At 70.3% G+C, this 54,414-nt stretch carries 54 protein-coding genes and 2 tRNA genes (2 of these 56 cut by a window edge); 27 read left to right on the top strand and 29 right to left on the bottom strand.

Annotation, left to right across the window (positions count from 1 at the left end):
- The 4 genes in view from ACOACQ_RS04885 to ACOACQ_RS04870 are tightly spaced (at most 48 nt apart) and all read right to left on the bottom strand, a layout consistent with a single transcriptional unit that may run on beyond the window.
- Window positions 1-29, bottom strand: the 5' end (the start) of a protein-coding gene (locus ACOACQ_RS04885) for a purine-nucleoside phosphorylase (RefSeq protein WP_420287719.1). Its footprint begins 805 nt before the window's first position; only the first 29 of its 834 coding nucleotides appear in the window; its start codon is at window positions 27-29; its stop codon lies beyond the left edge, outside the window.
- A gap of 17 nt (window positions 30-46) precedes the next feature.
- Window positions 47-1,495 carry a serine/threonine protein kinase gene (locus ACOACQ_RS04880; RefSeq protein ID WP_420287718.1) on the bottom strand — a complete coding sequence of 483 codons (1,449 nt, stop codon included), beginning with the start codon at window positions 1,493-1,495 and terminating at the stop codon, window positions 47-49.
- A gap of 39 nt (window positions 1,496-1,534) precedes the next feature.
- A complete protein-coding gene (locus ACOACQ_RS04875; RefSeq protein ID WP_378597669.1) occupies window positions 1,535-1,987 on the bottom strand; it encodes a gamma-glutamylcyclotransferase family protein in 453 nt (150 codons plus the stop codon).
- A 48-nt stretch (window positions 1,988-2,035) separates the two neighbouring features.
- The gene (locus tag ACOACQ_RS04870; protein ID WP_420287717.1) at window positions 2,036-3,244 is read right to left on the bottom strand and encodes a S8 family peptidase; all 1,209 of its coding nucleotides are present in this window, start codon (window positions 3,242-3,244) and stop codon (window positions 2,036-2,038) included.
- 117 nt (window positions 3,245-3,361) lie between these two features.
- On the opposite strand from ACOACQ_RS04870, the gene lpdA reads away from it, so the two are divergent.
- The 10 genes from lpdA (at window position 3,362) to ACOACQ_RS04820 (ending at window position 12,025) form a co-directional block, all read left to right on the top strand.
- Window positions 3,362-4,762, top strand: a complete 1,401-nt coding sequence (gene lpdA, locus ACOACQ_RS04865) for a dihydrolipoyl dehydrogenase (RefSeq protein ID WP_378597667.1) — start codon at window positions 3,362-3,364, stop codon at window positions 4,760-4,762.
- 13 nt (window positions 4,763-4,775) lie between these two features.
- Window positions 4,776-6,143: an NAD(P)H-quinone dehydrogenase gene (locus tag ACOACQ_RS04860; protein ID WP_378597666.1), complete on the top strand. Its 1,368-nt coding sequence runs from the start codon at window positions 4,776-4,778 to the stop codon at window positions 6,141-6,143.
- 19 nt (window positions 6,144-6,162) lie between these two features.
- A complete protein-coding gene (locus ACOACQ_RS04855; RefSeq protein WP_378597665.1) occupies window positions 6,163-6,675 on the top strand; it encodes a ribose-5-phosphate isomerase in 513 nt (170 codons plus the stop codon).
- Window positions 6,668-7,522, top strand: coding sequence for an Fpg/Nei family DNA glycosylase (locus ACOACQ_RS04850; RefSeq protein WP_378597664.1), 855 nt, complete (start codon window positions 6,668-6,670; stop codon window positions 7,520-7,522). The genes ACOACQ_RS04855 and ACOACQ_RS04850 overlap by 8 nt, the downstream gene beginning before the upstream one ends.
- Window positions 7,477-8,568 carry a PP2C family protein-serine/threonine phosphatase gene (locus tag ACOACQ_RS04845; RefSeq protein ID WP_378597663.1) on the top strand — a complete coding sequence of 364 codons (1,092 nt, stop codon included), beginning with the start codon at window positions 7,477-7,479 and terminating at the stop codon, window positions 8,566-8,568. The genes ACOACQ_RS04850 and ACOACQ_RS04845 overlap by 46 nt, the downstream gene beginning before the upstream one ends.
- 99 nt (window positions 8,569-8,667) lie before the next feature.
- Window positions 8,668-8,738 (top strand) — tRNA-Gly (locus ACOACQ_RS04840).
- Window positions 8,739-8,765: 27 nt separating this feature from the next.
- Window positions 8,766-8,838: transfer RNA gene (locus ACOACQ_RS04835), tRNA-Pro, on the top strand.
- 69 nt (window positions 8,839-8,907) lie between these two features.
- A complete protein-coding gene (tig, locus tag ACOACQ_RS04830; protein ID WP_378597662.1) occupies window positions 8,908-10,341 on the top strand; it encodes a trigger factor in 1,434 nt (477 codons plus the stop codon).
- 74 nt (window positions 10,342-10,415) lie between these two features.
- A complete protein-coding gene (locus ACOACQ_RS04825; protein ID WP_378597661.1) occupies window positions 10,416-11,600 on the top strand; it encodes a lipase family alpha/beta hydrolase in 1,185 nt (394 codons plus the stop codon).
- 80 nt (window positions 11,601-11,680) lie between these two features.
- Window positions 11,681-12,025, top strand: a complete 345-nt coding sequence (locus ACOACQ_RS04820; protein WP_378597660.1) for a hypothetical protein — start codon at window positions 11,681-11,683, stop codon at window positions 12,023-12,025.
- A 7-nt stretch (window positions 12,026-12,032) separates the two neighbouring features.
- Here the strand turns inward: ACOACQ_RS04820 and ACOACQ_RS04815 are convergent, their stop codons facing one another.
- The gene (locus ACOACQ_RS04815) at window positions 12,033-14,318 is read right to left on the bottom strand and encodes a PQQ-binding-like beta-propeller repeat protein (protein WP_420287716.1); all 2,286 of its coding nucleotides are present in this window, start codon (window positions 14,316-14,318) and stop codon (window positions 12,033-12,035) included.
- Between the two features lie 415 nt (window positions 14,319-14,733).
- Here ACOACQ_RS04815 and ACOACQ_RS04810 point away from each other — a divergent pair, with 415 nt between their 5' ends.
- The 4 genes from ACOACQ_RS04810 to clpX all read left to right on the top strand — a co-directional run bounded on the left by ACOACQ_RS04810 (window position 14,734) and on the right by clpX (window position 17,946).
- Window positions 14,734-15,204: an SRPBCC family protein gene (locus ACOACQ_RS04810; protein ID WP_378600836.1), complete on the top strand. Its 471-nt coding sequence runs from the start codon at window positions 14,734-14,736 to the stop codon at window positions 15,202-15,204.
- 122 nt (window positions 15,205-15,326) lie between these two features.
- Window positions 15,327-15,932, top strand: a complete 606-nt coding sequence (locus ACOACQ_RS04805) for an ATP-dependent Clp protease proteolytic subunit (RefSeq protein WP_182380865.1) — start codon at window positions 15,327-15,329, stop codon at window positions 15,930-15,932.
- A 4-nt stretch (window positions 15,933-15,936) separates the two neighbouring features.
- Window positions 15,937-16,542: an ATP-dependent Clp protease proteolytic subunit gene (locus tag ACOACQ_RS04800; RefSeq protein WP_378600834.1), complete on the top strand. Its 606-nt coding sequence runs from the start codon at window positions 15,937-15,939 to the stop codon at window positions 16,540-16,542.
- Between the two features lie 114 nt (window positions 16,543-16,656).
- Window positions 16,657-17,946 (top strand): ATP-dependent Clp protease ATP-binding subunit ClpX, encoded by a 1,290-nt coding sequence (gene clpX, locus ACOACQ_RS04795; RefSeq protein WP_378600832.1) that lies wholly within the window; start codon window positions 16,657-16,659, stop codon window positions 17,944-17,946.
- A 21-nt stretch (window positions 17,947-17,967) separates the two neighbouring features.
- On the opposite strand, the gene ACOACQ_RS04790 is transcribed toward clpX, so the two are convergent.
- Both ACOACQ_RS04790 and valS read right to left on the bottom strand, forming a co-directional pair.
- On the bottom strand, window positions 17,968-18,249 hold the full coding sequence (locus tag ACOACQ_RS04790; RefSeq protein ID WP_378600830.1) for a hypothetical protein: 282 nt from the start codon (window positions 18,247-18,249) through the stop codon (window positions 17,968-17,970).
- Window positions 18,249-20,897 (bottom strand): valine--tRNA ligase, encoded by a 2,649-nt coding sequence (valS, locus tag ACOACQ_RS04785; RefSeq protein ID WP_378600828.1) that lies wholly within the window; start codon window positions 20,895-20,897, stop codon window positions 18,249-18,251. The genes ACOACQ_RS04790 and valS overlap by 1 nt, the downstream gene beginning before the upstream one ends.
- Window positions 20,898-20,957: 60 nt before the next feature.
- Between valS and ACOACQ_RS04780 the strand changes: the two genes are divergently transcribed.
- Window positions 20,958-22,163: a SpoIID/LytB domain-containing protein gene (locus ACOACQ_RS04780; RefSeq protein WP_420287715.1), complete on the top strand. Its 1,206-nt coding sequence runs from the start codon at window positions 20,958-20,960 to the stop codon at window positions 22,161-22,163.
- Here ACOACQ_RS04780 and ACOACQ_RS04775 read toward each other — a convergent pair.
- Genes ACOACQ_RS04775 through ACOACQ_RS04765 form a run of 3 tightly spaced genes read right to left on the bottom strand, consistent with a single transcriptional unit; the run spans window position 22,111 to window position 24,384 of the window.
- On the bottom strand, window positions 22,111-23,313 hold the full coding sequence (locus ACOACQ_RS04775; protein ID WP_378600824.1) for a benzoate/H(+) symporter BenE family transporter: 1,203 nt from the start codon (window positions 23,311-23,313) through the stop codon (window positions 22,111-22,113). The genes ACOACQ_RS04780 and ACOACQ_RS04775 overlap by 53 nt on opposite strands.
- 49 nt (window positions 23,314-23,362) lie before the next feature.
- Entirely contained in the window at window positions 23,363-23,647 is a 285-nt protein-coding gene (locus tag ACOACQ_RS04770) for a DUF4873 domain-containing protein (protein WP_378600822.1), read from the bottom strand.
- On the bottom strand, window positions 23,644-24,384 hold the full coding sequence (locus ACOACQ_RS04765) for a TetR/AcrR family transcriptional regulator (RefSeq protein WP_378600820.1): 741 nt from the start codon (window positions 24,382-24,384) through the stop codon (window positions 23,644-23,646). Before ACOACQ_RS04765 ends, ACOACQ_RS04770 begins: the two co-directional genes overlap by 4 nt.
- A 62-nt stretch (window positions 24,385-24,446) precedes the next feature.
- Between ACOACQ_RS04765 and ACOACQ_RS04760 the strand changes: the two genes are divergently transcribed.
- Entirely contained in the window at window positions 24,447-25,328 is an 882-nt protein-coding gene (locus tag ACOACQ_RS04760) for an AurF N-oxygenase family protein (protein ID WP_420287714.1), read from the top strand.
- Window positions 25,329-25,335: 7 nt separating this feature from the next.
- On the opposite strand, the gene ACOACQ_RS04755 is transcribed toward ACOACQ_RS04760, so the two are convergent.
- The 3 genes from ACOACQ_RS04755 to ACOACQ_RS04745 are packed head-to-tail and all read right to left on the bottom strand — an operon-like array spanning window position 25,336 to window position 27,688.
- Window positions 25,336-25,728: a type II toxin-antitoxin system PemK/MazF family toxin gene (locus tag ACOACQ_RS04755; protein WP_420287713.1), complete on the bottom strand. Its 393-nt coding sequence runs from the start codon at window positions 25,726-25,728 to the stop codon at window positions 25,336-25,338.
- A complete protein-coding gene (locus ACOACQ_RS04750; protein WP_420287712.1) occupies window positions 25,725-27,209 on the bottom strand; it encodes a PH domain-containing protein in 1,485 nt (494 codons plus the stop codon). Before ACOACQ_RS04750 ends, ACOACQ_RS04755 begins: the two co-directional genes overlap by 4 nt.
- Window positions 27,206-27,688: a PH domain-containing protein gene (locus ACOACQ_RS04745; protein ID WP_420287711.1), complete on the bottom strand. Its 483-nt coding sequence runs from the start codon at window positions 27,686-27,688 to the stop codon at window positions 27,206-27,208. Before ACOACQ_RS04745 ends, ACOACQ_RS04750 begins: the two co-directional genes overlap by 4 nt.
- Before the next feature lie 240 nt (window positions 27,689-27,928).
- Here ACOACQ_RS04745 and ACOACQ_RS04740 point away from each other — a divergent pair, with 240 nt between their 5' ends.
- Both ACOACQ_RS04740 and ACOACQ_RS04735 read left to right on the top strand, forming a co-directional pair.
- Entirely contained in the window at window positions 27,929-29,095 is a 1,167-nt protein-coding gene (locus ACOACQ_RS04740; RefSeq protein ID WP_378600810.1) for a sensor domain-containing diguanylate cyclase, read from the top strand.
- Complete coding sequence (locus tag ACOACQ_RS04735) at window positions 29,092-29,391, top strand: DUF1905 domain-containing protein (protein ID WP_378600808.1); 300 nt, start codon at window positions 29,092-29,094, stop codon at window positions 29,389-29,391. Before ACOACQ_RS04740 ends, ACOACQ_RS04735 begins: the two co-directional genes overlap by 4 nt.
- A gap of 63 nt (window positions 29,392-29,454) precedes the next feature.
- Here ACOACQ_RS04735 and ACOACQ_RS04730 read toward each other — a convergent pair whose 3' ends face one another.
- A complete protein-coding gene (locus ACOACQ_RS04730; protein WP_420287866.1) occupies window positions 29,455-31,233 on the bottom strand; it encodes an acetyl/propionyl/methylcrotonyl-CoA carboxylase subunit alpha in 1,779 nt (592 codons plus the stop codon).
- 184 nt (window positions 31,234-31,417) lie between these two features.
- On the opposite strand from ACOACQ_RS04730, the gene ACOACQ_RS04725 reads away from it, so the two are divergent.
- Window positions 31,418-32,623 (top strand): acyl-CoA dehydrogenase family protein, encoded by a 1,206-nt coding sequence (locus ACOACQ_RS04725; RefSeq protein WP_378600804.1) that lies wholly within the window; start codon window positions 31,418-31,420, stop codon window positions 32,621-32,623.
- Between the two features lie 3 nt (window positions 32,624-32,626).
- Here ACOACQ_RS04725 and ACOACQ_RS04720 read toward each other — a convergent pair whose 3' ends face one another.
- Window positions 32,627-33,949, bottom strand: a complete 1,323-nt coding sequence (locus tag ACOACQ_RS04720) for a hypothetical protein (RefSeq protein ID WP_420287710.1) — start codon at window positions 33,947-33,949, stop codon at window positions 32,627-32,629.
- Entirely contained in the window at window positions 33,925-34,524 is a 600-nt protein-coding gene (locus tag ACOACQ_RS04715; RefSeq protein WP_420287709.1) for a Maf family protein, read from the bottom strand. Before ACOACQ_RS04715 ends, ACOACQ_RS04720 begins: the two co-directional genes overlap by 25 nt.
- Window positions 34,525-34,624: 100 nt before the next feature.
- On the opposite strand from ACOACQ_RS04715, the gene ACOACQ_RS04710 reads away from it, so the two are divergent.
- Both ACOACQ_RS04710 and ACOACQ_RS04705 read left to right on the top strand, forming a co-directional pair.
- Window positions 34,625-35,152, top strand: coding sequence for a sigma-70 family RNA polymerase sigma factor (locus ACOACQ_RS04710; RefSeq protein WP_378600798.1), 528 nt, complete (start codon window positions 34,625-34,627; stop codon window positions 35,150-35,152).
- Window positions 35,145-36,419: a hypothetical protein gene (locus ACOACQ_RS04705; protein ID WP_420287708.1), complete on the top strand. Its 1,275-nt coding sequence runs from the start codon at window positions 35,145-35,147 to the stop codon at window positions 36,417-36,419. The genes ACOACQ_RS04710 and ACOACQ_RS04705 overlap by 8 nt, the downstream gene beginning before the upstream one ends.
- 30 nt (window positions 36,420-36,449) lie before the next feature.
- Here ACOACQ_RS04705 and ACOACQ_RS04700 read toward each other — a convergent pair whose 3' ends face one another.
- A complete protein-coding gene (locus tag ACOACQ_RS04700; protein WP_378600791.1) occupies window positions 36,450-36,902 on the bottom strand; it encodes an SRPBCC family protein in 453 nt (150 codons plus the stop codon).
- Between the two features lie 35 nt (window positions 36,903-36,937).
- Here ACOACQ_RS04700 and ACOACQ_RS04695 point away from each other — a divergent pair, with 35 nt between their 5' ends.
- Window positions 36,938-37,153 (top strand): hypothetical protein, encoded by a 216-nt coding sequence (locus ACOACQ_RS04695; protein ID WP_378600789.1) that lies wholly within the window; start codon window positions 36,938-36,940, stop codon window positions 37,151-37,153.
- 21 nt (window positions 37,154-37,174) lie between these two features.
- Here ACOACQ_RS04695 and ACOACQ_RS04690 read toward each other — a convergent pair whose 3' ends face one another.
- Window positions 37,175-37,495: a hypothetical protein gene (locus ACOACQ_RS04690; RefSeq protein WP_420287707.1), complete on the bottom strand. Its 321-nt coding sequence runs from the start codon at window positions 37,493-37,495 to the stop codon at window positions 37,175-37,177.
- A 79-nt stretch (window positions 37,496-37,574) separates the two neighbouring features.
- Between ACOACQ_RS04690 and ACOACQ_RS04685 the strand changes: the two genes are divergently transcribed.
- Together ACOACQ_RS04685 and ACOACQ_RS04680 are read left to right on the top strand one after the other, a co-directional pair.
- Window positions 37,575-38,219 carry a LysE family translocator gene (locus ACOACQ_RS04685; RefSeq protein ID WP_378600784.1) on the top strand — a complete coding sequence of 215 codons (645 nt, stop codon included), beginning with the start codon at window positions 37,575-37,577 and terminating at the stop codon, window positions 38,217-38,219.
- Between the two features lie 49 nt (window positions 38,220-38,268).
- Window positions 38,269-40,080, top strand: coding sequence for a CocE/NonD family hydrolase (locus ACOACQ_RS04680; RefSeq protein WP_420287706.1), 1,812 nt, complete (start codon window positions 38,269-38,271; stop codon window positions 40,078-40,080).
- Between the two features lie 3 nt (window positions 40,081-40,083).
- On the opposite strand, the gene ACOACQ_RS04675 is transcribed toward ACOACQ_RS04680, so the two are convergent.
- Genes ACOACQ_RS04675 through ACOACQ_RS04660 form a run of 4 tightly spaced genes read right to left on the bottom strand, consistent with a single transcriptional unit; the run spans window position 40,084 to window position 43,652 of the window.
- Complete coding sequence (locus tag ACOACQ_RS04675) at window positions 40,084-40,896, bottom strand: ABC transporter permease (RefSeq protein ID WP_378600775.1); 813 nt, start codon at window positions 40,894-40,896, stop codon at window positions 40,084-40,086.
- Window positions 40,893-41,693, bottom strand: coding sequence for an ABC transporter permease (locus tag ACOACQ_RS04670; protein ID WP_378600772.1), 801 nt, complete (start codon window positions 41,691-41,693; stop codon window positions 40,893-40,895). The genes ACOACQ_RS04675 and ACOACQ_RS04670 overlap by 4 nt, the downstream gene beginning before the upstream one ends.
- An 18-nt stretch (window positions 41,694-41,711) precedes the next feature.
- The gene (locus ACOACQ_RS04665) at window positions 41,712-42,545 is read right to left on the bottom strand and encodes an ABC transporter ATP-binding protein (RefSeq protein WP_378600769.1); all 834 of its coding nucleotides are present in this window, start codon (window positions 42,543-42,545) and stop codon (window positions 41,712-41,714) included.
- Window positions 42,546-42,548: 3 nt separating this feature from the next.
- Window positions 42,549-43,652, bottom strand: coding sequence for an ABC transporter substrate-binding protein (locus ACOACQ_RS04660; RefSeq protein WP_378600766.1), 1,104 nt, complete (start codon window positions 43,650-43,652; stop codon window positions 42,549-42,551).
- Between the two features lie 168 nt (window positions 43,653-43,820).
- Between ACOACQ_RS04660 and ACOACQ_RS04655 the strand changes: the two genes are divergently transcribed.
- From ACOACQ_RS04655 to xdhC, 3 genes are read left to right on the top strand one after another with little or no spacing between them, the layout of a single operon-like run.
- Window positions 43,821-45,239: a xanthine dehydrogenase small subunit gene (locus ACOACQ_RS04655; protein ID WP_420287705.1), complete on the top strand. Its 1,419-nt coding sequence runs from the start codon at window positions 43,821-43,823 to the stop codon at window positions 45,237-45,239.
- A complete protein-coding gene (gene xdhB / locus ACOACQ_RS04650; protein WP_420287704.1) occupies window positions 45,236-47,488 on the top strand; it encodes a xanthine dehydrogenase molybdopterin binding subunit in 2,253 nt (750 codons plus the stop codon). Before ACOACQ_RS04655 ends, xdhB begins: the two co-directional genes overlap by 4 nt.
- A 1-nt stretch (window position 47,489) precedes the next feature.
- The gene (gene xdhC / locus ACOACQ_RS04645) at window positions 47,490-48,326 is read left to right on the top strand and encodes a xanthine dehydrogenase accessory protein XdhC (RefSeq protein ID WP_420287703.1); all 837 of its coding nucleotides are present in this window, start codon (window positions 47,490-47,492) and stop codon (window positions 48,324-48,326) included.
- Here xdhC and ACOACQ_RS04640 read toward each other — a convergent pair.
- The 7 genes in view from ACOACQ_RS04640 to uraH are tightly spaced (at most 10 nt apart) and all read right to left on the bottom strand, a layout consistent with a single transcriptional unit that may run on beyond the window.
- Entirely contained in the window at window positions 48,279-48,773 is a 495-nt protein-coding gene (locus ACOACQ_RS04640) for a nucleoside deaminase (protein ID WP_378600757.1), read from the bottom strand. The two genes, xdhC and ACOACQ_RS04640, sit on opposite strands and share 48 nt — an antisense overlap.
- A 10-nt stretch (window positions 48,774-48,783) precedes the next feature.
- On the bottom strand, window positions 48,784-49,626 hold the full coding sequence (locus ACOACQ_RS04635) for a MurR/RpiR family transcriptional regulator (RefSeq protein WP_420287702.1): 843 nt from the start codon (window positions 49,624-49,626) through the stop codon (window positions 48,784-48,786).
- Window positions 49,616-50,854 (bottom strand): allantoate amidohydrolase, encoded by a 1,239-nt coding sequence (locus tag ACOACQ_RS04630; protein WP_420287701.1) that lies wholly within the window; start codon window positions 50,852-50,854, stop codon window positions 49,616-49,618. Before ACOACQ_RS04630 ends, ACOACQ_RS04635 begins: the two co-directional genes overlap by 11 nt.
- The gene (locus ACOACQ_RS04625; RefSeq protein ID WP_420287700.1) at window positions 50,851-52,080 is read right to left on the bottom strand and encodes a pyridoxal-phosphate-dependent aminotransferase family protein; all 1,230 of its coding nucleotides are present in this window, start codon (window positions 52,078-52,080) and stop codon (window positions 50,851-50,853) included. The genes ACOACQ_RS04630 and ACOACQ_RS04625 overlap by 4 nt, the downstream gene beginning before the upstream one ends.
- Complete coding sequence (gene allB, locus ACOACQ_RS04620) at window positions 52,080-53,453, bottom strand: allantoinase AllB (RefSeq protein WP_378600745.1); 1,374 nt, start codon at window positions 53,451-53,453, stop codon at window positions 52,080-52,082. The genes ACOACQ_RS04625 and allB overlap by 1 nt, the downstream gene beginning before the upstream one ends.
- A 4-nt stretch (window positions 53,454-53,457) precedes the next feature.
- Entirely contained in the window at window positions 53,458-54,345 is an 888-nt protein-coding gene (gene pucL / locus ACOACQ_RS04615; RefSeq protein WP_378600742.1) for a factor-independent urate hydroxylase, read from the bottom strand.
- On the bottom strand, window positions 54,345-54,414 hold the final stretch of the coding sequence (uraH, locus tag ACOACQ_RS04610) for a hydroxyisourate hydrolase (protein WP_378600739.1). It continues 248 nt past the right edge of the window; only the last 70 of its 318 coding nucleotides appear in the window; its start codon lies beyond the right edge, outside the window; its stop codon occupies window positions 54,345-54,347. The genes pucL and uraH overlap by 1 nt, the downstream gene beginning before the upstream one ends.

The raw sequence follows: 54,414 nt of genomic DNA, 5'->3' as shown, positions 1-54,414 counted from the left end.
AGGGAGTACGGCGAGGTCGACTCGGTCACGGACGCGACTCTAGCCGTCACCAAGCGGCAGCGAGGAGTTCCGGGACGTACCCGTGGCGGACCCGCTGCGGGTGGTTGCCCACGGGCAGGTAGGCCACCTCCTCCATCGTGTCCGTGGAGAGCACTGCGACGGCGTCGTCGTCCGAGAGGGACACCCAGCAGGTGTCGTTGAGGCCCTCGGTCGACCAGTACGGCTTGCCGTAGTGGTGGCCGGTGGTGGTCTCGTCGAAGTACGTCGCCTCTCCGGTCCCGGAGTCGATGAGCGCGGCGTAGTCGTCCATCGTTCCCGCGGCGCAGAGGGTCTCGCCGTCGGCGCTGATCGCCAGGCCGTGGTGGGCGGAGTCGTTGACGTACTGCTCAAGCAGCATGTTGGGCACGCGGTTCTCGAGCTGGACGACGTCGACGACGGCGCCGGTCGTGGGCTCGGTCTCGCCGCCGAGGGTGTAGTCCATCGTCCCGTTCAGGTCCGCTGCCTGGGTGTCGAAGACGACGTACCCGTGGAGGAACGACACCTGGAGGTAGAGGAAACGGCCGTCCGGGTGGACCGCCACGGGGCGCACCGCACTGCTCATGCCCGGGTGGCCGGCCTCGGCGAGCTCGTGGCCGATGTTCCAGCGTTCGAGGACCTCGAAGTCGTCGGTGGCGACGTACTGCAGCCAGCGGTCCGACTTCACGGCGCCGTCGAGGACGTCCCAGGGCAGCTTGCCCAGGACGGGTACGAGACCGCCGAGCCCGAACTTGTTGAGCGGGAGGCCCAGGAGCGTGCCGTCGCTGGGGTTCACGTCGTCGACGGGCGTGTACACCCGGCCGATGGAGGCATGCAGGATCCGCTCGCCGTCCTTGGTGTAGTTGCTCTCGTGCGGCGTCTCGCCGGACGGGAAGACCCGCATCCGGTCACCCATCTTGACGGACTTGCCGTCGACGGTCTCGTTGACCATCGAGTACTCGATGACCTGGCGCTTGGTGGAGTCCGAGACGAGCAGCCGGCGGCCGTCGTTGGAGATCTGCATGTGGTCGGTGCGGTACCCGTCCATCTGCTGCTCGCGCACGATCGAGTCGGTGCGACCCGCGGTGGCCTTGGCGATGTCGATCCAGACGACGTCGGCGAAGCTGGGCCGCGAGACGGCGAGGTACTTGCCGTCCCTCGTCGTGAACATGTCGTCGACGTACTGGTCGTGGCCCTGGCCCGGACCCGCGTTGATGGCGAGGTAGAAGACCGTCGCGACCGGGTTGAGCAGGATCGACTGCTTCTCCTGGGCCTTGTCCGGGACCAGGTTCACGCCCCGCTTGAGGACCTCGAGGGAGTGGGCGTCCACGATGCTCGCAGTGCCGTCCCAGTTGTTGCCGACCCACATCACCTCACGCAGCTCGGGCGCAGGATCCGCCGAGGTGGCCGGCGCCGTCGGCTGGAGACTCAGGACGAGGCCGGTGACGGCGACCGCTGCCGTCGCGATTCGCAAGCGCATGAACATGACAACGATTCACGTTCTGCGGGGTCACGCCCGTCAGAGGCCGGTGGAGCGGCACGCCCGCCGGCGCAGGGCGTTCACGTAGTCGGCCGGAGCGTCGGCCGCCTCGGCGGCGTTCGAGAGCACCCCGAGGTACGACGCCGAGGGCAGGCCGCCCTCATAGGCGTCCAGGACGTAGGTCCACGCCACGACCTCACCGACCATGGTCGCGATCCGGACCTTCGTGCGTCGGTACAGGCCGGAGTCCGCGGACTCCCAGCGGTCGAGGTTCGGTTCGTCGAGCGGGCTGACGTCGTACACGGCGACGAAGACCTGCTCGGACGGGTCCTGCACGATCGTGGCCAGGGAGCCGTCCCAGCCGTGTTCCTCGCCGCCGAACGTGAGCCGCCACCCGCTGAGCCACCCGGTGGTCTGCAGGGGGGAGTGGGGGCACCGCTCGCCCATGCGGGCGGGGTCGAGGTTGGTGCCGTAGGCGGCGTACGACGTCACGGGCGACAGGCTAGTGCCTGCCCCTCCCGTGACGTCGCCGCCGACACGTCAGCTGCCGGTGTAGAGCAGGTGGTTGGCCGGGGTGGCCGCCGAGCAGATGATCAGCAGGATGCAGGTGCGCGCCGTGCCGGAGATCTTGCCCTTGGTGCTGGCGGCGACGATCGCGGAGTTCACGGTCGCGGGCGAGGCGGTCGGGTGGGTGGACAGGTAGAGCGCGGCGGCCGCGGCGACGTGCGGGGACGCCATCGACGTACCGCTGATCGTGCTCGTGCCGTTGTTCAACCACGCCGACGTGATGTCGACGCCGGGTGCGAACAGGTCGACGCAGGTGCCACGGTTCGAGAAGGAGGCACGCGCGTCGTTGCGGTCGCTCGCGGCGACGGTCAGGGCCTCGGCGACCCGGGCCGGGGAGACGCCACAGGAGTCGGAGTTCTCGTTGCCGGCGGCCAGGGCCATCGTCACGCCGTCGGCGATCACGCGACGGACGGCAGCGTCGAGGGTGCTGGAGGCGCCGCCACCGAGACTCATGTTGGCCACGGCCGGCTGGCCGGCCTGGTGGTTGGCGACGACCCAGTCGAGGCCGGCGATGACGGCCGACGTCGCACCCGAACCGTTGCAGTCGAGGACCCGGACGCCGATCAGCTTCGCCTGCTTGGCGAGGCCGTAGGAGCTGCCGCCGATGGTGCCGGAGACGTGCGTGCCGTGACCGTTGCAGTCGGTGGCGTTGGCGTCACCGTCGATCGCGTCGGTGCCGTGGACCGCGCGGCCGCCGAAGTCGGGGTGGGTGGTGAGGATGCCGGTGTCGATGACGTAGGCGTCGACGCCCGAGCCGGTGCTGTTGTAGGCGTACGAGTTGTTCAGCGGCAGGTTGCGCTGGTCGACGCGGTCCAGGCCCCAGCTCGGGGTCGGTGTCTGGGTGTCGCTGATCCGCATCGTGCGGTCGAGCTCGACCGACTGGATCCGGGCGTCACCGCGGAGCACGGTGAGGAGGGTGTCGGTCAGCGTGGCCGCGAAGCCGTTCAGCACGTTCTGGTAGACGTGCGTGACCTGGCCGCCCTTCTTGGCGACGAGAGCATCGGCCGTGGCCCGGGCGTCCGCCGTGGGCTTCAGGGTGACGATGACGTCGAGCAGGCCGGCGGACTGGGCCCCGAGGGGTCGGGCGCTGACCGGAGCGGCCTGTGCGGCCGGCAGGGGGATCTGCGTGAGCGTCGCGAGGGCGAGCGCACAGGCAGCGATGATTCCGAGAATCCGAGACATGCGGAGCAGCTCCTTGCTGGACGGTGAGCGGCCCCATGCCGCCCGACCGGAGGGTAGGCGGAACTCTGCCCTGAACGTGATGACGGACACAAGGGTGGGGCCTACTAGGCTGGGCGCGTGACCCACTTCGATGTCCTCGTCCTTGGTGCTGGCCCCGGGGGCTACGTCGCCGCAATCCGCGCGTCGCAGCTCGGCAAGTCCGTTGCTGTCATCGAGAAGAAGTATTGGGGCGGTGTGTGCCTCAACGTCGGCTGCATCCCGTCCAAGGCGCTGCTCAAGAACGCCGAGCTCGCCCACACGCTCACCCACGAGAAGGCCAAGTACGGCATCGAGGGTGACGCGACGATGTCCTACGGCCCGACCCACGCGCGCTCCCGCCAGGTGAGCGCCGGGATCGTCAAGGGCGTCCACTTCCTTATGAAGAAGAACAAGATCACCGAGATCGACGGCTGGGGCACCCTCACCGGCCCGAAGGCCGTCTCGGTGGCGCTCAACGACGGCTCGACCGCCGAGTACACCTGCGACAACCTGATCATCGCCACCGGCGCGACCGTGCGTTCGGTCCCCGGCGTCGAGGTCAACGGCAAGAACATCGTGACCTACGAGGAGCAGATCCTCGACGAGAACATCCCCTCCTCGATGATCATCGGCGGCTCGGGCGCGATCGGTGTCGAGTTCGCCTACGTGATGAAGAACTTCGGTGTCGACGTCACGATCGTGGAGTTCCTCGACCGGATGGTGCCGACCGAGGACGCCGACGTGTCCAAGGAGCTCGCCCGTCACTACAAGAAGCTCGGCGTGAAGGTGCTGACCTCGACCGCCGTCAAGGGCGTCGAGGACACCGGCTCGGGCGTGAAGGTCCGCATCGCTCCTGCCGCCGGGGGCGAGGAGACGGTCATCGAGGCCGACAAGTTCCTCGCCGCGTTCGGCTTCGCGCCGCGCCTGGAGGGCTACGGCCTGGAGAGCACCGGCGTCGCACTCACCGAGCGGGGCGCCATCGCGGTCGACGAGTACTGCCGCACCAACGTCGACGGCGTCTACGCCATCGGCGACGTCACCGCGAAGATGATGCTCGCCCACGTCGCCGACGCCATGGCGATGGTGGCCGCCGAGACGATCGCGGGCGCCGAGACGATGCCGGTCGACTACGACTTCATCCCGCGGGCGACGTACTGCCAGCCGCAGATCGGCTCCTTCGGCTACAGCGAGCAGCAGGCCAAGGACAAGGGGTACGACGTCAAGACCGCCACCTTCCCGTTCTCGGCCAACGGCAAGGCCCAGGGCCTGGGCGAGGGAGTCGGCTTCGTGAAGATCGTCGCGGACGCCGAGTACAACGAGATCCTCGGCGCCCACATGATCGGCCCCGACGTGACCGAGCTGCTGCCTGCGCTCACGCTCGCCCAGAAGTGGGACCTGACCGCGGACGAGGTCGGTCGCAACGTCTTCGCCCACCCGACGCTCTCCGAGGCGGTCAAGGAGGCGATCCACGGGATCGCCGGCCACATGATCCACCTCTGAGCCGGGTCCAGCCATGACCCGCGTCGTGATCGTCGGTGGAGGCCCTGGCGGCTACGAGTCCGCGCTGGTCGCGGCCCAGTTGGGCGCCGAGGTCGTGGTCATCGACTCCGACGGCATCGGTGGCTCGGCGGTGCTCACCGACTGTGTCCCGAGCAAGACGCTGATCGCGACGGCCGAGGTGATGACCGACTTCATCGAGGCCGGCGAGCTCGGCATCGAGGTCGATCACCCGACGGTGGACCTGCGCCGGGTCAATGATCGGGTCAAGGCCCTCGCGCAGGCGCAGTCCGCCGACATCGAGGGTCGGCTCGCCCGCGAGGGCGTGACCGTGGTCCACGGTCGCGGTCGTCTCGACGGTCCTGCGAAGGTGATCGCAACACTCGACGACGGCTCCGAGCAGTCGTACGACGCCGGGGCGATCCTGGTCGCAACGGGCGCCGCGCCGCGCGTGCTCCCGACGGCCCAGCCCGATGGTGAGCGGATCCTGACCTGGGAGCAGGTCTACGACCTCGACACCGTTCCGGAACACATGATCGTGGTCGGGTCGGGTGTCACCGGGGCGGAGTTCGCCAGCGCCTACCAGGCACTCGGCATCCCCGTCACCCTCGTCTCCTCCCGGGAACGCGTGCTTCCGGGCGAGGACCCCGATGCCGCCCAGGTGTTGGAGGACGTCTCGACGCGGCGCGGGATGACGGTGCTCGGCCAGTCCCGGATGCAGTCGGTGACCCGGTCAGGGGACGTCGTCACGGTGACGCTCGCCGATGGTCGTGAGGTCACCGGGTCGCACTGCATCCTGGCGCTCGGTTCTGTTCCGAACACGGCCGGACTCGGGCTGGAGGAAGCCGGCGTCATCCTCGACGACGGGGGCTTCATCAAGGTCGACCGGGTCTCGCGGACCGCCGCGCGCGGCGTCTACGCCGCCGGTGACTGCACCGGCGTCTTCATGCTCGCTTCCGTTGCCGCGATGCAGGGCCGGATCGCGATGGCCCACTTCCTGGGCGACGCGGTCAAGCCGCTCGACCTCTCCGTGGTCTCCTCGAACGTCTTCACCGCCCCCGAGATCGCGACGGTCGGTGTCACGCAGAAGCAGGTCGACGCCGGCGAGGTGCTCGCCGAGGTGGTGATGCAACCGCTGGCCACCAACGCCCGCGCGAAGATGCAGGGCATCACCGACGGCTTCGTGAAGCTGTTCGTCGCGCCGGGGTCGCGCAACCTGCTCGGCGGCGTGGTCGTCGGGCCGCGGGCCTCGGAACTGATCCACCCGGTCGCGCTCGCTGTCACCGAACGACTCACCGCCGACCAGCTGGCCCACACCTTCACGGTCTACCCGTCGATCAGCGGCTCCGTCGCGGAAGCTGCCCGCCGCCTGCACCAGGCGTGAGACCTGCGAGAATGCGGGCATGCGCGTGCACCTCGGCTGCGACCATGCCGGCCTCGAGCTCAAGTCCCACCTGACCGGCTGGCTCGTCGAGCACGGCTACGAGCCCGTCGACCACGGCCCGTTCGTCTACGACGCCGTCGACGACTACCCGGTCTTCTGCCTGCGGGCTGCTGAGGGCGTCGTCGCCGACCGCGACGCCGGCCTCGACAGCCTCGGCGTCGTCATCGGCGGCTCGGGCAACGGTGAGCAGATCGCCGCGAACAAGGTGAAGGGCATCCGCGCAGCGCTCGCCTGGTCCGAGGAGACCGCCGCCCTGGCGCGCGAGCACAACGACGCGTGGGTCGTTGCTGTCGGCGGCCGGATGCACACGCTGGACGAGATGACCCGCCTCGTCGAGGTCTTCCTCTCCACCCCGTTCCCCGGCGACGAGCGGCACGCACGCCGCATCGGCCAGCTGGCGTCGTACGAGACCACTGGCGAGCTGCCGCCCCTCCCGGAGTCCGCCCTGGGGCTCGGGCAGGGCGATGCCTGAGGGGCACACCCTCCACCGCCTGGCTGATCGCATCACCGAGGTCTTCGGGGGCCACGCCGTGCAGGTGGGGAGCCCGCAGGGCCGCTTCGCCGACGGCGCCGCACGAGTCGACGGCAGCCGCCTGCTCGATGCCGACGCGTGGGGCAAGCAGCTCTTCATCCGGTTCGAGGCGGACCGCCTGGTGCGCGTCCACCTCGGGCTCTACGGCACCTTCGAGGTGTACGACGATGCGGACGCCGTGCCGCTCCCGGTCGGTCAGGTGCGGCTGCGTCTCGTCCGCCCTGCCAGCGACGAGACGCCGCCGGCGTACGCCGACCTCCGCGGCGCCACCACCTGCGCCCTGGTCACCCCCGAGGAACGGGACGCCGTGCTCTCCCGCATCGGCCCCGACCCCCTCCGCGCGGATGCCGACCCGGACCGCGCGTGGGCGCGGATCGGCCGCAGCACCGCACCGATCGGCACCCTGCTGATGGACCAGGCGGTCCTCGCCGGTGTCGGCAACGTCTACCGCGCAGAGGTGCTGTTCCGCCACCGGATCCACCCGCTGCGCCCCGGTCGCACTCTTCGGGTCTCGCAGTGGCGGGCGATCTGGGAGGATCTGGTCGTGCTCATGCAGGAGGGTGTGGTCACCGGACGGATCGACACCGTCCGGGGCGAGCACCTGCCCGAGGCCATGGGCCGCCCGCCGCGGGTCGACGACCACGGCGGCGAGGTCTACGTCTATCGCCGTACCGGACAGGCCTGTCACGTCTGCGGCAGCGCGGTGCGTTCCGACGTCCTTGCCGGGCGCAACCTGTTCTGGTGCGCTCGCTGTCAGCCGGCCTTCCGCTCCCGGGCGGCGCGATGATCGGGGCGGGGCGTCGCTGGGCGGTCTCGGACGCCGGCATCGCCTTCGTGCTCGCCGCGGTCTCCGTGGGTGTCGTCGCCGGCATTGCGTGGCGCCCGATGGACGTACCGATGAACGCGGCCTTCCTGCCGCTGGTCCTGGGTGTCCTGCTGCTCAGCAGTCGGGCACTGCCCGTGTTCGCCGCCTTCATCCTGGTGACGCTGTCGGGCGCAGCGTTCCTCCAGCCCGTCTGGACCACCCGCATGGTGGTGGCGCTGGTCGTGATGTACAGCATCACGGTCGTGGTGATCGTCGTGTCGGCCCGACGCAGCCAGCTCGGTGTCGGACCGACCCGCGGGGAGACGATGCTCGTCGACCTGCGGGACCGGATCCTCGCCCAGGGCGAGATCCCCACCCTGCCGCCGCGCTGGCTGGTCCAGTCGGCGCTGTCGTCGGCCGGCGGTTCGCCCTTCGCCGGTGACTTCGTGGTGGCCACCACCCGCGCCCACGGCGGACAGATCGAGCTCGTCGTCGTCGACGTCTCGGGCAAGGGTGAGGCGGCGGGAACCCGGGCGCTCCAACTGTCGGGGGCGATGGGCGGCCTGGTCGGCGCGCTGCCGCCGGACCGCTTCCTCCCGGCCGCCAACGACTACCTCCTCCAGCGCCACTGGGAGGAGGGGTTCGCCACGGCCATCCACGTGTCCATCGACCTGGAGTCCGGTGTGTTCGAGCTGCGCTGCGCGGGACACCCGCCGGCCGTCCAGCGCCACGCCGGCTCGGGTCGCTGGCAGGTGCTGCGGGCGGAAGGCCCGGTCCTCGGCATCGTCGAGGACGTCGACTACGACTGCTACGCCGGTCGTCTCGACCCGGGCGACAGCCTGCTCCTCTACACCGACGGGATGGTCGAGGAGCCGCGCAAGGACATCGAGCTCGGTATCGACCGGATGATGGGCACGGCCGAGGGCCTGCTGCGCCACACCTGGGACGGCCTGGCGGACCGGCTGGTCGACGCGGTGGGTTCACCCGACGACGACCGCGCGCTGCTCGTCGTCCACCGCCGTCCCTGAGTCCCGCTGTGGGGCGTCGTCCACGAGGGCGCCTCGGTTGGGGCCAGCACCCGGCAATGTGGCACCATGACTACCGCTTGCGGGAGCTCTCCTGCACGCGGGGATGTAGCTCAATGGTAGAGCCTCAGTCTTCCAAACTGATTACGCGGGTTCGATTCCCGTCATCCCCTCGAAGTGCGGCCGAGAAGGGCCACCGACGGGGCGTAGCGTAGTGGCTAGCGCGCCTGCTTTGGGAGCAGGAGACCGCAGGTTCGAGTCCTGTCGCCCCGACTGATCATCCCGATCGCACCAGCGGGCACCTGCCCGTGCACCACCCACTGACCAAGTAGGAGAACACCTGTGAAGAGCGCCGTCGAGACCTTGAGCCCGACCCGGGCCAAGCTGACCGTCGAGGTGCCCTTCGAGGAGCTCAAGCCGAGCCTCGACGCGGCCTACCAGAAGATCGCCAAGCAGATCAACGTCCCCGGCTTCCGCCGTGGCAAGGTCCCGCCGCAGGTCATCGACCGCCAGGTCGGCCGCGCGGTCGTCCTCGACGAGGCCGTCAACGACGTGCTCCCGAAGGCCTACATGGAGGCCCTGACCGAGAACTCCCTGACGCCGCTGGCGCAGCCGGACATCGAGGTCACGAAGTTCGAGGACAACGAAGGCCTCGAGTTCACCGCCGAGGTCGACGTCAAGCCCGAGATCACCCTTCCGTCGTACGACGGCCTCAGCGCCAAGGTCGAGGACCTCGCGGTCTCCGACGACGACGTCACCGAGCAGGTCGACGCGCTGCGTGAGCGCTTCGCCACCCTGATCGACGTCGAGCGTGCCGCGAAGACGGGCGACTTCGTCGTCATCGACCTCGTGGCAACCCGCGACGGCGAGGTCGTCGACGGCGCCGAGATCGCCGGCTTCTCCTACAAGGTCGGCAACGGCGGCATGATCGACGGTCTCGACGAGGCCCTCGAGGGTGCGGCCATCGACGAGGAGAAGACCTTCACGACGCAGCTCGTCAGCGGCGACCTGGTCGGCCAGGACGTCGAGGTCAAGGTCAAGGTCACCGGCGTGCAGGAGCAGGAGCTCCCCGAGCTGGACGACGACTTCGCGCAGGAGGCCTCGGAGTTCGACACGCTCGCCGAGCTCCGCGAGGACGTCCGTGAGCGCCTGACCCGCGGCAAGCGCCTCGAGCAGGCCGCCGCCGCTCGCGACGCCGTCCTCGAGTCCCTGCTCGAGCAGGTCGAGGTCCCGCTGCCCGAGACGATGGTCACCGAGGAGCTCAACGCTCGTCGCGAGAACCTCGAGCAGCAGCTCGTCATGTCCGGCCTCACCCTTGAGAAGTACCTCGAGGAGGAGGGCCAGACCCAGGAAGAGTTCGAGGCCGACCTCGACCGTCGCGTGCGCGACGCCGTGGCCGCCCAGTTCCTGCTCGACGAGATCGCCGACAAGGAGGAGATGGGCGTCGACCAGGCCGAGCTGACGCAGCACATGCTCCGTCGTGCGCAGCAGTCCGGCCAGGACCCGCAGGAGTTCGTGAACCACATGTTCGAGCACAACCACGTGCCGGACCTGGTCCAGGAGATCCGCCGCGGCAAGGCCCTGCAGCTCCTCGTCGAGGGCGCGACCGTCACCGACGGCTCGGGCAACACGGTCGAGCTGAAGAACCTGCGCGGCGACGGCACCATCGGTGAGGACGAGCCCGAGGTCGCTGACCACGTGGTCGTCGACGCCGAGGACGCCGAGCCCGCCGTGGACCCCGCCGTCGAGCCGGCCGTGGACCCCACGCAGGCCTGATCCCTGGTCCGCAGGACGAACGTCACTACCGCCTTCAGTGCACAACTGTGCACTGAAGGCGGTAGTCTTTTTCCATGCAGCAGGAACCGAGCGTCGTGGACGCCCTCGCGCTGGCCGCCTCGGTGGTCGACGACCTCCTCGTCGCGACCGCACGCGACACGCACACGGCGATCGCCAGGCGCGCCCACGGAGCCGTTCGCCTCGGCGTCGGACCGGCCGCCGTGCCGGCCGAGACCCTGCACCTCGGCATCGCTGCCCTCGTGTACGGCGCCATCGGACTGTCGTTCCGTGGCGCCGGCGCCGGCCTGTCGCGCCTGCCGGCGGGCATCGGTCCGGCGCTCGACACCTCCTCGCGCGGCCGCTTCGTGCGCGCCGCCATCAACGGCCTGATCGGCGAGGAGCTCACCCGTGACCACCCCCAGCTCGCGATCGAGATGGGCGTCCGCCACGAGGGTCGTGACGTCGTACTCACGCCGGACGGGGTGGCCTCGGCCTTCCCCGACGCCACGGGCCAGCTCGTCGTGTTCCTGCACGGCCTCTGCGAGAACGAGGCGTACTGGAACTACCACCGCGACCGCACCGGTACGACGTACGGCGAGCACGTCGCAGAGAACGGCTGGACGCCCGTCTACCTGCGGGCCAACACGGGCCTGCCGCTGCGGGAGAACGGCGTCGCGATGGCCGCGTTGCTGCAGCGCCTGGTCGACAGCTGGCCGACCGAGGTCACCCGTGTCGCCCTGGTCGGACACTCACTCGGCGGGCTGATCATGCGCGCCTCGTCGGCCGTGGTCGCCGAGGGCAACGCACCGGCTGCCTGGACCGACCTGGTCAGTGACGTGATCACGCTCGGGACGCCCCACCTCGGCTCCTGGTTCGCTGTCAGCGCCGACCGGGCCAGCCGGACGCTGGCGCGCGCGCCGGAGGTGGCCGCCTTCGGGAGGATCATCGACCGCCAGGCACCCGGGATCCGTGACCTCATCGAAGGGCTCGCCGAGGACGTGCCGCCGCTGCCGCACGCCCGTTACCGACTGGTCTCGGCGACCCTCGCGCGGACCCCGCAGCATCCCCTCTCGCGAGCGATCGGCGACCTGCTGGTGACGCCGCACTCGGCGACCGGGCGCGACAAGCGCAAGGGGACCAATCTCTTCCCGGGTGCCGACGTGCTGCGTCTGCCGAACACCGACCACTTCGACCTGCTCAACCACCCCGACGTCTACCCGGCGCTCGACCGCTGGTTGTGCACGCCGGTCCTGGCCTGATCGCTGATGACCCACCTGGGCCAGTCCGGCTGAGCGGCGCTACTCACGACAACGGCCCGCGGGATGGCGAGGCTGGGTCCATGACCCAGAGCCACGTCGCCGCGCCCGTCTCGTCCCGATCCGACTCTCGCCGATCAGCGGTGGTCATCAGCGCCATCGCCCTCTCGATCGGGGTCACCGAGCTGCTGGGTGCCGCTCTCATGTGGTACCTCACCGCAACGGATCCCTCGGACGATCCGCTGGTCGGACTGGGTTACCTGGTTGCCCTGGCTGTCGGTGCGCCGGGGGTGGTCGGCGTCGTTCTCGGTGGCCTCGGGTGGGCGCTGGCGGATCGGGCGGCCGGGCTGGTGCTGGGCATCCTTGGGGTCGTCGCCACGGCCGGCCCGTTGGTGCTGTTCCTGGGTTTCGCGTTCCCGGCCATCTAGGCGCAGCTCAGTTGTTGCGGTCGTCGGGCTCGTTCTTGTCGGTGTTCAGGTCCGGGTCGCCGCTGTGCTGGAGTCGTTTCGCCCAGCAGTCGCCCAGGCCCCACCCCTCGTCCTGGCACCAGCGCAGGACGGGCCGGCTCGTGGCCTCGGACTGGCCGCTCAGCGTGACCCAGTAGTCCCGGCTCGACGGCCCGAAGCTCCCGGACCAGTCGTTGCTGTAGACCAGGAGCGAGTCCGGGTAGCGCGCCCGGTGCTGCAGGTGCAGGGCGAGGATGTCGTCGTAGGAGTCGTAGACCTTCCCGTCGTCGGCCGTCCCCGGCTTCTTGGACGACAACTGAGCCGTCCAGCTCGTGCCGAGCGCGTCGACCGCGCCGGCGTCCTCGTCGGCGATCCGTTGCAGTGCCTCGAGGGCCGTCTCGTCGCGGTCCTCGTCGGTCGACTCGTCCGGGGCGCCGTCGGCCGTCGTCGGGTCGTCGGGGTCGGCGCCGTACGACGGATCGCTCGGCACCGCACCCTCGGTGTTGTCCGGACCCGGCTCGCACGGCACCTCGATCACCTTGCCGGTGCCGCCGTCCTCCTGGATCGCCTGCTCGAACCGGGTCTCGGGCACCTGGGTGTTCTCGAACGGATACACCAGCTCGAGGTCCTCGCCCTCCTCCGGAATCCAGTACGGCTCCTCGCTGAAGTCGAAGTAGCCCGACGCGTACGCGTAGCCGCCGACCACGAACGGAACACTCAGCTGGCTGTGGTTGAGCCACTGGCCGCCGTCACAGGTGGCCTTCACTGTGTAGGTGATCGCCACTCCGCCGAACCTCGTCGTCGACGCGGTCGGGACGAACTCGGGTGGCGCGCCGCATGCGGTCACGTAGGCGGTGTCGCCGTCGCGCTGGTCGCTGTCGGCCTGGCGGGTCGACGGAAAGTCCGTCAGGACGAAGAACCCGTAGGAGCCGACCGCGACGATGGAGTCCCCGGCCAGGTACAGCGAGTCGTAGGACCCCGGCAGCGATCGGGTCCAGGCCAGGTCGCCGGTGGCGGCGTCGTAGGCGCGCACCTCGCCTTCCTGCATCGTCACGATCGCGTCCCTTGTGCGGACGGTGGGTGCGTTGACCTCGGGAAGGTGGACGAGGGTCTTGCCGGTCTCGCCGTCGAGCAGGTTGCCGCTGGTGCGTTCCAGCGTCTCGTCGTAGGAGGAGTCCTCGACGAGCACGTTGCGCCGATCCAGCGTCCATCGCCAGTCGAACTCGGAGCCCTGGTCGTCGTACCCGGCGAGGTCCTCGCGCTTCCAGACGTACTCGCCGCTCGAGAGATCGAACAGTCCGGAACCGATGCCGAGGCGACCCTCGGCCACGTAGTTGCCCGCCGCGCCGCCGTACCAGGGGTCATCCGCAGACCTGAGTACCTCCCGACCGGATCCGTCGGTGATCTGGACGGTCCCGTCATCGATCCAGCGCAGCGTGTACCCGTCCTCGCTGGTGACGGTGTTCCAGTCGCGGCTGGAGTCGTAGGAGGTGACCCTGCGGGCGCGGTGGTCGATCTCCCACTGGAGGGGGCCGTGATAGGCCGACAGGCGTCCGCCCTGGAATTCGATCCACGGACCGTAGTCGTACTCGTCGCCGTCGGCCGGGCGCGCGTCCCGGTCGAGGAGCTGCAGTTCCCAGGCCTCGCGGAGGGTGTCCGCGTCGAAGGTCCGGAGCGTGACCGAATGGCCCTCGGCGTCGCCCGGCGTCGAGTGGACGACATACAACAGGCCGTTGTCCAGCACCATCGACAACCAGGTCGTGTCGACCGCTGCCGTCGCGGTGACCTTGCCCTTGGCCGGGTCGATGCGCACCAGTTCGCCGTGGCCGTCGTCGTTGGTGGTGACACTGCAGTAGAGGTGATCCGCGTCGGGCAGGAAGCAGGCTGAGCCGTACGACGCCAGGTCGTGGGTCCAGCGGACGTCTCCGCTGTCCCGGTCGACGCCGACCAGCTGGGCAGGCGCGTCCTCGTCCTCGCGGCCGGTCTGGAACACGAAGGTCTCGGGGAAGGAGAGGACCGTGTCGGTGTTGCTGACCCCGTCCGGGCTCATCGAACCGATCGAGGAGTCCGACGTCACATCGGTCGGGGAGAACTCCCAGGTCCGGCCGGGTTCGCCGAGCACCGACACGCCGTTGTCGATGGACGCGGGCATCACGTTCAGGCCGCCGGCGCGGTCGGCGCTGGGGCCGTTGTCGTCGTCGCCACGGTTGAGCAGCCACACGGTCAGGCCGCCCGTGATGATCGCGAGGACCAGGATCCCGACCCCGACCAGCACGCCCGTACGACGCCGCGGGGACCTCGGACGCTGTGGTCCAAGGGGAGGAGCCAGGGGAGGCGCCAGGGGAGGCGGCGGGGGAGGCGGCGCCACCGCCCAGGCCGGCGTCGTCACGGCGGAGGCCGGCGCGGCCATGGGGGCGGGTGGCGGTGGCGGAGGTGGGGGCGGAGGTGGGGGAGCCGGCGGGAGGTGGGCCGCCTGGGTCACGGCTGCGGCGGGTGGGGCGTCCGGCGCCGCCACGTTGGGCGCGCCGCAACTGGTGCAGAACCGGTCATTCGGGGGCAGGTCGACGCCACAATCGCCACAGAACCGGGCAGACAAGGGACCTCCAGGGTGCGGCGGTGGGCGCGACCGACCCGGACGGTCACCGACACAACGTCATGACTTCGCCGGAAGTTATTGCCAAGATGACCCCATGACGACCGGAGAGGCAGCGCGCGAGCTTCGCGCCGAAGCGCTGATCGATGCCCCCGCCGACCAGGTGTGGGCGCTGCTCACCGATCTCAAACAGATGGCGCAGTGGAGCCCGGAGACGATCTCGATGCTGCCGCTCAAGCGGGGCGGGCTGCGCACGGGCCAGTGGTACCTCGGCATCAACCGGCGCAAGGCCGTCGTCTGGCCGACGCGTTCGGTGGTGGCCGACGTGGATCCGGGGCGGCGGCTGGTCTGGGACACGAGGTCCAGTGGGGCGCAATGGGTCTGGGAGCTGGAGGCCGAGGGTGAGACGACCCGTGTGGTCCACCGCCGGCCGGTGCCCTCGGGCAACACGCTGATGGGCAAGGTCTTCGCGTCGGCGTTCCTGGGTGGCGGCGTCGAACACGCCGATGAGCTCGAGGCCGGGATGGCCACCACGGTGGCGGGGCTGAAGGCCGCAGCCGAGCGCTAAATCTGCTGTCGGCGAACAGCGGGTGTTATCGCGTGGATCTGTCCCCCGGGGAGGCTAGTGTCACCGTCGTGACCCAGTTTCCCGGTGGCCCCGAGCGAGGCCCTCAGATGAACGGCCCAGAGATGAATGGAGCCGCGGGGATCAGCTTCCTCGACGACAACATCTACAGCCGTTTGCTCCGCGAGCGGATCGTGTTCCTCGGTTCCGAGGTGCGCGACCAGAACGCCAACGCGATCTGCGCCCAGCTGCTGCTGCTGTCGGCGGAGGATCCCGAAGCGGACATCTTCCTGCACATCAACAGCCCCGGTGGCTCCGTGGACGCCGGCATGGCGATCTACGACACGATGAACTACATCCCCAACGACGTGGCGACGGTCGGCATGGGCCTGGCTGCCTCCATGGGGCAGTTCCTGCTCTGCGCCGGCGCCAAGGGCAAGCGGTACGCGCTGCCCCACGCGCGGATCATGATGCACCAGCCGTCGTCCGGCATGGGTGGTTCGGCCTCCGACATCAAGATCCAGGCGCAGCAGTCGCTGCACATCAAGAAGGTGCTCCTCGACCTCATCGCCGAGCACACCGGGCAGACCGTCGAGCAGGTCACCAACGACGCCGACCGTGACCGCTGGTTCACGGCCGCCGAGGCGCAGGAGTACGGCCTGGTCGACAAGGTGGTCAAGAGCGCCCGGGAAGCCGTCGACGAGGGCCGTCCGGCCCACAAGAAGGACTGAGCTGATGAACTACTACATTCCCCAGTGGGAAGAGCGCACCTCCTACGGGTTCCGCCGCATCGACCCCTACGGCAAGTTGTTCGAGGACCGGATCATCTACCTCGGCTCGCCGATCTCCGATGACGTCGCGAACGCCGTCATCGCCCAGCTGCTGTGCCTGCAGTCGATGAACCCCGACCAGGACATCAGCATCTACATCAACAGCCCCGGTGGCTCGTTCACCGCGCTGACGGCGATCTACGACACGATCCAGTTCATCAAGCCGGACGTGCAGACCGTGTGCATCGGCCAGGCGGCCTCGGCGGCGGCGATCCTGCTCGCCTCGGGCGCCAAGGGCAAGCGCCTGGCGCTGCCCAACAGCCGGATCCTGATCCACCAGCCCTACACCGAGGGCACGTTCGGCCAGACCTCGGACATCGAGATCCAGGCGAACGAGATCCTGCGGATGCGCGAGCTGCTCGAGAAGATGATCAGCGACCACTCCAACCGGTCGCTCGAAGAGGTCAGCCGCGACATCGAGCGCGACAAGATCCTCACCGCCCAGGGCGCGATCGAGTACGGCTTGATCGACTCCATTCTTGAGTCCCTCAAGACCCCCGTACTCGTCTGATTCCCCGCTCGATCTTGAAGGACCCGATGACCTCCTCGACGTACACCCCGTGTCACGCCCCCTCCGGGGCGCGACAGGGAGTACCGTCGGGGAGTTCACATCTGAGGAGGACCCGTGGCACGCATCGGTGACGGTGGCGACCTGCTGAAGTGCTCGTTCTGCGGCAAGAGCCAGAAGCAGGTCAAGAAGCTCATCGCTGGTCCGGGTGTCTACATCTGTGACGAGTGCATCGACCTGTGCAACGAGATCATCGAGGAGGAGCTCGCCGAGGGCTCCGAGGTCGAGCTCGCTGACCTGCCGAAGCCCAAGGAGATCTTCGAGTTCCTGAACTCCTACGTCATCGGGCAGGAACAGGCCAAGAAGTCCCTCGCGGTGGCGGTCTACAACCACTACAAGCGGGTCCAGGCGGGCGTCTCGCCCGGCGTCGGTCCCGGTGGACAGGGCAAGCACAAGGACGAGGTCGTCGAGGTCTCGAAGTCCAACATCCTCGTGATCGGCCCGACCGGTTGCGGCAAGACCTACCTCGCCCAGACGCTCGCCCGGATGCTCAACGTCCCGTTCGCGATCGCGGACGCCACGGCGCTGACCGAGGCCGGCTACGTCGGCGAGGACGTCGAGAACATCCTGCTCAAGCTGATCCAGGCCGCTGACTACGACGTCAAGAAGGCCGAGACCGGCATCATCTACATCGACGAGATCGACAAGGTCGCCCGCAAGGCCGAGAACCCGTCGATCACCCGCGACGTCTCCGGCGAGGGCGTGCAGCAGGCGCTGCTGAAGATCATCGAGGGCACCACCGCCTCGGTTCCGCCGCAGGGCGGCCGCAAGCACCCGCACCAGGAGTTCATCCAGATCGACACGACGAACATCCTGTTCGTCGTGGGCGGTGCCTTCGCCGGTCTCGAGCACATCATCGAGCAGCGCGTCGGCAAGAAGTCGCTCGGCTTCACGGCCGAACCGCGCGGCGAGGCCGAGCGTGCCGCGGACGACCTGCTCAGCAAGGTTCGTCCCGAGGACCTCACCAAGTTCGGCCTGATCCCCGAGTTCATCGGCCGGCTGCCCCTGATCGCGAGCGTCAGCCCGCTCGACCAGGCGGCCCTGGTGCAGATCCTCACCGAGCCCCGCAACGCCCTGACGAAGCAGTACAAGAAGCTCTTCGACCTCGACGGTGTCGAGCTCGAGTTCTCCGACGACGCGATCCAGGGGATCGCCGACAAGGCGCTGGAGCGCGGCACCGGTGCCCGTGGCCTGCGCGCCATCATCGAGGAGGTCCTCCTCCACGTGATGTACGACGTCCCGAGCCGTGGCGACGTGGAGAAGGTCATCATCACGCGCGACGTCGTCGACAACGATGTGGCGCCGACGCTGGTCCTGCGCGAGGCGAAGAAGAAGAAGTCCGCCTGACCTGCTCGACCTGACGGTTGGTCAGCAGTAGTCCGCGACGTACTTCTCGAGGGCCTGCTTGCCGACCGGGTCGGTGACGTTGCTGTCGGCAAGGTCGATCAGGTACCGGCGCGCCTCGAAGGGCAGGTTCTCGGGCGTGCCGTGCTCGATGATCAGGTCGTCGATCCCGCTCTCGCGGAACTGCATTCCCGTCATGTCCTCGCAGAACTGGGCCTGATCAGCGTCCGAGGGCCACTGCGTGGCACGGCAGCCGGTGGCGGCGACGAGCACCACCGCCACCGCGGCGACGAACCGGACCGGCATCACTCAGCCGGTGCCGCAGGCGTCTCTTCGACCTCGGCGATCTCGGCCGTGATCGTGAGGTCGCTGGCGGACTCGTCGACCGTGAAGACCAGGTCGCCGATGATCTTGCCGGCCGCGACCAGGTCGCGGCGAGCGAGCTCGGCGGCGCGGACGGCCTTCTCGGGGCCGGAGACCTCGACGCGGGCCAGCGGCGTCTTCATGGTGACCTTGGCCTGCGACTTGGCGCCACGGATGCCGCCCAGTGCAGCGGCGACCGAGTCGATGATCGATCCGTCGGACGCGGCGGGGGAGCCGAGCTCGTTGACGGTCGGCCACGGCGCGCGGTGCACCGAACCCTCCTGCCACCACGACCACACCTCTTCGGTGACGTAGGGCAGGAACGGTGCGAGCAACCGGAGCTGGACCTGGAGCGCGAACGCGAGGGTCGCCCGGGCCGAGTCGGAGGCGTCGCCGGCCTCGGCGTAGGCGCGTTCCTTCACGAGCTCGAGGTAGTTGTCGCAGAACTCCCAGAAGAACTTCTCGCTGACCTCGAGGGCCGTCGTGTAGTCGTAGGCCTCGAACGCTTCGGTGGCCTTGCGGACCACGCCGCCGAGGCGACCGAGCAGCGCGGTGTCGACCGGCTCGCTGACGCGCGCGGCACTGAACTCGGTGGCACCGACGCTGCCGAGCACGAACTTCGAGGCGTTGAGGACCTTCATCGCCAGGCGGCGACCGACCTTCATCTGGGTCTCGTCGAAGGGCGAGTCCAGGCCGGGGCGGGCGATCGCCGCGCGCCAGCGGACGGCATCGGCGCCGTACTTCTGGAGGATCTCGTCGGGCACGACGACGTTGCCCTTGGACTTCGACATCTTCTTGCGGTCCGGGTCGACGATGAAGCCGGAGATCATGGCGTGGGTCCAGGGCGCCGCGCCGTTCTCGAGCTGCGCGCGGACGACGCGCGAGAACAACCAGGTGCGGATGATGTCGTGCGCATGGGTGCACAGGTCCATCGGGAAGACGCGCGACCACAGGTCCGGGTCGGTCTCCCAGCCACCGGCGATGTGTGGCGTCAGCGACGACGTCGCCCAGGTGTCCATCACGTCGGGGTCGCCGATGAAGCCGCCGGGCTTGCCGCGCTGCTCCTCGGTGTAGCCGGTGGGGACCTGCGTGGACGGGTCGATCGGCAGCTCGGCCTCGGTGGGCAGCAACAGGCGGGCGTAGTCGGGCTCGCCCTCGCCGTCGAGCGGGTACCAGACGGGGAACGGGATGCCGAAGAAGCGCTGGCGCGAGATCAGCCAGTCGCCGTTGAGGCCGCCGACCCAGTTGTCGAAGCGGTGCTTCATGTGCGGCGGCAGCCACTGGATCTCGGCGCCGCGGGCCAGCATCTGGTCGCGGACGTCGGCGTCGCGGCCACCGTTGCGGAGGTACCACTGGCGGGTCGAGACGATCTCGAGGGGCTTGTCGCCCTTCTCGTAGAAGTTCGCCATCCGCTGCGTCGGCTTCGGGTCCCCGTCGAGGTCACCGGTCTCGCGGAGCTTCGCGACCACGGCCTCGCGGGCCGAGTGGACCGTCTTGCCCATCAGGTCGGCGTACGCCGTCGAGGCCTGCTCGCTCGAGAGCCACTCGGGCGTCTCCCGGGTGAAGCGACCGTCGCGGCCGATCACGGTGCGGACGGGCAGCTGCAGCTCCCGCCACCAGGTGACGTCGGTGAGGTCACCGAACGTGCAGCACATCGCGATGCCGGCGCCCTTGTCCTTCTCGGCGCCCGCGTGGGCCAGGACGGGGATCTCGACGCCGAAGACCGGCGAGGTGACCGTCGTACCGAAGAGGTCCTGGTAGCGCTCGTCGTCGGGGTGGGCGATGAGGGCGACGACGGAGGGGATCAGCTCGGGGCGGGTGGTCTCGATGTGCACCGGGGTGCCATCAGGCTTGTGGAAGGCGACGCGGTGGTAGGCGCCGGCGTAGTCGCGGGCCTCGAGCTCGGCCTGCGCGACCGCGGTCTGGAAGGTGACGTCCCACAGGGTCGGCGCCTCCTGGAGGTACGCCTCGCCGCGACCCAGGTTGCGCAGGAACGCACGCTGGCTGACGGTCTGCGCCTTGGCGCCGATCGTCGTGTAGGTGATGTTCCAGTCGACGCTCAGTCCGAGGGTGCGCCACAGCGTCTCGAAGACCTTCTCGTCCTGCTCGACCAGCTGCTCGCACAGGGCGATGAAGTTCGGGCGGCTGATCGGGATCTGGCGCTTGGGGTCCGGCTTCTCCGGCGGGGTGAAGTCCGCGTCGTAGGGCAGCGAGGGGTCGCAACGGACGCCGAAGTAGTTCTGCACCCGGCGCTCGGTGGGCAGGCCGTTGTCGTCCCAGCCCATCGGGTAGAAGACGGACTTGCCCTGCATCCGCTGGAAACGGGCGATCAGGTCGGTGTGGGTGTACGAGAAGACGTGGCCCACGTGCAGGCTGCCGCTGACGGTCGGCGGCGGCGTGTCGATGGCGTAGACGTTCTCCCGCGGCTGGGTCCGGTCGAAGGCGAAGGTGTCATCGGCCTTCCACTGGTCGGACCACTTCTGCTCGAGTCCTTCCAGCGCCGGGCGGTCCGGTACGACGATCGCCGCGGACTCCCCGTCGGGGGCCGGGGCGGTCGGGGCCGGTGCGTCAGTGCTGTGGAGCTCGGTCATGGTCACGAATCCTAGTTCGGACCGGCCCCGCGGCTGGAACCGGCGGGCTACCCTCGACCGATGCGCACGATTCGGCTCCGCCTGCTCGCCGCCGCGGCGACCCTGCTGACAGGGCTGGCGGCCGTGCTCACGAGTGCGGTCGTCGTACCCCCGGCGCAGGCGGCGGGCCCCACGTCGGTGAGCCTGGTCGGGAGCGGCTGGGGGCACGGACGAGGCATGTCGCAGTACGGCGCACAGAACGCCGCCCGCAACCATGCCCGGACCGCGACGCAGATCCTGGACTTCTACTACCCGGGCACAGTGTCGGCGCCGGCCGCGGGGCCGATGGTGGTGCTGATCACAGCCGACACCAGCAGCAACGTGGTCATCGAGCATCGCTCCGGCCTGATGGTGCGCAGCGTGAAGACCGGCGCGACGTGGAGCCTGGCCCGCGCGGGCGCCAAGCAGTGGCAGATCACTCCGGTCTCGGGCAACACCGTCAGTCGCGTCTCGGTCCTGACGGACCGGTGGCGGGTGGTGCGCGACATCCCGGGCGAGGCGGAGTTCGGCGCGGGCACCTCCCCGCTGAAGCTGATCCTGCCCAGCGGCTCGGCCGTCTACCGGGGCCGGCTGCGCTCGATCATCGCCGGTACGAGCCGTGACACCGCCAACGTGGTCGACCTGGAGGACTACCTCAAGGGTGTGGTCCCGGTCGAGATCCCCGCCCTGTGGCATCCGCAGGCGGTGCAGGCGCAGTCGGTGGCTGCGCGGACCTACGCCGTGTTCGCACGCACCAATCCGCACCCGCCGGGATACCACCTGTGCGACACGTCGGCCTGCCAGGTCTACCGCGGTGTCGGGGCCGAGCACTCGGCGAGCACGGCGGCCATCGCGGCCACGAAGTCCCAGATCCGGGCGTACGGCGGCAAGCCCGCGTTCACGCAGTTCTCCTCGAGCAACGGTGGCTGGACCGTCCAGGGCTCGCCTGCCTACCTGCCGGCGAAGGCCGATCCGTACGACGTGTGGTCGGGCAATCCCAACGCACAGTGGAAGGTCACGCTCACCGATCTCGCGATCGAGAAGGCCTACCCCGCCACCGGTGACTTCCTGGAGCTGTCCGTCCTCAAGCGCGACGGCAAGGGAAGCTGGGGCGGTCGGGTCACCGAGATCCGGATCCGGGGAGCCAAGGGGTCCGCGACGGTCACCGGTGATGCCTTCCGGGCTGCGCTGCGGCTCAAGTCGACGATGTTCGCGTGCTCGCCGGTCGGGTCGACCTGCCGGAGCTGATGCCCGTCCGGGAGAGGAACGCCCGGATCAGCAGGCCCACCACCAGCGCCCAGAACGCCGCGCCGATGCCGAGCACGGTGACCCCCGAGGCTGCGACGACCAGGGTGGCCGCGGCCGACTCCCGCTCGGCGGGGTCGGCGAGTGCCTCGGCCAGCGCCGCGCCCAGGGTGCCGAGCAGTGCCAGTCCGGCTGCGGCCTGCATGAGGCCGTCCTCCGCGGCCACCACCATGGCTGCCAGCGCGCTGCTGGCGACGGCCAGCACCAGGTAGGTCACCGATGCACTGACCGCGGCGATCCAGCGCCGGCTGCGGTCGGGACCAGCGTCCGGGCCGGCGGCCAGCGCGGCGCTGATCGCCGCGAGGTTGATGGCGTGTCCGCCCGTCGGGGCTCCGACGATGGTGCCGATTCCGGTCACGGTGAGCGACTCGCGCCACGGAACGGTGTAGCCGAAGCCGCTCATCACGGCGACGCCCGGCACGTTCTGCGAGGCCATCGTGACGACGTACAGGGGAAGGGCGACGCCGATCAGCGCGGACCAGGACCACGACGGCGTGGTCCAGGCGACGGTGGGGGCCAGGGCCCCGGCCCCGATGTGGGCGGTGGCGAGGACGGTGCCGAGCGCCACGGCGAGCGCTCCGGGCACGGCCCAGCGCGGGGCGAGGCGCAACAGCACCAGCCAGGTCAGGATCACCGGCGCGATCACCCACGGCGCATCCACGAGGGCGGTCACCGGTGCCAGGCACAGCGGGAGCAGGACGCCGGCGAGCATGGCCCGGGCGAGACTGTGGGGGATCGCGGCCACCAGGTCGCCGATGCGAGGGATCAGGGCGGTCAGCACGATGAGGACACCGGTGGCGACGAAGGCACCGACGACCGCCGGCCAACCGCCCGTCACGCCGGCCGTCGAGGCGAGCAGCGCGGCGCCCGGTGTCGACCAGGCCAGCGTCACCGGGATCCGGTGGCGCAGGGACAGCCACAGCATCCCGAGTGACTGGGTCACGCACAGCGTGAGGAGGCCGGACGCGGCCTGGTCGGGTGTCGCGCCGACCGCGGTGAGACCCGCGAACACGACCACGAACGAGCTGCTGAAGCCGACGACCGCGGTCACGACACCAGCCATCACCGGTCCGTGCGTCGTCTGGGCTGCCACGGCCCGAGACTAGTGACTGGTGGCCAGCGACGGTGGCAGGAGACGGGGGCTAGAAGGGCGGGGTGCCCATGCCCGTGATCCGGAACCGTCCCCACGGGTCGCGATCCGACACCCGGCCGTCGGCCTCGCCATGGTCGGTGCGCAGCCGCACGTGGCTGCCGCTGCGGAGCGTGGCGAGCTCAGGAGCGTCGGCGATCCGGCCGTACCAGTGGAAGTGCCCGTCCAGCGGCTGGAAGGCACCGCGGAGGGTCACGGTGACGGCCTGTTCGGCGTCGTCGAGCACGACAGTGGCCGGGCCGTCGTACGACGCCTGCGGCTCGTGCAGGACGCTCATGCCTGCTCCTTGCGGATCGGTCGCACGTTCGGCTGGACCTCGGGTGGAGGGTCGAGGGCGGTGAGCTGGACGCCGTACTCCTCGGCAGCGCCGGACAGCGCGTGCCAGATGAAGTCGCTGAGGTACGTCGTCGCGGTCGCGCGGGACATGGTGCGCCGCTCCAGCCACCATTGGCCGACCGAGTTGCCCATGCCGACGATGGCGTGCGCCCAGGGCTCGGCCGCACCGGCGTCGCCGCCGAGGTGGCGCAGCGCGTCGCCGAGCAGCCGGGAGAGCTTGGCCGCGATGACCGTCTTGCCGTCCGCGACCGGGTCGGCGCCGGCTGCATGGTGGCGGATGAGCAGGAGGAAGGCGGCGGGGTGTTCGGCCAGGGTGTCGAGGTAGGCCGTCACGCCGGCGGTGACCCGGTCCCGGGCCGTCGCGGGGGCGAGGACGGCCGTGATCACCCGGTCCAGGACCAGCTCGGCGCCCCAGGTGCCGACGGCGGCGTACAGCTCGTCCTTGTCGGCGAAGTAGCGGTAGATGACCGGTTTGCTGACGCCTGCTTCGGCGGCGATGTCGGTCACGGAAGCCTCCGGACCGAGGGCATCGATCGCCCGGATCGCGGCCTGGACGAACTCGGCACGCCGATCGACCCGGTGCTTCTCCCAGCGGGTCGTGCGCCCATCACCCTTGGCGTTTCCCTTGGCGTTTCCCTTGGAGCTTCCCTGGACACTGCCCTTGACGTTGCCGGCCATGAGGAGAACAGTACAGGTAGACGTTACCGACGGTAATACCTAGTTTCGGAGGATCTGGCCCCATGACGATCGTGGATCCCCTCGCTGACCGGTTGCTGCGCTCGACCGCCAAGCAGTCCTACGACCCCGAGGTCGACCTCGACTGGGACGCGCCGCCGGTCCCCGGCCTGTGGTGGATGCAGCCCGAGCGCATGTCGCTCTACGGCACGAAGCTGTGGGACCGGTTGAGCGAGGAGGAGCGGATCACCCTTTCGCGCCACGAGGTCGCGAGCATCGCCAGTGTCGGCATCTGGTTCGAGGTCGTCCTGATGCAGCTGCTGCTGCGTGACGTCTACACCGCCGATCCGCGGGACCCGAGGACGCAGTTCGCCCTCACCGAGGTGGGTGACGAGACGCGCCACACCGTCATGTTCGGACGTGCGATCGGGTCCATGGGCATGCCCGCCTACGGTCCGCGGCCCAGGGTGAGGCAGTTCGCGAAGCTGGGGCCGCTGGCCCTGCGCGGGGCAAGTGCCTATGCCTCGATCCTGATCGGTGAGGAGCCGGTCGACCGGTGGCAGCGCGACTCGATGCGCGACGAGCGGATCCAGCCGCTGACCAGGATGGTGTCGCGGATCCACGTGACCGAGGAGGCCCGCCACGTGACCTTCGCCCGCGACGAGCTGGTGAAGGCGGTGCGTGGTCTGGGTCGGGCCGAGCGGCAGTGGCACCAATGGCTGACTGCCCAGGTTGCCTTCATCACCATGCGGTCCCTGGTGCACCCCGACGTCTACGCGTCCGTCGGGATCGACCCGCGTGAGGGCCGTCGGGCGGCGCTGGGCAACGAGAACTACCGCGAGACCATCGCGTGGATGGGCGAGAAGGTCATGCCGTTCCTCGAGGAGCAGGGGATGGTCGGCAAGGCCCACCGCAAGACGTGGCGCGCATCGATGCTGCTGCGCTGACCCGCACTCACGAGAGGGCGGCGCGAGCGGCGATCACGGCCTCGTAGATCGTCTGGTCGAGGGCGGAGCCCTCGCGCCGGACATCGGTGGCCTTCAGGACGACGAGGCGGTTGAGGCGGACCTCGCTCTCGCGGCCACGCGTGTCCCAACCGCCGGAGCCGACGTCCATCCAGACGCGCCCCCGCCGGGTCTCCTGCTCCTCGTCGCGGTCGTGGTCCTTGCTGGTCATGACGAGGCAGTCGACAGTGGTGACGCCGTCCGGGCCGGTGGCCGTGCCGATCACGAGGACCGGGCGGTCCTTGCCCTGCAGCGGGTCGTCCTCGTAGGGCACCCACGCCCACACGACCTCGCCCGGATCGGGGTCGCCGTCGAGCTGGGGTGCGTACGTGCCGTCGGTCATGGCGTCTCCTTGAAGAACTGGCTGAGCAGGCCCGGAGTCGCGGCTTCGGCGAGGGCGAGAGCGGCCGGTGCGGGTACGTCGTCCACGGCGATGCGGCCGCCACCACCTGCGGTGGTCGCGGCGAGGTGGACCAGGCCCGCGCGGCGCTGGAACCAGGTGGCGCGGAGGTTCCAGCCGATGACGTGCGACGAGCCGAGGGCCGAGCGGGCACGGGTCAACGAGCCCGACCGCATCACGACGTGACCGGCGTGGTGCGCGTGGCCGAGGGAGCGCGCTCGATCGGTGGCCAGGGCAAGGGCAGTGCCCAGGGGGAGTGCCGAGGCGAGGAGCAGCCACGGCGAGGCCCCCGCGACCACCGCCAGCCCCAGGAGTACGACGAAGGGTGCTGCGCCGATCAGGGCCCGGGTGTAGCGGCGAGTGGTCGCCGCACGGCCGTGGGTGAGGAGTGGCCCGTCCATCGGGTCCGGATGGCCCAGCACGGTGCGCGCGACGTCGTACGCCGTGGCCGCGGGAGCGGGCGGCAGGAGGGCGGACGAACTGGCCTGGCTGCGGTCGAGGCCGGTGACGATCGCCGTCACCGAGCGTCCGTTCGCCAACCGCAGCATGGCCGGTTCCGCGAGGCTCACGCCGGCCAGCCGGGCCACGTCGATGCTCGTCTCGCGGCGGGTGAGCAGGCCCCGGCGGACGTGCCAGGCGGCGTCGTGCCGGGACAGGAGGAAGCCGCCGTTGGTGAGCAGGTAGCCGCCGACGACCACGACGACCGCCAGCACGGCGATCACCCCGATGATCGTGAGGACGAAGCCGGCGTCGACCGCGGCGATGTCCTCCTCGGTGATCCTGACGTCCAGGACCTCGGTGAACTGCAGGACGACACCGGTCAGGGCACCGAAGGCCACCAGCGCGGTGCCGCTGAAGGGTGCGTACCAGAGCCAGCGCGGTGAGAAGCGGGCCACGACTTCCTCGGCCTCGACGGCCGGCGCGATGACCTCGGGATCCGTCGAGCCGTCGGCAGGTCGAGCCTGTCGCGACCCGAGCAGGTGGACCCGCAGCGCGGTCGCCTGCTCGCGGGGGAGGGAGTCGAGCGAGAGCCGTTCGTCGGCGTCGCTGACCACGCTGCCGGTTCCGATGACGACGGTGGTCAGGCCCAGCATCCGGTGCAGGACCGACGCGGTCAGGTCGACGGTGCGGACGCGGTCGACCGGGGTCGAGAGGGTGTGGCGTTGCAGGAGCCCGCGGCGCAGCTCGACGCGTCCGTCGGTGACCCGGTAGGTGGTGGTGAAGTAGCGCACGATGCCCAGCGCGACGGGGACGAAGACGCCGAGCAGGGCCCACGGGCCGGACCCGGAGACGCCGCCGGCGACGACCAGGCCGATCAGCACGGGCAGGAACCTGGCGCCCTCCTTGAGCGGGTGGATCAGCAGCATCCGTGGATCGAGCCGCTCCCAGGCAACCGACCCGGTCGCTGTCTCGACCTCGCTCATGTCGCGTCGCCCGCCACCAGGTCGGCCTTCCGGGTGAGCTCGTCGATGAGTGCCAGCGCGACGTCGCGGTCCAGCCCCTCGATCTGCAGCGGCCCGGCGGCCGAAGCCGTGGTCACCGTGACCGTGGCGAGGTTGAACAGGCGCGTCAGCGGACCCTGCGCGAAGTCGACCGTCTGCACCCGAGACATCGGTGCGATCCGGCGCTCCCGGGCCCACCACCCGCGCTGCGTGTAGACCGCCGTGGGCGAGACCTCCCAGCGGTGAACCCGATACCGCCACTGGGGTACGACGACTGCGCTCGTCACGCACACCACCAGGGTCAGCGCGGCCAGCCACCAGCGCAGCCCGTCCGGTGCCCAGAACGCGATCGCCACCCCGGCGCCGATGGCGACGACGACGGCCTCGACGGCGGCGGTGACGTGCCAGAGGGCGAGCGCCCGGGGGCTGACCCGTTCGGCCGGATCGCGCAGTTCACTCACGCACCGACCCTAGCCAGTGGGGTCGAGTGACTGGTCAGCTGTGCGGCAGGTCCAGGGGGCCGTCGGAGTCATCGTCAGCACCGAACACCGGTGCCCTGCTCTCTCGCCAGGACCTTCGTCCCGAGCCGAGGCCGACCCCACCGGCCCGGAATGACCATGGTGCTGCGGTCTTCGATCATGATTTGCTGGCAGGTCCCGATTCGGTCTTCGGACCGCTCGGGACGGACCTACCGTGGCGAGGTGGACACCATCACCCTGCGCGTGGCATTCGGCCTCGTGGCCGTGTGTGTCCTTGCGCTCTTCTACGGCGTGACGTACCGGTCCACGCGGTCGTCGTACAGCGCCTGGTGGTGTCTCTCGCTGTCGTGCTTCATCCTCAGCGCGTTGCTGTTCGTCCTCAACGGCACCCCGGCGCAGGTCGTCGCCAACCCGGTGGGCAATGCCACCGGCGCCCTTGGTGCCGCTTGTGTCTGGGCAGGTGCCCGGTCCCTCCGTGGTCGGGACGTCTCGTGGCGGCCGCTGGTGCTCGTTCCTGCCCTCGTTCTGCTGGTCTCGCTGCTGGACGACCCGGTCCACGACAGGTGGTCCGGGGGCATCGCGTACCTCCTCGCCATGGCAGGCCTGATCGGGCGGTCGGCCGTCGAGCTCCGCCAGCTGCTCCGCGAACGTGACCCCCGGGGCGGCAACAGCGACCAGATCGGGTTCGCGGTGTCGTCGATGGCGATCACCTCGGGAGCCATCGCCGGCTACTACGCCGTGCGAACGGTCGTGTTCGTCGTCCTCGGCCCGGAGCATCGGGTCTTCGACGTCGGGTTCGGCGGCCAGACGACCACCTTGCTCACCATGGTCCTGCTGGTCGTGGTGACGTTCAGCATGTCGGCGCTCAGTCACGAGCAGCAGACCTCCGACCTCCGGTTGCAGGCCACGCGGGACGCGCTCACCGGTCTGCTCAACCGCGCCGAGTTCTTCCGGGTCGCCGAGCGCGACCTCCGGCGTCGCGGCCGGCGGGCGGCGCTGGTCATCGCCGACCTGGACCGGTTCAAGGACCTCAACGACCGGTTGGGCCATGCGGCCGGTGACGACGCGCTGATCGCGTTCGCCAAGAGCTGTGCGGCCGTCGTCGGCGACCGCGGGCTCGTCGGTCGCCTGGGTGGGGACGAGTTCGTGCTCCTGGTCCCCGACGTGGAAGCCGACCTGCTCACCGAGGCGATCGCGGCCCGCTACAGGCGCGACGCCGAGCGTCGTACGGCAAGCTTCGGGATCGCCACCATCGCTCCCGGCGACGACATCGCGACCACGATGGCCGCCGCCGACGCCGCGTTGTACCGCGCCAAGGCCGGTGGACGCGGTCGGGCGGGTCGTGGCGCCGATGACTCCCGGCGCGACCCGCGGTCTGCACTTCCATGAGCGATGACAAGCATGGCACCGGCCCGTTGGACGTCACCTTCAGTGAGCAGCTCTGCAGGAGCACCGGCAGCGCAGCCGCCTGGACCTGCGTGAAGTGGGCGGAGTCCGTCGACTACTTCGGCACCAAGGGCCTGGTGAAGGTTCGCGGCACGATCGACGGAGTGCCCTTCGCCACGTCCTTCATGGCCCTCGGCGACGGGACGCACATGCTGCCCGTGGCCGCCGCCGTACGGAAGAAGATCGGGAAGGGTGAGGGGGACACCGTCGAGGTGAGGCTCGAGGAGCGCCTCTCCTGACGGTGGACGTCTCGATACTCCCTCGCCGGGCGGCTCGGGCTGCTCGACGAGCCTGGGGTGGCGTCAGTCCTTGATCTCGCAGACCACTTCGCCGTTGCCGATGGTGGCGCCGACCTCGGCGCTCAGGCCGGTGATGGTGCCGGCCTTGTGGGCCTTGAGGGGCTGCTCCATCTTCATCGCCTCGAGCACGACCACGACGTCGCCCTCGGCGACCGTCTGGCCCTCCTCGACGGCGACCTTGACGATGGTGCCCTGCATGGGGGACGTGACCGAGTCGCCCGAGGCAGCCGCGCCGGCCTTCTTGCCGGCGGAGCGCTTGGGCTTCTTCGCGCCACCACCGCTGGTACCGCCACCGGTGGAGATGCCGCCCAGGCCCGCGGGCAGGACGACCTCGACGCGCTTGCCGCCGACCTCGACGACCACGGTCTGCTTCTCGCCGGCCTCTTCGGCTTCGCCGGCGGCGCCGGCGTACGGGGTGATCTGGTTGTCGAAGTCGGTCTCGATCCACGTCGTGTAGACGTCGAAGGACCCCTCGCCCGTGGGGTTCGAGGAGGCGACCCAGGCCGGGTCGTTGGTGATGACCTCGTGGAAGGTGATCGCGGTCGGCATGCCGTCGACCTCGAACTCGGACAGCGCACGGCGCGAGCGCTCGATCGCCTGGGTCCGGTCGCGGCCGGTCACGATCAGTTTCGCGATGAGCGAGTCGAAGGCACCGGGAACGGTCTCGCCGTTCACGTAGCCGCCGTCGACGCGGACGCCCGGGCCCTGCGGCGGATTCCACGCGGTGAGCGTGCCGGGGGCGGGCATGAAGTTGTTGCCGCCGTCCTCGGCGTTGATGCGGTACTCGATCGAGTGGCCGCGGATCTCCGGGTCGTCGTACCCGAGCTCCTCGCCCGCGGCGATGCGGAACATCTCGCGGACCAGGTCGATGCCGGTGACCTCTTCGGACACGCAGTGCTCGACCTGGAGGCGGGTGTTGACCTCGAGGAAGGAGATGGTGCCGTCCGCGGCGACGAGGAACTCACAGGTTCCGGCGCCGACGTAGTTGGCTTCCTTGAGGATCGCCTTCGAGGAGTCGTAGAGGCGCTTGTTCTGCTCGTCGGTCAGGAACGGCGCGGGCGCCTCCTCGACCAGCTTCTGGTGGCGACGCTGCAGCGAACAGTCGCGGGTGGAGACCACGACGACGTTGCCGTACTTGTCGGCCAGGCACTGGGTCTCGACGTGGCGCGGGCGATCGAGGAACTTCTCGACCAGGCACTCGCCGCGGCCGAAGGCGGAGATCGCCTCGCGGACGGCGGATTCGTAGAGCTCGGGGATCTCCTCGAGGGTGCGCGCGACCTTGAGGCCACGGCCACCGCCACCGAAGACTGCCTTGATGGCGACCGGGAGGCCGTGCTCCTTGGCGAAGCCGATGATCTCGTCGGCGTCCTTGACGGCGTCCTTGAGGCCCGGCGCGAGCGGGGCGCCGGCGGCCAGGGCGATCTGCTTGGCCTTGGCCTTGTCGCCGAGGCCTTCGATGGCCTCGGGGGAGGGGCCGATCCAGATCAGCCCGGCGTCGATGACGGCCTGGGCGAACTCGGCGTTCTCGGCGAGGAAGCCGTAGCCGGGGTGCACGGAGTCGGCGCCCGACTGGGCGGCGATGTCGAGGATCTTCGGGATCGAGAGATACGACTCGGCGGGCGTGGCGCCACCGAGGGCGTACGCCTCGTCGGCGAGGCGCACGAACAACGCGTTCGCGTCGGGCTCTGCGTAGATCGCGACACTGCCGATACCGGCATCCTTGGCGGCGCGGATCACACGGACCGCGATCTCGCCACGGTTGGCGATGAGGACCTTGCGCAGCGGCTGCACGGACTGAGACACGGGAACTCCTGTCGAGCGGTCGATGGCGGTGCTTCGCACGCCAACGTCGGATTCTAGGGCGTCCAACCTTTGGGGCTGTGACGGGACCAGTGACCGGGCAGTAACCGAACGACCTGCGCCGCGAGGTTAACAAACGTTAACCTCGTGTCCTAGGATGTCGGACATGACCCAGTTCGAACTGTCCCGAGAGCACGAGGAGTTCCGCCGCACGGTGCGGGACTTCGCTGACGCCACCATCCGTCCCCACGTGGCGGAGTGGGACAAGGCGCACCATTTCCCGACGGACGTCGTCCAGAAGATGGGTGACCTCGGGCTGTTCGGCCTCACCTCCCCGGAGGAGTACGGCGGCGCGGGGCTCGAGCCGGAGGACGGCCCGTTCACCTCGCTCTGCCTGGCCATCGAGGAGCTCGGGCGCGTGGACCAGTCGATCGGCGTCACGCTCGAGGCGGGCGTCGGCCTCGGCATCAATCCGATCCTGACCTACGGCACCGACGAGCAGAAGAAGACGTGGCTGCCCGACCTGGTGTCCGGACAGCGGCTTGCCGGCTTCGGCCTCACGGAGCCCGGGGCGGGCTCCGACGCGGGCGCGACGAAGACCAGGGCCGAGGTCGACCCGTCCACCGGTGAGTGGGTCATCAACGGCAGCAAGCAGTTCATCTCGAACTCGGGCTCCTCGATCACGTCGCTGGTGACCGTGACCGCCCGCACCGGTGTCTCCGATGCCGGCAAGCCGGAGATCTCCACGATCGTCGTACCGTCCGGAACGGCCGGCTTCACCGCCGAGGCCGCCTACGACAAGCTCGGCTGGCACATCTCCGACACCCACCCGCTGACGTTCGTCGACTGCCGGGTGCCCGAGGCCAACCTGCTCGGCGAGCGCGGCCGCGGCTACGCACAGTTCCTGGCGACGCTCGACGACGGCCGGGTTGCCATCGCGGCGCTCGCCGTCGGCCTGCTGCAGGCCTGCGTCGACCTGTGTGTCGAGTACTCCCTGGACCGCCAGACCATGGGCGGCCCCATCGGCCGCAAGCAGGGTGTCGCCTTCCAGATCGCCGACCTCGAGGTGATGCTGCACGCCTCGCGTCTGCTGACCTATCGCGCCGCCGCGATGAAGGACGCCATGCTCGGCGACCGCGGGCCGTCGGTGAAGGAGTTCAAGCAGGCCGCCTCGGTCGCCAAGCTGTACTCCTCGGAGTCGGCCGTCACCGCGACCCGGATCGCGACCCAGGTCTTCGGCGGCTACGGCTTCATGGAGGAGTACCCCGTCGCCCGGTTCTACCGCGACGCGAAGATCCTCGAGATCGGTGAGGGCACCTCGGAGGTGCAGCGGATGCTGATCGCCCGCGGTCTCGGCCTGCCGGTCGAGTAGGGCTCAGCGGCGGTGTCGCCCACGCTTCACGTGGTGGTGGACCTTGTTGAGCAGGAACAACAGGGCCGCGACGATCGCCAGGCCGCCGGCGACCACCAGCTCCACGGCAGGTCCGTCGTCGGAGACCTTCGGCGCTGGTGGGGCGGCCACGACCGGCGCCTGCAGGGTGCCGTCGACGAGACGTGAACCGGCTTGGGGACCGATCAGGCCGTCGAGCTCGGTGTACGCAGGAACACCGTCCTGGGCCTCGCCGCTCCGCACCAGGGTGACGGTCGCGGGCACGCTCAGCGCTGCGTTCTCCGGTGAGGTCTCGGCGGTGCCGTCCGCGGCCGTGCCGGTCCAGCGGATCACGACGTAGTGGATCCCCGCGAGGGTCGCGGTGTTGATGCCGGCGTCGTAGCTGTCCCGGTTCGGGTAGGCGACCACGTGCGACTGCGCACCCGTGCGGAAGCGCCCGGTCCCGCCGACCCAGTCGGCGGGCTTGCGGTCAGCGAACGAGACCTGGCTGGTGCCGAGCATCGGGCCGACGACCTGCACGCTGATCCCGTCGGTCGCCGGAGCGTCCTTGGGCAGTACGGCGTCGAGCTGCGCCGCGAGCGACTGGTCCCAGTCGAGCGGGATCGCCAGGACGAGAGTTCGTCCAGGCCGCAGCTCCAGGCCGAACGTGCCGTCGCGAACCACCGGCGCATTGGTCGGCGTGGTCCCCAGGGGCAGGTCGCGCGCGGGATCCGCCGGGGTCAACGGGGTCCACGCCGGCTCCTCGGGCAACGGCAGCACGTCGAACGAGTACGACGACAGGGCCGGCTCCTCGAACACGAGGATCTCGAAGGGCAGGTCGGCATCGGCCGTTTCGATGGGTGCCCCCACCGACAGGTAGAGGCCCTCGGCGGTCGCACACTCGTGGTCGGGCACGTCGGTCCAGGTCGACACGGTGGTGAACAGCACGGGGGCCGGCTCGCCGAGGGTCGGCCGGAACACGCCGCCGCTGCCGCACCCCTGGTCACCGGGCGTCGTACCGACCTTGAGGCGGATGCCCTCGCCGATCGAGTTGCCGGAGCCGACGTACAACGCCCCGACGTGGAAGGTGGTGCCCGGTGCGGTGCGGGGGAGCCGGTAGTGGAGCTCGCCGGTGGCCGGTAGCCGGTCGAGATAGCGGCCGGTGGTGATGACCGGCGCCTGCGACGCATCAGGGGTGCCGGTGACCGGCGTGCCGGCAAGCGCGGGACCTGGATCGTCATCGGCACCGGAAGGCGCTGCCGCCAGGAGCGGCACCAGGAAGGCCGCGAGGAGCGCTGTCCGGGTCAGTGGGCCCACAGGTCGGTCCATCGGTGCCCGAGCTCCCGGACCAGGCCACGCACCAGCGGCAGGCTGACACCGACGACGTTGTGGTGGTCGCCCTCGATGCGCGTGACGAAGCCGCCGCCGAGTCCGTCGACGGTGAAGGCTCCGGCGACGTGGAGCGGCTCACCGGTCGCGACGTACGCCGCGATCTCCTCGTCGGTGACGTCCGCGAAGTGCACGGTCGTGGACGCCGTGGCAGCCACCTGTTGTCCCGAGGCGACGTCGCGCAGGCAGTGGCCGGTGTGCAGGACACCCGAGCGTCCGCGCATGGCCTCCCAGCGACGGATGGCGTCGGCGGCGTCGTCCGGCTTGCCGAGGGCTTCGCCGTCCAGCTCGAGGACCGAGTCACAACCGAGCACGAGGGCCTCGCCGGGCAGGTCGGCGCTGGCGGCCACGGCGCCGCACTTCAGCTCGGCCAGCCGCAGGGCGAGCTCGGCCGGCGGGACACCCACCACCTGCGACTCGTCGACGCCCGACACGATCACCTGCGGGTCGAAACCTGCGCTCCGCAGGGTCGCCAGGCGGGCGGGGGATGCGGACGCGAGCACGAGCACAGGCACGGCCCCCACCCTACGAGGTGGCCTGCGGCCGCCGGACGCAACCTTTCGGCCCGCTCGCGAGTCGTGGGGGTGAAAGACTTCGCGCGACCTGGGAGGTGCCGTGGACGGTCCACACGATCGGCTGGCCGATGATCCGATTCGTCGGTGCTTCGACGTCTCCTACCGCCGACTCGTCGGCCAGCTGTACGGCGTCTGCGGCAGCCTGGCCGAGGCCGAGGAGGCGGTCGCCGAAGCCTTCGCCCGGGCGGTGGCCGCCCGCCGCACGTTCGAGCGGGTCGACGAACCCGAGGCCTGGCTGCGCACCGTCGCGGTCAACGTCGCGCGGACCCGGCACCGTCGGCGACTGATGGGCGACCGGCTGCACCGCCGCAACGGCGGGCCCGCCGAGGGACGGGTGCCTGAGCTCACCGACGACCGGCTCACCCTCGTGGCGGCGCTCCGGTCCCTTCCCCAGCAGCAGCGCGAAGCGCTGGCGCTGCACTACCTCGCCGACCTCCCCGTTGCGGAGGTCGCCGCGACCCTCGGCGTGCCGGTCGGCACCGTCAAGGCGCGGCTCAGTCGCGGACGCACCGCGCTGGCCGCGGTCCTGGGCGCCGAGGCCACTGTCAACGGAGGTTCCCGTGGCTGACATCGAGCAGATCCTCAACGGCGAACGCGGCGACGTCGCGCGCCTGGCCGCCGACGCCGCCCAGGTGCCGGACTTCGACACCCTGGCGCGGCGCGGTCGTGGTCGTCGTACGCGACGACAGGCGGGGGCTCTCGCCGCGGCAGCGCTGGCCGTGGCCGGCATCGTCGGGGTCGTCCAGGTGTTCGGCAACGGGGATGGCGACGTACGGCCCGGGCCGGCCGAGACCCCGTCCCAGACCCCGTCCCAGGCCCCGTCGCAGGCGCCGACCGAAGCGGTCGACGACCCGAGCCAGGCGGAGCTCGCCGGTGTCGTCGACGCCGACGACGCGTCGATGTACTCGATGGCCGTGACGCCGGGCGACCCCGGATCGATGGCCACCCTCTGGCAGTGGGAGGACCAGCGCTGGGTGCTGGCCTGGACCTCGGACGGGTTCGCCACGCGTTCCCTGCGGGCCGTGCCCAGCGGTTCGAGCGTCACACCCGCCGCCGACGGCACCTTCGTCCTCCGCGAGGGCTGGGAGGGCGCCGCGTTGCGGATCATCGACGGCGATGACGTCGGAGACCCGATCGACGTGTCCCTCGACGAATCGCCCGTGGGCGCCGGTGAGGTCCCGTTCGTGCTGGTCCCGGAGACGGGTGGATCCTCGCTGGTGGCGGTCAGCGCTGACGGAGAGGCACACACCGTCCCCGTGCCCGCCGCCCTCGACAGCCTCCAGTCCTTCGGCAACCGGCTGGCCGGCTTCGTGTACGGCGACGGGCTCGCCTACCACTGGTCCGACGACGGTGGCGCGACCTGGCAGGACGCCGACCCGGGCCCGGGCGAGTTCCCGCCGCTGGTGGTCCAGTCGGCCATCGGGCAGGACCACGCGATCTTCGAGGGCGGCGACGGTGCCACGTTGTTCCCCTTCGTGGCGATCCGTACGGCGAGCGCAGCGGCCCCTGCGCAGTGGACCCGGACGGAGGCGGAGAAGGACGGCGACCACGTCACCCTGGGTGGTGCGTGGAACGAGGACGGCGAGATCCGCGTCCTCGCGAGTCGCTGGAACTCCGAGGACCGGCTCGTGGACGCCGGCGTGTGGCGCGTCGTCGGGGGAGCGCTGGAGAAGGTCACCAGCAACCACCCCGAGATCTCCGACCAGAGTGACATCGGCGCCCTCGCCTTCGAGTACGTCGACGGTCCGGTGGTGTGGCTGCCCGGAAAGGGCCCCGGCGAGGTGTGGCGGACCACCGACGGCGGCGCGACCTGGGAGCGGTTCGCGGCGCGGTGAGCCCCGCCCGGACGGGTCAGGCCTGAGGGGTCAGGCCTCGGCGGCTGCCTTGATCCGCTCGAGCGTCTGCTGCACGCCGGCGTTCAGGGTCTCCAGGAACGACTCCTGGCCGCCGAAGAACCCGTCGGTCAGCTCGCGCGACAGGTCCGAGATGCCGTCCGGGGTGTCGCGGGTCTGCGTGAGCAGGGTGCCCTCGCCGTCGGCCTGGAGGCGGAACGACCAGATGGCCCAGTTCTCCGCGACCTTGAAGGACAGCTCGCGCTCCGGATCGAAGCTGACGATCTCGGCGTGCGTCGTCCATTCCAGCTCGCCCTCGCGGTTGCGGTTGGTGAACTCGGCGCCGAGGCCGAGATCGAATCCGGAGCGCAACCGGGTCGACGTCACCTGCGGGCTCCACTCGGGCATCCGGCAGACGTCACTGACGAGTTCCCACACACGCGCCGGCGGAGCGGCGATCCGGACGGACTGTTCGAGATCAGACATGCCGACACACTAGGCGCGCGGTGTCACCATGGGGCATGACCAAGGACACAGGGCTCGGCAGCGGGATCTGGAGCGATGCGCGGAAGGTGCGCGTCACCAAGGGCAAGGTCGAGGCGCCGGTGCGTGCCAATGGAACCGATGGCATCCAGATCGGCAGCTACAAGCTGCCGGCTTCCAGCCCGAAGCCGGCGGGCGAACGCAAGCCCGGTCTGCTCGCGCGGCTGTTCGCGCGGTTGTCCAAGCGGCGCTGAGCGCCCGGGCGACCCCGCGGCTCAGGCCGAGCGCGTGGCCTGGCGGTGCGCGCGTCGTACCAGCTCGACGACGGAGACGTCCTGGCCGAGCGTCCCCGAGCTCGCCTGGCGGTCCATCCACATCGCCGCGTCGAGGGTGTCGGTCGCCAGCTGGCGGAGGTCGTCGGTGCTGAGCTCGCCGTACGTCGACTCGGTGACCGTCGCCGTGAAGGTGCTGGTCGGGCCCTCGAGCCACCAGGTCCGGATCAGGCCGAAGGTGGGGCCTTCGTGCAGGCGGGAACCCGGGTCCTCGTTCGCGTGCTCCTCGGCGCTGGTGACGCACCACGGCGGACAGGTCGTCATGGGGGACCCTTCGGCCCCGACCATCGGCGGCTGAGGGAAACGAAGTCGCGATCTCGTGAGCGGTGACGGATACTTGCTCATGCCCTCGTCCAGCCAGCTCGCCGCCTTCGCGATCGCGTCGATCCTGTTCATCCAGGTGCCGGGACCGAGCCTCCTGTTCACGATCGGCCGGGCTCTCACGGTCGGCCGCCGCGACGCGCTGCTCTCGGTCGTGGGCAACGCCCTCGGCCTGGTGGCCCAGGTCGTGCTCGTCGCGCTCGGACTGGGCGCGGTCGTGGCTGCGTCGGCCACCGCCTTCACGATCATCAAGCTCGTGGGTGCGGCCTACGTCGTCTACCTCGGCGTCCAGGCGATCCGGCACCGTGCGGATGCGCGGGCCGCGCTCGCGCAGGCGGGCGTGGGCGGTGGCACCCCGGCCGGTGACCTCAGGTCGGTGCGCACCGGGTTCGTGGTGGGTGCGACCAACCCGAAGACCATCGTGTTCTTCGTGGCGTTCCTGCCGCAGTTCATCGACTCCTCGGCCGCGGCTGCGCCCCAGCTGGTGCTCCTCGGCGTGCTGTTCGGCGTGATGGCCATCGCCTCCGACACCTGTTGGGCGCTGGCCGCGAGTCGCGCCCGCGACTGGTTCGCGCGCAAGCCCGAGCGCCTCGACACGCTGGGTGCTGCGGGTGGCGTGATGATGGTCGGCCTCGGCGCCGCCCTGGTCACCACCAACAACCACTGAGCCGTCCCGGTCGGCGTAACGGGCGTCACGTGCAACTCGTTCTACTTGCGTGAAGCGCACCCTCAGCAGCCTGGCCACGCTCGTCCTGCTCGCGGTCCTGGCACCGCTTGCCTCGGGAGTCGCCGGCGGCCCGGCCGCGGCCGCGACGCCCTTCGTGAAGACCACCTTGTACTTCAAGGTGGTCGTCGGACCGGCGAACAACCAGGTCTGCGACATCGTCGGTGACCTCTACGTCCCGAACGCCGCCAGCGCCACCAACCGAATGCCGGCGGTGCTCACCACGAACGGCTTCGGTGGCTCGAAGGACGACCAGGCCACCCCTGCGGCTGCCTTCGCCGAGCGCGGCTACGTGGTGCTGGCGTACTCCGGGCTCGGCTTCGGCGGGTCGAGCTGCAAGATCACCCTCGACGACCCGGACTACGACGGCAAGGCCGCGAGCCAGCTGGTCAGCTACCTGGGCGGCTCGGGCGGGATCGCCTTCCTCGACGCCGCGCACACGAAGCCGGCGCCGGCGCTGACCGTCGTGAAGAAGGATGCCCGTGACCACAACGGGATCGCGCGAAGCAACGACCCGCGGGTGGGGACCTTCGGGGGTTCGTACGGTGGCGGGGTCCAGTTCGCGGTGGCGTCGGTGGACGCCCGCGTGGACGCCCTGGTCCCGTTCGTCACCTGGAACGACCTCAGCTACAGCCTCGGGCCGAACAACACCGCGCAGACGAAGGGTGTCTCCACCTCGGTGCCCGGCGCCGCCAAGCTGATGTGGGCACTCGGGTTCGCCGTCGTCGGCGTGACCGGCGAGCTGCAGAACCAGCAGGTCCCGCCGGACCTGCCGTGTCCCAACTTCGCTGACTTCGTCTGTCCGGCGTTGCTGACGGCCGGGGCCACCGGCTTCCTGCAGCCGGGCGACATCGCCGCTCTGCGCCACGCGTCCGTGGCGTCGTACATCGCGAAGGTGAAGGTCCCGACCCTGCTCGTGCAGGGCGAACGGGACACGCTCTTCAACCTCAACGAGGCCGCCGCCACCTATCGCGCGCTGCAGGCCCAGGGCACCGAGACGAAGATGATCTGGCAGCAGGGCGGCCACTCCGGTGACTCCGCCCCCGGAGAGGTGAACTGGACGGACCCGTCGCAGGGCTACACGTCGGGTCGGGTCATCGGCTGGTTCGAGCGCCACCTCAAGGGACTGCCGGTGAGCACCGGCCCGGAGTTCGCGTACTTCCGCGACTGGGCCTCCTACTCAGGCAACGCCGCGCCTGCCTACGCGACGGCGACCGCCTTCCCCGTCGGGACGACGCGCACCTGGCGACTCTCGGGCACCGGCAACCTGGTGACCGGGGCGACGCCGTCGGCTGCTGGCAGCAAGTCCTTCCTCACCACGGCCGCCGGGTTGCCCACGCGACTGGACGAGATGGACGTCTTCGGCAGCGTGCTCGGGCCGATCAGCTCTGCGGTCAAGGACCTGCCCGGCACGTACGCCGCCTGGTCCACACCGTCCTTGACCGCCCCGTTGCGTGTTGCGGGCTCGCCGAAGGTCAACGTGAAGGTCGGTGCGCCGACGGCAGCCCTGACCCAGGCACTCGGCCCGATCGGTCAGCTCGTGCTGTTCGTCAAGGTGGTCGACGTGGCACCTGACGGCACCGCGACGATGATCAACGGCCTCGAGGCCCCGGTGCGGGTGCCTGACGTCAACAAGCCGTTCACTGTGACGCTCCCGGCGATCGTGCACCAGTTCGCCGCCGGTCACCAGGTCCGCCTGGTCGTGGCCGGCGGGTCGATCAACTACCGCGGCGGAGTGGTGGCCGCACCGGTGACCATCGCCTCCGGGTCGGCGCAGACGCTGAGCCTGCCGGTGGTGCCGTAGGGCTCAGGCCTGTTGCTGGCTCATCCCCATCCGGGCGAGCACGACGTTCTCCAGCAGCTGCACGAGGTTGTAGAGGACGAGGGTGATCGCGGTGATGATCGCGACCGAGGCCCACAGGTCGTCGAACTTCGCGGCGGCGTTGAACTTCTGGATCGAACCGCCGATGCCTTGGCCGGTCGAGAGCCACTCGGCGAGCAGCGCTCCCGTGACCGCCCCCGGGACGGAGACCCGGGCCGCGGCGAACAGGGAGGGCAAGGCCCCCGGGATCGAGACCTTGCGCAGCGCGGTGAGGTTCCCGCCGCCGTACACGTGGACGAGGTCGAGGCTCTCGCGGCTGGCCCGGCTCAGTCCGAACAAGGCGGAGGCAAGCGCGGGGAACAGCACCACGATGCTGCCGATGGTCGCCACCGAGGCGGTCGAGCCGCGGCCGGTGATCAGGATGATGACGGGCGAGATCGACACCAGCGGCACGCTGCGCAGCAGCAGCGCCAGCGGCATCACGCTCGCCTCGACGACCTTCGACAGCGAGAAGCAGACGGCCAGCACGATGGCGATCGACAGGCCCACGACGAAGCCCAGCGCGGAGTCCTGGAGGGTCTGGACCATCAGCGGCTGCATGGACGCGCGGTGATCGGCGGCCAGTCGTCCGGGCGCGGCACCGGCCTCGTCCACGAACAGGAACCGGAAGACGTCGAGCGGCCCCTTGGCGACGTACGGCGAGACGCCGGCGAAGCTGACCACGGCCTGCCACAGGGCGAGCACGATGAGCAGGGTGGCCAGGGCGTTGACCAGGGAGCGACCGATGGCGCGGGTCATCGGGCGCTCCGTCCTGCCACCCAGGGAGTGATCAGCCGCGCGATCAGCCCGAACGCGGCGTACCCGATGAGGGCGACGAGCGCACACAGCAGGAACACCGCCCACACCCGGACCGAGTCGAGTGAGCCCTGGAGCCGGATGAGGGTGATGCCGACGCTGCGGTCCGTGGCGCCGAGGTACTCACCGAGGACCGCGCCCAGCAGGGAGGTCGGTACGGCGACCTGGAGCGCGTTGAGGATGGCCGGCAGGGCGGAGAGCAGGCGGACCTTGAGTAGCTGGCGGAGGCGTCCGCCCCCGAAGACGCGGACGACGTCGAGGCTGGCCCGGTCGGCCGCCTTGAACCCGAGCAGCGCGCCGACCACGGTGGTGAAGAAGACCGACAGGGCTGCCAGGAAGATGGCCGTCTTCGACGGGTCGCCCGGTGTGTTCGCACCTCCGAGCGCGACGATCGCGATGCCGCCGACCGCCACGATCGGCAGGCAGTAGGTCACGACGGCGATCTGGACCACGACCGGTTCGATCCGCGGCACCAGCAACACCGTGGCCGCCAGGAGCAGCGCGAGGCCGTTGCCCCACAGGAAGCCGATGGCGGCCTCGTGGATGGTGACCGAGAAGAAGTCCCAGTAGGCAGAGAAGCCGTCATCGATGATCTGGCGGAACACCGCCAGCGGGGACGGGACGGGGTCGTAGGTGGTGCCGGCGTCCGGGCGGAACGCGAGCGCGGAGAACAGCCACCAGGCGGCGACCAGTCCGACGCAGCCGAGGACGGTCGCCAGCCAGCCGGGAATCCTGATCACGACCACCTCATGATGCGCTCATGACTCGGCGTCCGCGCGCCCGTCGGCACCGAACAGGATCTCCGAGGCCTGGTCGACGAGGGCGTGGAACTCGGGGGTCCGCATCATCTCGGGGGTGCGTGGCCGCGGCAGGTCGACGTCGATGATCGCCTTGATCCGGCCGGGCCGCGGCGACATCACCGCCACCTGGTCGGACAGGAAGATCGCCTCCGAGATGCCGTGCGTGACGAGCAGCGTGGTGGCCGGCTTCTCGGTCCAGATCCGCAGCAGCTCGAGGTTGAGGTTCTGGCGGGTCATGTCGTCGAGTGCGCCGAACGGCTCGTCGAGCAGCAGGACCGACGGCTTGAGCGCGAGGGCGCGGGCGATCGACACCCGCTGGCGCATGCCGCCGGACAGTTGCGCCGGCAGGCTCTTCTCGAAGCCACGCAGTCCGACGAGGTCGATCAGCTCCTCGATGTAGGCCGTGTCGACGGTGCGCCCGGCGACCTCGTAGGGCAGCCGGATGTTCTTGGTGACGCTGCGCCACGGCAGCAGCGCGTGGTCCTGGAAGGCGATGCCCAGCTCACTGCCCCGGCGCAGCTCGGCAGGCGTCTTCCCGTCCACCAGTGCCGTGCCGGCGCTCGGCTGCTCCAGGTCGGCGAGGATCCGCAGGATCGTCGACTTCCCGCAACCGGACGGGCCGAGCAGGGCGAGGAACGAGCCGACGTCGGTGTGGAGGTCGGCGTCCTCGAGCGCGTTGACCGTGCGGCCGCGGCCGACCTTGAACGTCTTGCTGAGTCCGGTCACCTGGATGCCGGTGCCCGGCGCCTGGGGGCGCGGGGCACCGGCATCGGCGGTTGCTTCGAGATCCATGGGTTACGGAAGGTATCCCTTTAGGTCCGGGTTCTCCTCGTAGATCTCGTCGATGATGGTCGTGTCGAAGAGGTCCTCGACGCTGACCTTCCAGCCGGCCGCCGCGAGCGACTCGACGGTCTGCGCCTTGAGCTCGTCGGTGATGGTGAACAGCCCGTTCGCCTCGGTGTCCGGAGTGGAGATCAGCAGCTTCTGCGCGTCCAGCCCGAGACCGGTCTTCTTCGGATCCAGTGCGCCGAACACGGCCTCGAGGCCCTCGGCGTTGTCGGAGGCGGCCTTGTTGTAGAACTCGGTGATCACGCCGACGGTGTCGGCGGTCGGGCTCTTGAAGACGTCGGTCCAGCCCTTGATCTCGGCGATCAGGAAGTCCTTGAGGAGCTCCTTGTTCTCGGCGAGGTACTGGTCGGTGACGCTGAAGGTCTCCGCGACGTACGGCACGCCGTTGTCGGCGTACGGCAGGTTGGTCACCTCGTGGCCCGCGAGCTCGACGGTGATCGCCTCGTTGGTCAGGTAGGCCATGAAGCCGTCGACCTTGCCCTCCATGAGGGGGGTCGGGTCGAAGTCGACGGGCACGACCTCGACCTCGTCCTTCGAGATGCCGTTGGCGTTCAGGATGGCCTCGAACACGCTCGCGTTGGAGTCCTGGACACCGATCTTCTTGCCCTTGAGGTCGGCGGGCGTCTTGATGTCACCGCCGTCCTTGAGGGACAGGATCGTGAACGGGTTCTTCTGGAACGTCGCGCCGATGATCTTCAGCGGGGCGTCCTCGTTGGCGATCGCGGCTCCGATCGATGCGGCATCGCTGAGCGCCACCTGCACGGTGCCGCTGAGCAGCTTCGCCACGCCGGTGTCGGGGCCCGAGATGCCGTTGACGGCGCTGAAGCCCGCGTCGTCGTAGTAGCCCTTGTCGTAGGCGTAGAACTCGCCGGCGAACTCCTCGTTCTTGATCCAGGAGTACTGGACGCTGATCTCGCCGTGGCCACTGCCTTCGTCGGCATCGTCACTGCCGCAGGCCGTGAGGCCGAGCATGCCGACGGTGGCCACCATCGTGGCCGCCATGATCCGGAAGCGCCGGCGCGCGTGCGGGCGAGGGGACGGGTGGGTCATGTGTTCTCCTGCGTGGGCTGGCTTCGGGACCGGTCCGAGATGCAACAGCAGTTGCTGATCAGTGACGCTATGAGCGCAGCGTTTCAGTGCTGTCGCCGTGGGTTTCGGGACGGTTAATTCGTTCGAGCTGGACCCGAAGGCATGGGGAGCGGGCCTACGGTGGGGGTGATGAGCACCGACCCGGCCGCCAATCTGCCGCAGGCTCCCGTCACCGTCAACGGGACCGTCCGGTCGTTCGCTGCTGCCGGCCCGGCGCTCAACGCCCTTGACTGGCTGCGCGGCATCGGGCTGACCGGTGCCAAGGAGGGATGTGCGGAGGGCGAGTGCGGCGCCTGCGCCGTCCTGATCGCCCGCCCGGGCGTCGACGCGCCGACGGAGTGGACGGCCGTCAACGCCTGCCTCATCCCGGCGGCGGCCCTGGCCGACCAGGAGGTGCTGACCTCGGAGGGTCTGGGTACTCCCGACGCGTTGCACCCCGTGCAGTGCGAGATCGCCGGTCGCGGCGGTTCCCAGTGCGGTTACTGCACGCCGGGCTTCGTCTGCAGCATGGCGGCGGAGTACTACCGGCCCGGGCGGGTGGAGTTCGACCACCACGCGCTGTCCGGCAACCTGTGCCGCTGCACCGGCTATCGCCCGATCGTCGACGCCGCCGAAGCGCTGGGCCATCCGGTCGAGGGCGACCGCTTCCTCTCCCGTACGGCGGAGCCGACTCCTGCGGCGCCCGCGCGCCGTGCGCCCGGGTGGGTGCGCCCCGGCTCCCTCGACGAGGCCTTGACCGCACTCGGCGAACCGGGAGCGGTCGCCCTCGCGGGGTCGACCGACCTCGGGGTCGAGGCCAACCTGCGGGGAGCGCGTCCGGCGCTCCTGGTGGCGATCGACCAGCTGGACGAGCTGCGCGTGCTGGAGGAGCGGGACGACGTCGTGGAGATCGGCGCGGCCCTGTCGCTGTCGGAGGTAGAGCGGCAGCTCGCGGGCCGGATCCCCTTGCTGGACGCGGTGTTCCCGCAGTTCGCTTCGCGGCTGATCCGCAACGGCGCGACGATCGGCGGCAACCTCGGCACGGCCTCGCCGATCGGTGACCTGCCGCCGGCGCTGCTCGCGCTGTCTGCGGAGATCGTGCTCGTCTCCCGCGCGGGGGAGCGCGTCGTGCCGCTGGCCGACTACTTCACCGGCTACCGGAAGACCGTGCGGCGGGAGGACGAGCTGATCGCCCGGGTCCGGATTCCCCTGCCGCTCGCCCCGGCTGCTGCGTTCCACAAGATCGCGAAGCGGCGGTTCGACGACATCTCGTCGGTCGCGGTCGCCTTCGCGGTCGAGGTGCTGGACGGCGCAGTGGCACGTGCCGCGATCGGGTTGGGTGGCGTGGCTGCCACGCCGATCCGGGCCACGGCGACGGAGGCTGCGCTGGTGGGCCAACCCTGGTCGGCGGCGACGGTGCGGGCCGCGGCGGAGGTGCTGGCCGGGGAAGGGACGCCACTCGATGACCATCGCGCCAGTGCGGCGTACCGCAAGGCGATGCTGGGGCAGTCACTACTTGGATTCGAGGCTCGCTGGCGCTCGCACCTCAACCAGCGGGAGGAACGATGATCGGCCGGCCGATTCCGCACGAAGCCGCGGCGCTGCACGTCACCGGTCGCGCGCTCTACACGGACGACGTCGCCGCCCGGACTCCCGGGCTGCTGCACGCGCACCCCGTCCAGGCGCCCCACGCACACGCCCGGATCACCCGCCTGGACGTTGCCCCCGCCCTCGACGTCCCAGGAGTCGTGCGGGTCCTGACCGCCGAGGACGTGCCGGGCGTCAACGACGCGGGCACCAAGCACGACGAGCCGCTGTTCCCCGACGAGGTGATGTTCTTCGGGCACGCGGTGGCGTGGGTGCTGGCCGACGACCTGGAGAGCGCGCGCCTCGGCGCGCTCGCCGTCGAGGTCGACTACGAACCATTGCCGTCGATCATCGAGGTCACCGATGCGATCGCCCAGGACAGCTTCCAGGGTGCGCGGCCGCGGCTCGAGCGCGGTGACGTCGACGCGGGATTCGCGGCCAGCAGTCACGTGTTCGAGGGCGAGATCGAGTTCGCAGGACAGGAGCACTTCTACCTCGAGACGCACGCGTCGCTGGCGAGCATCGACGACGACGGCCAGGTGTTCGTGCAGTGCAGCACCCAGCACCCGACCGAGACGCAGGAGATCGTGGCCCACGTCCTCGGCCTCGCCAGCCACCAGGTGACGGTGCAGTGCCTGCGGATGGGCGGAGGATTCGGCGGCAAGGAGATGCAGCCCCACGGATTCGCGGCGATCGCGGCGCTCGGTGCCCGGCTCACCGGTCGTCCCGTCCGGGTGCGGCTGACCCGCCAGCAGGACATGACGATGACCGGCAAGCGGCACGGCTTCCACGCGTCGTGGAAGGTCGGGTTCGACGACGACGGGCACCTGCAGGCGCTGATTGCGACACTCACCTCGGACGGTGGCTGGAGCCTGGACCTGTCCGAGCCCGTCCTCTCGCGCGCGCTGTGCCACATCGACAACGCCTACTGGATCCCTCACCTGGCGGTGGACGGCCGGATCGCGCGCACCCACAAGACCTCGCAGACCGCGTTCCGCGGCTTCGGTGGCCCGCAGGGGATGCTCGTGATCGAGGACATCCTGGGACGAGTGGCACCCACCCTCGGCATCGAGGCGCACGAGCTGCGACGGCGCAACTTCTACGTCGACGAGCAGCCGACGCCGTACGGACAGCCGGTGCGGCACGCCGCTCGTCTCGACCGCGCCTGGCAGCAGGTCCTCGACACCAGTGACTTCGCCAAGCGGCGTGACGACATCGCGAGCCACAACGCCCAGAACCCCGATTCCAGGCGGGGTCTGGCGATCACGCCGGTGAAGTTCGGGATCTCCTTCAACTTCACGTCGTTCAACCAGGGCGGGGCGCTCGTGCACGTCTACAAGGACGGCTCGGTGCTGATCAACCACGGCGGCACGGAGATGGGCCAGGGCCTGCACACCAAGATGCTGCAGGTCGCCGCCACCGCGCTGGGGCTGCCGATCGAGCGGGTCCGGCTGGCGCCGACGCGCACCGACAAGGTGCCGAACACGTCCGCCACTGCGGCCAGCTCGGGCGCCGACCTCAACGGCGCTGCGGTGAAGGACGCGTGCGAGCAGATCCTGGCGCGGCTCGCACCGGTCCGCGAGCGCCTCGCCCCCGAGACGTCGTGGGAAGAGCTTGTCCGGACCGCCTACTTCGACCGGATCCAGCTCTGGGCCGCCGGCTTCTACCGGACGCCCGGCCTGAGCTGGGACGTGTCGACGATGACCGGCAACCCCTTCAAGTACTTCGCGTACGGCGTCGCCGCGGCCGAGGTCGAGGTCGACGGCTTCACCGGTGCCTACCGGGTGACCCGGGTCGACATCGTCCACGACGTCGGCGACAGCCTCTCCCCGCTGGTCGACCTCGGGCAGATCGAGGGCGGGTTCGTGCAGGGCGTCGGCTGGCTCACGCTCGAGGACCTGCGGTGGGACGGCTCCGCCGGCCCGTCGCGCGGCCGGCTCGCGACCCAGTCGGCGTCGACGTACAAGCTGCCGAGCCTCTCGGAGATGCCGATCGACCTCCGGGTCGCACTGCTCGAGCACGCGGCCGACGACGGCGCGGTCTACGGATCGAAGGCCGTCGGCGAGCCGCCCCTGATGCTGGCGTTCGCCGTGCGAGAGGCGTTGCGGGAGGCGGTCGCGGCGTTCGGGCCCGACGGTGCGGCCGTGGAGCTCGCGTCGCCGGCGACTCCAGAAGCCGTCTACTGGGCCATCCAGGCGACGAAGGCCCGAGCAGGGAAGGCGCAGGTGTGACATGGACTGGCTCCGCGCGCTCCAGCACCTTCGTGACACCCGGACGCCGTGCGTCCTGGTCACCGTCGCCGAGGTCCGCGGCCATGCCCCACGGGAAGCAGGCGCCAAGCTCGTGGTCAGCGCGACGGAGACCTGGGGGAGCGTCGGCGGCGGCAACCTCGAGGAGGCCGCCGTACGACGGGCGCGCGTCCTGCTGGCCGACGGCACCGTGACACCGGTGACCGAGCGCCACGACCTCTCGGACAAGGCGCCCCTGGAACACGGGGTGCAGTGCTGCGGGGGCGAGGTCACCCTGCTGCTCGAGCCGGTGGGCGTGCTGGCGTCGTACGCGATCTTCGGGATGGGCCACGTGGGGTTCGAGCTGGCGTTGCTGCTGGGGCGCCACGACCTCGAGCTGCACCTGGTCGACTCCCGGGCCGACCAGCTCGACGACGCGCGACTGGCGCCGCTGCTGATCGGACCGGCCGACGTCCACGTGCACCGGGTTCCCGTGCTCCCGGAGCTGGTCATCGCCGAGCTGCCGCGCGGCACGCACGCCCTGGTGCTGACCCACGACCACGCCGAGGACCTCGCGCTGCTCGACGCGCTGCTGCGCTCCGACGTGCCCGGTTCGATCGGCCTGATCGGCTCGTCGGCGAAGTGGGTGCGGTTCCGGTCGAAGCTGGCCGACCTGGGTCACTCGCCGGAGGTGATCGGAAGGATCCGCACACCCATCGGCGATCCCGCGGTCACGGGCATCCACAGCAAGAAGCCGGCCGCGATCGCGCTGGCCGTCGCCGCAGAGCTCCTGTCAGTACGCAGTCCGCTTCTCGTGGGCGAGCCACGCGTCGAAAGGTGACGACGCGTTGTCCGGGCGCAGGTTGTCGATGTCCATCGACCACTCCGACCTCGGTCGATCGAAGAGCTCGTAGAACTCCCGGTCGTCGAAGCCGCCGCGGGCCGCGTCCTCGCGGTCGGCCGCGTAGACGACGCGGTCCAGCCGGGCCCACAACGAGGCCGAGAGGCACAGCGGGCACGGCTCGCACGAGGTGTAGAGCGAGCAGCCGGCGAGGCTGAACGAGCCGATCGCCGTACACGCCGCGCGGATCGCCATCACCTCCGCGTGGGCGGTCGGGTCGAGGTCGCGGGTGACGCGGTTCTGGCCGAACGCGATCAGCTTGCCGTCCTGGACGATGACCGCGCCGAAGGGCCCGCCACCGTCGTCGACGTTGGCGGTCGCGAGCTCGACCGCGCGGGCCAGCCAGGCTGCGTCCTTGTTCAGGTCGTCGTTCGGGTCGCCGGTCACTGGTCGCCTCTCATTCCACTTCACCGAGTTGTTCGTAAGTCTCGCTGATCCGGCGCACGCGGGCGCTCCCGGTACGACGACACGCGGCGAGCACGCCGTCGGCCAGCACGCTGACCAGCGCCATCGGTGCGGCATAGCTGTCGAACGCCAGCGCGTGCTGCAACGGGCACTCCAGCCAGATGCTTGCGTGGGAGGCGTGCGCCACGGCCGTCGGGTCGCCGACGAGTACGACGGTCGCGCCGGTCGCGTGCGCAGCCGCGAGGAAGGCCGCGAAGTGCTGCGGCCGGCGACGGAAGCCGACGACCACGATCACGTCGGCGGCCCCGAGCCCGACCAGTTCCTCGCCGGTCGTCTGGCCCGGCACGGGGGCGATCCGGACGTCGTCGCGGGCCTGGGCGAGCTGCTCGCGCAGGTGCAGGGCGACGGGGTAGCTGTTGCGCCAGCCGACCACGAGCACCCGCTCGGCCAGGGCGACCAGGCCGGCGACCTCGGGCAGCCGGGGATGCCCGACGGCGCGCAGGATCGCGGCCTGCTCGGCTGCCGCCAACGTCTCCGGGTCCGGGGCGCCGTCGATCCGACGGGGCTCGCCGGTCGCCCGCAGCCCGCGCAGGTGCTCGCGCACCTCGTCGAAGTCTGCGAACCCCAGGCTGCGGAACAGTCGGCTCATCGTCGCCCGCGACACCCCGGCGAGCTCGGCCAGCTCCGCGGCGCGGTACGTCGCGAGGTCGTCGAGGTGCTCCAGCAGGGTGCCGGCTGCCCGGCGCTCCTGGGGGCTCAGCTCGTCATGGCGTTCGGCGATCCGCTCGTCGATCCGCTGGCTGGCCTGCTGGCCGGTCCGCTGTTCAGCCGCCATGGTCGGCCTTCCACGTCGCAGCCACCTCGAGCACCGCCTGCTCGAACGCGTCGATCCCGCGTGCGACGTCGATCTCGCGCACACCTTCGTCGGGGTGGTGGCTGATGCCGTCATGGCACCGGACGAAGAGCATGCCGATGTCGGCGATCGCCGCGATCGCCATCGCGTCGTGCCCGGCGCGGCTCCACAGGCCCATCGGGTTCGGGTCGCCGGTGCTGCGAATGCCCGCAACCACGGCGTTCTGGAGCCATCCGGCGCACGGCGCGGCCGGCGCCTCGTGGTTCATGACGACGTCGAGGCGGAGGTCGCGCGCCGTACAGATCCGCTTGAGCTCTGCTTCCACCTGCGCCCACGACGCGTCACGTTCCTCGTCGGTCGCGGCGCGCAGGTCCAGGCTCAGGTCGGCGCGCCCGGCGATCACGTTGACCGCACCGGGGAGCACCTCGATCCGCCCGACGGTCGCGATCGTCCCGGCTGCCCTGGCCAGTCGCTCCACGGCCACGATCATCTCGCTGGCGCCGACCAGTGCGTCCCTCCTGCGTTCGTACGGCGTCCCGCCGGCGTGCCGCGCTTCGCCGGTCACCGTGATCCGGAACCGCCGGGCGCCCGCGATCGTCGTGACGTACCCGAGTGACGCGTCGGCCGCTTCCAGGTAGGGACCCTGCTCGATGTGCGCCTCGAGGTAGCCGACGAGGTCCTCGGGGCGCCGGGCAGCGTCGCCGACCTGCCGTGGGTCGAGCCCGAACTCCAGGAAGGCCTGGTGCAGCGTGATCCCGTTGCGATCGCGCAGGTCCCACCAGTCCTCGTCCCAGGTGCCCGCCACGGCCTGGCTGCCGAGCAGGGCCTTGCCGAACCGCGCGCCCTCCTCGTCGCTGAAGCCGATCACCTCGAGCGCGAACGGGAGCTCGGTGTCGCGCAGCCGCTCGGCGACCGCGATCGCCATCACCACGCCGAGCATCCCGTCGAAGCTGCCGGCGTCGGGGACGGTGTCGAGGTGGGAGCCGAGGAGCAGCGCCGGCAAGCCGGGCGTCGCGCCTTCGCGGCGGCCGTAGACGTTGCCCGCGGCGTCCTGCCACACGTGGAGCCCGGCGTCGCGCATCCACCGTCCGGCCAGGGCATTCGCCGCGCGGTGCTGCGGGGTCAGGTGGGTGCGTTCGAGCCAGGTCTCGGAGGCGGAGATGACGTCGAGCTCCGAGCAGCGGGCGAGGGTGATCTCGGCCGTCGTCATGGTCGTGCCTCGGAATAGACCGCCTGGGCCGCCGTGACCCCGCCGCCGGCCGGGACGCCGACGTCAGCCGTGCGCAGCGCGTGCTCGAGCGCGGCGAGCGTCGTGAGGACCGCATCCTTGCGGGCGTTGTAACCCATCGTGCCGATCCGCCAGACCTTGCCGTGGAGAGGGCCGAACGACGTACCGATCTCGATGCCGAAGTCGTCCAACAGGCTGGCCCTGACCGCGTCCCCACCGGCCGGGCCGAGCTTCTCCGGGATCTCGACGGCGACCACGTTGTGCATCTTGTGGGTGACGTCGCCGAAGACGCTGAGCCCCAGGCCCTGCACGCCCTCGAGCATCGCCCGCCCGTGCAGTGCGTGCCGGGCGACGGAGGCGTCGATGCCCTCGGCCGCCAGCAGGCGCGCGCACTCGCGGGCGGCGTACAACATCGAGGTGGCCTCGGTGTGGTGGTTGAGCCGGCGCGGGCCCCAGTAGTCCATGACCATGGCGAGGTCGAAGTAGTTGGACGCGATCGGTCGGCCGACTGCCTCGTCAGAGGCCTCACGGATGCCCGCCTCGACGTGGCGGCGGGCGTTGATCACGTCGGCCGCCTTCGGAGAGATGGTGATCGGCGCGCTGCCCGACGGGCCACCGAGGCACTTCTGCAGGCCGGCGGTCGCGATGTCGAGGCCCCAGGCGTCGGATCGGAACTCGTTGCCACCCAGCGACGCCGTGGCGTCGCAGTAGAACAGGACGTCGTGCTCGCGGCAGATCGCGCCGATGTCCTCCAGCGGCTGGCACATCGTGGTCGACGTGTCTCCCTGGACGCAGGCCAGGACCTTCGGTCGCACCTCGCGTACGGCGGCCTCGATCGCCTCCGGTGCGAAAACCTCACCCCACGGCACCTCGATGGTGTGCACCTCAGCGCCACAGCGCTGCGCGATCTCGGTGAGCAGGTGGCCGAACCGCCCGAACACCGGCACCAGCACTCGATCACCGGGCTCGATCAGGGACACCAATGCGGCCTCGATGCCCGCGCGGGACGTGCCGTCGACGAGGAAGGTCTGCTCGTTGTCCGTGTCGAAGACCTCGCGGTAGAGGTCCATCACCTCGTTCATCGTGGCCGTCATGAACGGGTCGAACTGCCCCACCAGCGGCGCGGCCATCGCGCGCAGCACCCGCGGGTCGACACTGATCGGGCCCGGGCCCATCAGCAGCCGTGGCGGGGGAGCGATCTCGTCCATCAGTCGGTCCTCTGCAGTTGTGGCCTGGCGAGCATCTGTCCGGTGGCTGCGTTGATCTGCGGATCGTCGCCGAGCAGGCGGCCCCGCAGCAGCGTGTGGGTCACCGCGCCGTCGTACTTCTGTCCGTCGTAGGCGGAGATCGGGTTGCGATGTGCGAGGTGCGCAACGTCGACCTCCCACGCCACGGTGTCGTGGACGGCCAGGTCGGCGTTCGTCCCGACTGCGATGCGGCCCCGGTCACTCAGGCCCACCAGGTCGGCGGTGTTGCGGGCCATCCAGCGACTCACCTGCTCCAGCCCGATCCCTCGGGAGCGGGCCTCGTGGGCGACGGCGGCGAAGCCCACCTGCAGGCCGGAGATGCCGCCCCAGGCCACCTGGAGGTTGCCGTCGCCGGCGCACTTGAGGTCGACGGTGGAGGGGGAGTGGTCGCTCACGATCGTGTCGATGACGCCGGACTGCAGCGCCTGCCAGAGCTCGTTGCGGTTGCCCTCGTCGCGGATCGGCGGGCAGCACTTGAACTCCGGCGCGGCATCGGGGATCTGCTCGGCCGCGAAGCAGAGGTAGTGCGGGCAGGTCTCGACCGTGACCCGCAGCCCCTCGGCCCGCGCGTCCGCGAGCAGGTCGAGGGATCGCGCGCTCGACAGGTGCAGGACGTGCACCCGACAACCCGTCTCGCGGGCACCGTCGAGCAGGTGCCGGATCGCCGTGGTCTCGGCTTCGGGAGGACGGCTCAACAGGAAGTCGGAGTAGGCCCGGCTGGAGTGCTTGGGTGCTGCCTCGAGTACGGCGGCGTCCTCCGCGTGCACGATCAGCAGCCCGTCGAACGCGGCGATCTCGGTGAGCGCTGCGGTCAGCTGGGCGGGACCGAGGTGCGGGAACTCGTCGACCCCGGACGGCGCCAGGAAGCACTTGAAGCCGAAGACACCCTCGTCCCAGAGGGCTTCGAGGGAGCCGAGGCTGTCGGGCACGGCGCCGCCCCAGAAGCCGACGTCGACGCTGAGCTGCCCCGTCGCTGCTGCCCGTTTGGCTGCGAGGGCATCGACGGTCGTGGTCGAGGGGATCGAGTTCAGCGGCATGTCGACCAGCGTCGTGACACCGCCGAGTGCGGCCGCCCGAGTCGCTGTGGCGAAGCCCTCCCAGGCAGTGCGACCCGGCTCGTTGACGTGCACGTGCGTGTCGACGATGCCGGGGAGCAGGTGCGCGGTGTCGGGTAGCTCGAGGACGTCGCCGGTTGGCGGGGCGTCGTACGACGCGATGGCGGTGATGACGCCGTCGTCGATCACCAGCGTGGCGGGGACGAACGCGTCGCCGACCAGCACCTGCCGGCCGCGGACGGCGTCGTACGTCACCGGTTCGGCCATCCGATCAGCCATCCGGTCAGCCTGCGATCCCGGCCCAGGCCCGTGGCTCGGTGGTGTCGTTGCGCGAGAGCGTTGCCGAGATCAGCCCGTACGGCCGGTCGGCAGCGAAGAACACCTCGCCCGGGTTGTCGAGCTCGAACGGCGCGAGGTCGACGAGGAAGTGGTGCTTGTTGGGGCAGGAGATCCGGATCTCCGCGACCTCCGGGCAGGCATCCAGCGTGGCCCTGCCCATCGCGTGGATCGTCTGCTGGAGGGCGAGGCTGTGGGTGGTCGCGAAGGCATCGAGGAGGGCAGTGCGGACCGCCGCGTGCGCGACGTCCCAGTTCACGTCGAGCGGGTCGTAGCGCCAGGTCGCCGAGACACTGGTCGCGAGAATCCGGTCGTTGGTCTCGCCGAGTGAGGTGTAGCGGTCGCGGGGGAAGCCGTGGAACTCGCTGCCCGTGCTCTTGAGCACGACCAGGTCACTGAGCCCGGCGAGCACGAAGGTCTCGTCGCCGTACGTCTGCACCCAGGCAGTCCGGGTGGCCTCGCCGGTGCGCACGAAGGAGTGGCCGTTGGCGGCAAGCCGGTTCCATGCGAACTGCTCGGCGTGGAACCACGTGCCGCTCACCCACGGCTGCTCGCGCCAGTGGTCGGCGAGCACGAGCAGGAACTCCTCGGGGGACTCGACGCCGTGCTCGCGGGCCAGCGCGTAGACGGTGTTCTTCTGGGTGTCGGTCGCATGCACGTGGGCGTTGTCGCCCTCGGTGTAGGCGGTCTCGAAGTCGCCGCGCAGCTGCGTGGTGACGTTGAGGTCGTGGAGGACGTGCTGCTCGGTGTCCCGGTCGACCTTCACGAGCCGGCACTCCGCCTTGCCGTGCTGGAGGTCGGACAGCACGTAGCTCGAGCCGTCGTTGTCGCTCATCAGCTGCCCCGGTAGGTCGTGTAGGAGAACGGACTGAGCAGCAACGCCACGTGGTAGTGCTCCTGGCCC

It is taken from the genome of Nocardioides sp. CPCC 206347 (genome assembly GCF_048654605.1).
Taxonomy (GTDB): Bacteria; Actinomycetota; Actinomycetes; order Propionibacteriales; family Nocardioidaceae; genus Nocardioides.
This window is presented reverse-complemented; position numbering and strand designations above follow the sequence as displayed.

What these genes read in the sequence shown, in the direction of transcription:
- ACOACQ_RS04880 (WP_420287718.1), bottom strand. Translation starts at nt 1,495, where the DNA reads ATGCGCTTGCGAATCGCGACGGCAGCGGTCGCCGTCACCGGCCTCGTC.
- ACOACQ_RS04870 (WP_420287717.1), bottom strand. Translation starts at nt 3,244, where the DNA reads ATGTCTCGGATTCTCGGAATCATCGCTGCCTGTGCGCTCGCCCTCGCG.
- ACOACQ_RS04860 (WP_378597666.1), top strand. Translation starts at nt 4,776, where the DNA reads ATGACCCGCGTCGTGATCGTCGGTGGAGGCCCTGGCGGCTACGAGTCC.
- ACOACQ_RS04855 (WP_378597665.1), top strand. Translation starts at nt 6,163, where the DNA reads ATGCGCGTGCACCTCGGCTGCGACCATGCCGGCCTCGAGCTCAAGTCC.
- ACOACQ_RS04850 (WP_378597664.1), top strand. Translation starts at nt 6,668, where the DNA reads ATGCCTGAGGGGCACACCCTCCACCGCCTGGCTGATCGCATCACCGAG.
- ACOACQ_RS04825 (WP_378597661.1), top strand. Translation starts at nt 10,416, where the DNA reads ATGCAGCAGGAACCGAGCGTCGTGGACGCCCTCGCGCTGGCCGCCTCG.
- ACOACQ_RS04820 (WP_378597660.1), top strand. Translation starts at nt 11,681, where the DNA reads ATGACCCAGAGCCACGTCGCCGCGCCCGTCTCGTCCCGATCCGACTCT.
- ACOACQ_RS04810 (WP_378600836.1), top strand. Translation starts at nt 14,734, where the DNA reads ATGACGACCGGAGAGGCAGCGCGCGAGCTTCGCGCCGAAGCGCTGATC.
- ACOACQ_RS04805 (WP_182380865.1), top strand. Translation starts at nt 15,327, where the DNA reads ATGAATGGAGCCGCGGGGATCAGCTTCCTCGACGACAACATCTACAGC.
- ACOACQ_RS04800 (WP_378600834.1), top strand. Translation starts at nt 15,937, where the DNA reads ATGAACTACTACATTCCCCAGTGGGAAGAGCGCACCTCCTACGGGTTC.
- ACOACQ_RS04790 (WP_378600830.1), bottom strand. Translation starts at nt 18,249, where the DNA reads ATGCCGGTCCGGTTCGTCGCCGCGGTGGCGGTGGTGCTCGTCGCCGCC.
- valS (WP_378600828.1), bottom strand. Translation starts at nt 20,897, where the DNA reads ATGACCGAGCTCCACAGCACTGACGCACCGGCCCCGACCGCCCCGGCC.
- ACOACQ_RS04780 (WP_420287715.1), top strand. Translation starts at nt 20,958, where the DNA reads ATGCGCACGATTCGGCTCCGCCTGCTCGCCGCCGCGGCGACCCTGCTG.
- ACOACQ_RS04770 (WP_378600822.1), bottom strand. Translation starts at nt 23,647, where the DNA reads ATGAGCGTCCTGCACGAGCCGCAGGCGTCGTACGACGGCCCGGCCACT.
- ACOACQ_RS04765 (WP_378600820.1), bottom strand. Translation starts at nt 24,384, where the DNA reads ATGGCCGGCAACGTCAAGGGCAGTGTCCAGGGAAGCTCCAAGGGAAAC.
- ACOACQ_RS04760 (WP_420287714.1), top strand. Translation starts at nt 24,447, where the DNA reads ATGACGATCGTGGATCCCCTCGCTGACCGGTTGCTGCGCTCGACCGCC.
- ACOACQ_RS04755 (WP_420287713.1), bottom strand. Translation starts at nt 25,728, where the DNA reads ATGACCGACGGCACGTACGCACCCCAGCTCGACGGCGACCCCGATCCG.
- ACOACQ_RS04750 (WP_420287712.1), bottom strand. Translation starts at nt 27,209, where the DNA reads ATGAGCGAGGTCGAGACAGCGACCGGGTCGGTTGCCTGGGAGCGGCTC.
- ACOACQ_RS04735 (WP_378600808.1), top strand. Translation starts at nt 29,092, where the DNA reads ATGAGCGATGACAAGCATGGCACCGGCCCGTTGGACGTCACCTTCAGT.
- ACOACQ_RS04725 (WP_378600804.1), top strand. Translation starts at nt 31,418, where the DNA reads ATGACCCAGTTCGAACTGTCCCGAGAGCACGAGGAGTTCCGCCGCACG.
- ACOACQ_RS04720 (WP_420287710.1), bottom strand. Translation starts at nt 33,949, where the DNA reads ATGGACCGACCTGTGGGCCCACTGACCCGGACAGCGCTCCTCGCGGCC.
- ACOACQ_RS04700 (WP_378600791.1), bottom strand. Translation starts at nt 36,902, where the DNA reads ATGTCTGATCTCGAACAGTCCGTCCGGATCGCCGCTCCGCCGGCGCGT.
- ACOACQ_RS04695 (WP_378600789.1), top strand. Translation starts at nt 36,938, where the DNA reads ATGACCAAGGACACAGGGCTCGGCAGCGGGATCTGGAGCGATGCGCGG.
- ACOACQ_RS04690 (WP_420287707.1), bottom strand. Translation starts at nt 37,495, where the DNA reads ATGACGACCTGTCCGCCGTGGTGCGTCACCAGCGCCGAGGAGCACGCG.
- ACOACQ_RS04685 (WP_378600784.1), top strand. Translation starts at nt 37,575, where the DNA reads ATGCCCTCGTCCAGCCAGCTCGCCGCCTTCGCGATCGCGTCGATCCTG.
- ACOACQ_RS04675 (WP_378600775.1), bottom strand. Translation starts at nt 40,896, where the DNA reads ATGACCCGCGCCATCGGTCGCTCCCTGGTCAACGCCCTGGCCACCCTG.
- ACOACQ_RS04665 (WP_378600769.1), bottom strand. Translation starts at nt 42,545, where the DNA reads ATGGATCTCGAAGCAACCGCCGATGCCGGTGCCCCGCGCCCCCAGGCG.
- ACOACQ_RS04660 (WP_378600766.1), bottom strand. Translation starts at nt 43,652, where the DNA reads ATGACCCACCCGTCCCCTCGCCCGCACGCGCGCCGGCGCTTCCGGATC.
- ACOACQ_RS04655 (WP_420287705.1), top strand. Translation starts at nt 43,821, where the DNA reads ATGAGCACCGACCCGGCCGCCAATCTGCCGCAGGCTCCCGTCACCGTC.
- xdhB (WP_420287704.1), top strand. Translation starts at nt 45,236, where the DNA reads ATGATCGGCCGGCCGATTCCGCACGAAGCCGCGGCGCTGCACGTCACC.
- xdhC (WP_420287703.1), top strand. Translation starts at nt 47,490, where the DNA reads ATGGACTGGCTCCGCGCGCTCCAGCACCTTCGTGACACCCGGACGCCG.
- ACOACQ_RS04635 (WP_420287702.1), bottom strand. Translation starts at nt 49,626, where the DNA reads ATGGCGGCTGAACAGCGGACCGGCCAGCAGGCCAGCCAGCGGATCGAC.
- ACOACQ_RS04630 (WP_420287701.1), bottom strand. Translation starts at nt 50,854, where the DNA reads ATGACGACGGCCGAGATCACCCTCGCCCGCTGCTCGGAGCTCGACGTC.
- ACOACQ_RS04625 (WP_420287700.1), bottom strand. Translation starts at nt 52,080, where the DNA reads ATGGACGAGATCGCTCCCCCGCCACGGCTGCTGATGGGCCCGGGCCCG.
- allB (WP_378600745.1), bottom strand. Translation starts at nt 53,453, where the DNA reads ATGGCTGATCGGATGGCCGAACCGGTGACGTACGACGCCGTCCGCGGC.
- pucL (WP_378600742.1), bottom strand. Translation starts at nt 54,345, where the DNA reads ATGAGCGACAACGACGGCTCGAGCTACGTGCTGTCCGACCTCCAGCAC.